Below are 54,605 nucleotides of genomic sequence, written 5' to 3' on the forward strand. Positions count from 1 at the left end.
GTGCCCGCCTCAATTATGAATCGCCACTCGTCGTTTATACTCAGCACATCACGTTGCTACAAGCACCAACAACCACTGTTAATTAACCCAGTGTTGCGCTTGCTCTTTGAAACCGCCAGACTATCTCAGCCAATATCAACTCTACTAATAACCATTATTTCGGCGATATTAGCCTTTTCATTAATATCATTTTCATATCTTTGAATTGGTAATGGTATCCGGTGGTTCCTTATGGGAAGATGTTGTAGATTTTTTTACTAAAGATGGAAACTCTGAGAAGGAAACAATCTAACAAGTATTTGTTTTCGGAGCGAGCTATGCTGATGTCAAAGCTTTCACTTACGACATCGAAAGAGTTCGGAATATGTTGCCAGATTGCTCTATTACGGTAATCTATACCCCAAGCACTGTAAGCGGAAATATCACTGTTTCAGCTAACGCAACCTCATCGACTGTTGGCGGAGGCGTAACAGTCGCGAAGGCGACCAATGCATGGAATTATACATGCCCATCGAAAAGTGGCATTCCGCAATTGCCAAGTAACTAATTAATGTAAATCGACGGATAGGAATTTTATACTTCTATCCTTAATAAAATAAATATCAGTTAATTATAAAATATGAGATATATTATTCTTATAATGGCCTTATTTTTTGGAACCCGTTTAGCATTCTCTGTGGAGAATGGTCCCCAGCCACTCTCTTCATTATTCCCACCTTTAGAAAATGGAGGCAGCATAGTTCTTGGCATGCCAGAGCGATCAGCCATTATTTTTGTTGGGAATATTAATCAAGAGTCCAATAAAGCCATAAGAAAATTCATTGACAATGACGTCAATGTAAGAAATATTTATGTTAATTCCGGTGGCGGAGATCTTATAAATGCTATCGAAATTGCGGACTACCTTAGAAATAAAAAAATCCGCGTGATTGTCGCTGGGCGATGTTTTTCTGCTTGCGCGAATTATATCTTTGCGGGAGCAATTTCGAAAGTCGTACTTCCCGGATCCCTCATTGGCATACATGGCAAAAAATTCCATTATTTCGGGAAAAACATCATTTCAGTTGATGCAGACAAGACGGACTACCTTATTAAAGAGTCAGGAGATCTGTCAGTTGATTTAAAAATAAAGAAAATACTTCTTACAGAAAGTAATTTTTATAAAAAAATAGGAATATCTCTGGATTATTATTCTGCATTTGATGAATATACAAAATCGATAGATGTAAAATCGGCTACTGGAAATTCTGGAGAGGAATGCCGAAATATCTCTATTTGGATATTGAGATATAGTGATATGAAGAAAATTGGTATATCTGGCATGGAATCCATTTGGTCGCCAGGCAATATGGAAGAAGCGAAAAACATATCTAAAAAATTTGGATTTGATTCAAATCAAATTTTCTTTGGTAGTATTTCGGACATTTCTGCGCTCTGTGGTCAAAAAGAAACTACAGAAAAAATAAAAAGATTTCTCAAATTTTAAGGCGAGAAATAATTTGCTATACAAGGGGAGTTTTTATGCGTGTACAAATTACAGAGTGAGGCAAGTTAATGTGGAATAGCTTGCTTGGCTATGGTGTCAGGCCATTTTGGTGCATACTACGAATTAGCCGAGCTTAGCATCATCAATGACGCACGCTATCAGTATTTTGAGAAGCAGGTATTCCAGGATCGGCCTGGCGTAGGCTGGATGCTCTACCTTCCGCGCGTGCTGGCGGTCCAGCAAGTGCCAGAGGCCCGCGCGCTTGTGCCTGTGATGATCACGGACGAGAAGGATAACGATATACAAATCGGCACCATCATTGCCAGTGTCACCGACGTGCCGTTCTCGGACGAGTGAGGGCGCGCGTTCGTGATTCCAATCAGCTTTTCGACTGAGCCAGCTTTCACAGCACCCAACGCATCAGCCCGTGTCTGAATGGCGGACCTGACCCTCGCGCAGAGGCGTTGAGGCGCTGCCTGTAGCAGGTGTTATGGTAAATTCGAGTGAGTGGGAGGTTCATCCCAAAATGAAGGAGTGGATTTTGAGAACGCAGAAAAGATGCATGGGGTATGTGGCCATCGTCGTTGACGATTACGATCGGGCGATCGAGTACTACACAGAAAAACTCGGATTTACGGTGGTCGAAGATACGCCACAAGCAGGGAAACGCTGGGTGGTTGTAACGCCGAACCCAGAAGGCGACTGTAATCTTTTGTTGGCTCGTGCCTCAAACGACAGGCAGGAGGTATTTATTGGCAATCAGTGTGGCGGACGGGTTTTTCTTTTCCTTCACACAGACGATTTTTGGCGAGATTATGGTGCCATGAAGACTGCGGGCGTTCACTTTTGTGAGGAACCGCGACAGGAAGAGTACGGAACGGTCGTGGTATTTGAGGATCTCTACGGAAATCGCTGGGACCTGTACCAAAACAAATGGTGACTTTAAAGTGGAGGCAGTTCGACGCTATTGAGCCTGTCATCACCATGTGCTTTTCGTCGGCAGGCTTGTGGAAGTGCTGCATTCGCGGGTGCCCGTCGTTGCACGACACTGTCGCGCGTGATCTCACGATAAATAGTCACTGAGGCAGCAAACCGATGTGCGGCCGCATTCAGAGAACTCCCGGATGAAGCACAGTGTTTCCTGGACAGTCAAACCACAGCAGCGCTGAACGACTCGGGCCGCCGCGCGAGCAGATGCGACAGCCGTTGAAGACCGGCCTGCAAGCGTCCACGGTCCTTGATGCATCCCAAAGAGATCCGAATTGCATTCACGGATCCGCTGCCAGTTGCGAAGGCATCCGCCGGCGTGACTGCGATACCCTCGCCGCCGGCTGCACGCGCAAGCTGTGAGGAGTTCCAATACGCCGGCAACTCGAGCCATACATGCAGGCCGTCACCACTGCCGCTGTAGCGCCCCGCCAGAATATCCCGCGCCATCCGATGGCGCAGGCGCGCCTCGTTGCGCACGCCTTGCATCAATCGGTCAGCCGAACCGTCGAGTATCCACTGAGTGGCCAGTGCGGCCGTCAGGGGAGCGGCCATGAGCGCAAATGATCTTAGGGCGACGAGGAAACGTTCGCGCTCAATCGGGTCGCGTATCAGTACGAAGGCGACACGCAAGCCGGGCGTCAGGCATTTCGACAGGGTCGAGATGTAATACACCTGTTCCGGGGCGTACGTGGCAACAGGTGGCGGCGGGGCATCGGCAAGGAGCCAGTAGGGATCGTCCTCGACGATGCGTACATTGCAGCGCCTGGCGATGCTGGCAAGCTCCTTGCGCCGGCGTTCCGGAATGGTGATGGCGGTCGGGTTCTGCAATGTCGGATTGAGGTAGACCAGCCCAGGCTTGTGCTGGCGGCACGCTTCCTCAAGCATCTCAGGCAGCATCCCGTGCTTGTCCGCTTCCACCGCAATGATGTGCCGGCCGAATTGCGTCGCTGCGGCACGCAAGCCGGGATAACTCGTGGGCTCTGCCAGAATAACGTCGCCAGGCTCCGTCAGCGCAAGGATCAATGCGGCGATCGCCGCTTGCGCACCCGGACAGACAACAACCTGTCGAGAATCCAGCTGTCCAAACATCGGTGCCAGCCATTTGGCCCCAGCCTTACGGTCGGAGTCGCTTCCCCCGCCCAAGTGGTAGGTCATCAGCAATTCATTGTCTGCACGCATCAATACTTGAGACAAACCTTGCTTCAACATGTCGTCGAAGTCCACGCCATCCGGCGGCGGCGGGGTATTCATGCTCAGGTCGAGGATAGCGGTCAATTCGACTTTCGGCGCTGCGACGTAAGTGCCTCGGGCGCCGCGGCCTTCCAGCAAGTTGCGGCGTCTGGCTTCGTCGTATGCGCGCGTGATCGTCGTCAGGTCGAGCTCCAGCTGTGCTGCCAACTGGCGCTGCGTCGGCAGACGGTCACCCGCTGTCAAAGATCCGTCTGCCACCGCCGCCTGCAAGGCATCCGCAATCTGCAAAAAACGTGGCCCTTTGTTCACGCTCAAGCGCGGCAACCAGATAGTCAAATGTTCATCTTGCATGGTTTTCAACTGGGGCATTTTGTCTCAATGTATGGAGATTGTTTTCAAGTAGTATGCATCAGAACGTGCAGCAACACCATCCTTGCATGGCAGTCGCTGGCGTTTTCTCCTCGCTCATCTGCATTCGGCAAATCACTGCGCCCGATGCCACTGTAATTTCATAGGTAGATATAATGAAAGAGTCAAACAGGATGCCAGGAGGATGGTTTGAACAGAAGCTGCTGAAGCAGCGTTCTGAGGTAGTGCTCCTCACGATAGATAGTGTCAAGTAATAGACTGGAAATACTCAAAATGATGGATTGGACTCCTATAGTTCTCGTTACGTTCAAGGCGCTCGTGCTCAGCATTGGCATGTTCTTCGCCATCAAGTGGCATTACGATCAAGGGAAGAAGGAGAGGGGAACGCGCGCGGTGCTGCGCGCCGGTGGTAAAGTGGCCGCAGTCTTCGTGCTATTGCTCCTGTGCGTGGGGCTCGTCACATTCGTCTTTGTCAGGATGGCCGGTCTGGACATGACCCTCCCATGATGGCCAGAAACCTTGTTTCGGGCATTGGAAGCGTTTGCAAGCGTTTGGATGCCGCATCCGCATCAGTCCGTCGCTGAATGGCGTAACTGAGCCTCGCGCCCGTACGGTGCCGTCTGTTTCGGGCTCTGAAATATTCGTCCATGTGTACCTTGTCTATCTAGAAGTACTGTGTAAAAATACAGTATCAACGTTCAACAAGGACACCTCATGATCAAAGGCAGTTGCTGCTGTGGCTCAGTAAAGTTTGAATTGGCATCATCCCCAGGCATGATGGGCATGTGTCACTGTTCTCGTTGTCGGAAGGCCGGAGCGAGTGCCTTGGCCTTCGTTGATAAAAATTCATTTACCTTGCTGGAGGGGCGAGAATTTATTCAGCGATATGAGCCAGAGCTTCCCTTTAAATATGCAAGAACTTTTTGCAAAAACTGTGGCACTTCTTTGGGGGAAATCGGTTCAGAGAATGATTCATTTCCAATATCAGTTAACTGCCTGGATGATGACCCTGAGCTAAGAATACAATTTCATGTGCATGTTGCCTCCAAGCCTGCATGGTATGAGATTTGTGATAATGCAAAACAGTTTCAAGAAAGTCCAACATAATAAAAAAGCCAGTCATTTGACTGGCTTTTTTATCGCACTCCTGATATTTTGCAGAATTTTGATGTTCCTTTTTTTGTAAGGATGGACCCTCCCGCCACACCCTTGCGAAGGTCGCAACCATGTCGTCAAATACCTCGAAACCCAGTTCTTTCATGGCTCTAAATAAGCGGTGTCACTCAGGAATTTACTGGAATAGCTGCGGCGCGTTGTGATCCCTTGGCGACCGGCACAAACACTTCCCATTGATGCTGTATCGTAGGCTTTGCAGTCTTGGCGCAACTCACCGCAACATTCGGTCCGGACAGGCCATGCTTCTTCGGAACCCATTTCACGCGCAAAGCTACCGCGCATTTCACAACCAGAATCTTCCGGTTCGGCTCCAATACCTGCCACCTTGTTCCGTTTTTGGAATTCTCTGTTGCCATGAACTTTACTGCAGCATCCCTGATCTCAAACAAGCCATGTATGTCACCGCGCGTCCGATCCTCGTCAAGAGTGGCAGCGAGCGCCGATGAGACGCCAGCAGCAAGAAAAACGGCGGCGACAAAGGAGGTGTACCTGCGTCTATTCAAACGTAACGGTGCCAACATATTTACAATCCTTGCCAAGTCTGTTCGATATCAGGTGGAAATATGGAAGATTCTACATTTCCAGTTTGTGCATTGTCACATAAGCTACCGACAACTTGTTCGTTTGCTGACAGGATTGATTCGCCCGTCAGACGCTTGCGCGCGTCTGACGGGTGGAACTGCCTCGTCAACGCTTTACTTCCCACCTTTAAACCCATGAAAAACACCACCGTAGAATATCGCCACGATTTTCCCCTTGATCCGCTGGACGTTGTCCGTGTCTTCAATCAATCCGGAATCAAACGCCCCACCGACAATCTCCCGAGAATCGCGCGCATGTTCGCCGCGCCTTGCCTCTTGCTGTCGGCTTGGGTGGATAATGAGCTGGTGGGATTGGCCCGGTCGCTGACGGACTATGCGTATTGCTGCTATCTGTCGGATCTGGCCGTCAACAAGCAGTATCAGGGCCTGGGTATTGGCAAGGAACTTGTCAAGCGCACGCAGGCAATCATCGGCGACGATGTGTCCTTGATACTGCTCTCCGCCCCGGACGCCATGTCCTATTATCCGACGCTCGGTTTTGAGCCTGCCAGCAATGCCTACGTCATCCGGCGCAAATATTGAGCGCCTTATGAAACGCATCTACACCCTTGCCGAAGCCCTGGCAAAAGACCCCGCTCGCATTGCCAAAACCCAATCCCTCACCCTCGACAGCTCCAGACCCCACATGGGCCTGAAAGGCAGCCACGGCCTGTCGCTTCCGAAGCATGGTGGAAAAGCATCGAGGCCAAGCGCCTCCAGACGCAAACCGTGACGGGCAGCATCGAACGAACGTATTTCGCGGGGCAGGACAGCCGCCGTGGCGATCAAGTCAACAGCTTTACCTTGCGCCTGGCGGATGGCTCGACAGTGGACTGTCAGGAGCGATCAAGAGTAGGGCATAGCACCATGCCGATGCCCCGCTATCTGCACAAGCTTGATCTCGGACAAGTTCTCGACCGAAATCCGTTTGACCGCTCCCCGTGCCAGGTCTAGAGTCGGTGGAGACCTTAACCGACTCCATTGCCCCCATGGCCAAGCCTTTTCCATTGAACCCCAAGAATCCCGAACGCATCTGCTGGGGCTGCGACAAGTATTGTCCACCGGATGCCATGCGCTGCGGCAATGGTTCCGAGCGCACGCAGCATCCGATCGAGCTGTTTGGCGAAGGCTGGAATGACTGGGGACTGGCGGCGGCCGACAAGGCCGACAAGGACGAGAACAAGTCTTGAAGGCAAGCGCACCGCGCGGCACACCGTTACAATCGCCTCATCGTGTCCGAGCGGAGGAATACCATGCAAGAAACCCTGTCCCGCTGGCTGGCAAGCAGCGCCGGCGATTACACCCTGGCCGAACACCCGGCCGTGTACACCATCGATGAAGCACTGATGCACGTGCCGCCCATGCCCGGCCTGATGGTGAAAAACCTGTTCGTGCGCGACGAGAAGGGACGGCGGCATTTCCTCGTCATCGTGCCCTTCGACAAGCGCGTCGACCTGGCGGCGCTGGGGCGGTTGTTGCCGGCCAGTAAGCTGAGCATGGCCTCGCCCGAACGCCTGCTGCGGCATCTGGGCATCACGCCCGGCTCCGTCAGCCTGTTTGCGCTGATCCACGACAGCGCGCAGGCGGTGGAACTGGTGCTGGACCAGGCCGTGTGGGAAGCTGCTTCTGTGCAAGCCCATCCGCTGCGCAATACGGCCACGGTGGCGCTGCCGCATGCCACCCTGGTCGATTTCCTCGCGCATACGGGACACGTGCCCCGCATTCTGAATGTGCCGGCGGCGAGCTAACAGCGTCGTTTCAATGCCCGGCCACGGGCGCGCCGCCGCTGCGCCGTCCCGGCCGGAAACCATGTGCGCGGGCTGACACGGCGATGAGAAAAGCCAGCAGCAGCAAGCCCAGCATCGCCCACGGGAAGGCGCCCGCACCCCAGGTTTCCAGCAGGGCGCCGCCCACCACGCCTGCGGCCGCAATCGCCCCATTCCATGCCACCACATTCATCGACAAGGCCACATCGGCACCGCTGCCGGCCGTGTCGGCCAGCGCCGTTTGCAACAGCGTTGCCGCGCCGCCAAAGGACAAGCCCCAGACAGCCATGCCCACGTAGATGACAGTTGGAATGTGCGATGCGATGCCCAGCACGAAGGCCGTCGCGGCGAACACGGCCAGGCTGGCCAGTACGGTACCGCGCAAGTGGCGCTCGACCAGCTTGCCCGTGATCCAGATGCCGGCCATGGCGGCGGCGCCGAAGACGAGCAGCACCAGGTCGATTCGCTTTGTCAATCCGGCCGGCGCCACGAACGGGGCGATGTAGGTGTAGAGAATGTTGTGCGCCAGCATCCAGGCGATGACGACGGCCAGCACGGGGCGCACGCCCGGCGTCGTGAAGACGCGGCGCAGGGGCAAGCGCTCATGGACGGACTGCCCTGGGTAGTCCGGCACCTTGGCCAGCACCCAGGCGATGAGGATCAATGTCAGGGCGGAAATGATCCAGAACGCGGCGCGCCAGCCGACCAGCGAACCGAGCAGGGTGCCCAGCGGCACGCCCAGGGACAGGGCGACGGGTGCGCCCACCATGGCCAGCGCCAAGGCGCGGCCTTGCTGGTGCGGCGCCACCATGCGCCGCGCATAGCCTGCCAGCAAGCTCCACGCCAGCCCGGCCGCCATGCCGGCAAAGAAGCGGGCTGCCAGGGTCAGCCAGTAGTGGGTCGACAGCGCGGTGACGGTATTGAACACGAGAAAGCCGAGAATAGTCAGCAGCAGCACGTTGCGGCGGCGCCAGCCGCGCGTGGCAATGGTGAGCGGAATGGCCGCCAACAGGGAGCCGAGCGCATACGCCGTGACCATTTGCCCGGCCAGCGCGGCGCTGATGCCGAGTCCGGCGCTGATCTGCGGCAGCAAGCCAGCGGGCAAGGTTTCCGTGACGATGCAGATAAAGCCCGTCATGGCCAGAGCCAGCAGGCCGGCAACGGGGAGGCGGTCGGCCAGCGCGGGGCTGGCTCCGGTAGTGAGTGTGGCGTGATTCACGGCAAACATCCTTGTAAAGAGGTCAGGCGCAGGAGTGCCCCTGACTGTCGTGGCGGTACATATGTATCGATCGGTATAAATATAGGTGATGGTGTGCCGTGTTGTCAACGACTTCTGTATCGAGTAGTATGTAAGTGGCAGTGAGTTGATGAGAGGGAGCGATAAATGGCGCAAATGGGACGGCCGCGCACGTTCGACCGGCAGGCAGCGGTCGAGCAGGCGATGTTTTTATTCTGGCAGCAGGGGTATGAATCGACGTCCTTGAGCCAGCTCAAGGCGAGCCTGGGCGGCGGCATTTCCGCGCCCAGTTTTTATGCGGCGTTCGGCTCGAAGGAAGCGCTGTTCCGCGAAGCGGTGCAATGCTATCTGGACACGTATGCGCGCGTGACGGAGTGCCTGTGGGACGATGGCCTGGCGCCGCGCGCGGCCATCGAGCTGGCCTTGCGCCAGTCGGCCAGCATGCAGTCCGAGCCGGGGCATCCGCCCGGCTGCATGGTGGCGCTCGGCTGCATGAGCGCGCCGACGGCCGAGCATGCGGCCGTGGCAGCCCCGCTGACGGCTTCACGCGCGCGCACCCGCGCCGGCTTCGTACATTGCGTTGAGCGGGGCATGGCCAGCGGCGAATTGCCAGCGGCTACGGACGCGAGCGCGCTGGCAGCCGTCTTCGACAGCTTTTTATCGGGCGTGGCGATCCAGGCCCGCGATGGCGTCGGTTACGCCGTGTTTGATGTGGCGATCAGCCAGTTGATGCGCGTGTGGGATGCCAACCGTTTGACAGCCTAGGCCGTAAAGCGAAACTCCAGCACATCGTCGCCATACTTGTCCACTTCACCCGTTGCGGTCCAGCCCAGGTAGCGGTAAAAGCCGTAGGAGCGCGAGGCGGGATCGCTGGAGCAGCCGAGAAATAGCCGCTGATGGCCTTGCGCGCGCAGTTCCGTCATCACCAATTCCAACAAGGTCTTGCCGATGCCTAAACCTTCGAATTCCGGCAGCAGGGCCAGGACGATGATTTCGCCCGTGTCGCGCTCGCCAAAGCAGTAGCCGACCAATTGGCCGTCGTGATGGCAGACCTGCCCAGGCAGGCTGCCCGAGCGCATCATGTCCGCCCAGGACTGGGCCGTGATGCCCACTTCCGCCAGGCGTTCCCTGGAAACGGCGTTTTGCCGCGTCTTGCCGCGCAATGTGATGAAGGCTGGGGTGTCGTCCGCATTGGCGGCATGGAAGGTGATGGGAGCGGGATGTGTCGTCATGTGTGCGTTAATTGTTGGATGGTAGTGAAGGATTTACTCCCAAGGTTTGCGCATGATGTGCGCATGGCGTTGCCAGTCATAGGTATTTACATTGTCGATGGCCTGCTGGTGAGGTTTGCCGCTATCGATGATTTCATCCTTGACGATAATCAAATCCTTTTTGTCATTCAAGCGGTATTCCCGATAGCGCTCGCAATCCTGTTCGCGCCGGGCGGTGGCGATTAATTTGTCAGCCCGCCAGGCATAGCTGTCTTCATAAAAGCATTGCGCCGCGCAGCCGCAATTGGTGATGCCGCCTGCGATTCCTTGATCGGCGATGCGGATATCCAGATTCGGAATGGCTGACAAGGGTTTATTGAAACGGTATTGCTTCGCCGGCGCATCCCACAACCACACATCGGAACAGCGGATGCGCCCCTGGCTATCCGTGTAGCCGGTGACCCACAGATCGGCATGGCCGTCGAAATTCATGTCCAGCAGCAGCGCGTGCAAAATGCCCGTGCCGCTGCTGCTGCAACTGCCATGGCTCCACTGCTTGCCGATTTTCAGCTGGTAGGTCTGTTTTTCATCGTGATGCGCATAACGGATATCGGCGGCTTGCCGCACTTTTCCTGTCGCCGCTTTGTCCAGGTGCAAGGTGCCGCCATAAGCTGAGGTGAAAAGCAGGGATAAAAGCAAAGCAATCAGTTTCATGAGGATATTCTTGGGCAGGCATATTTTTGCAACGCCCAGATTGAATCGTGCGCAGAACGATCATAACGCATGATTTGGGCAATGCGCCACACCGTTTCCTACTGTGCATTCTGCGCGGAACAGTGCTGTGTACAATGCCCAAAAATCCCCGAATAAGGAATTCTGATGACATCCTCTCCCGAATCTTTGAATGAAGCGGGCATCCTCGCTTATAACGACGGTCATCACGCCGAGGCGTTCAAGCAATTCGATGCGGCCGCGCGCACTAGCGATCCGGCTGGCCAGCATTTATTGGCCAGCCTGTATTACCAGGGGCATGGCGTGACGCAAGACTTGCCGAAAGCGGTGGAACTGTTCACGGCGGCGGCGCAGGCGGGCTTTCCGCCGTCGCTGGCCAACCTGGCCCTGATGTATGCGAGTGGCGATGGCGTCGCACAAGATATGGCGCTATCGCTCGCGTATGGACGCCAGGCGGCTGAGGCGGGCGATGGCCAGTCGCAATTCAACCTGGCGCAGGCGTACCGCAAGGGTATTGATGTACCGCAAGACTATGCCGAAGCGGCGTTCTGGTACAGGCAGGCGGCCGAAGCCGGCTCCCTGTCGGCACAGAATGAATACGGCTTGCTGTACGCGCAAGGGCAGGGCGTGGAGCTCGATTACGTGCAGGCGTATGCGTGGATCGCCATGCCGGCCGAGGCGGGCAGCGCGCAATCGGTCAAGAACCGCGACCAGTTGCTGGAAATCCTCACGCCGTCAGAGCAGCAGGCGGCACGCGCGCTGGCGGCCGAGTATGCGGCGCAGTATGGCGTCAATCCCCACTAGATTTCTTTGCCGGCTGCTTGCTGAGCACGCCCGCCGCATCGAGTTCATAGCTGTCGAAATCGCGCGCCAGGAATAGTTCACCGGAGTAATGCAGCCGGGCTTCCCCTTCCAGCTCGGCCATGCCGTCCGCATTGTGATAGCGGGCGCTGAAGTGGGTGAGGATCAGGTTCGGCAAGCGGACCGCTTCGGCAAACTGCGCCACGCGCTGCACGGAACTGTGCGTGGGGCCGGGGCCCACTTTCTGCAGCATCGCTTCCGTGTAGGTAGCTTCATGCACGAGCAGTTGCGCACCGGCACAGGCGTCCGTCAGCAACGCTGGCGTGTCGTTGTCGCCGCCGATCACCACCGTGGCGCGCTGCGTGTCCGTCTGGCGGAAAGCGGCGGCGGCTAATACCGTGCCATCGTCCAGGAGCGCATCCTGGCCAGCTTGCAAGAGTCCCCAGGCGGGGCCGGGCGGCGCGCCGGCCGCCTGCAGGGCCGCCTTGTCCAGCTTCCATCTGCTTGTTTCCAGTGCGAAACGATAACCGACGCTCGGTGCGCGGTGCGACAGCGCATGGCGCGAAATGGTCAAGCCCGCTGCTTCATGCACGACTGGCGCGCTGTCCACGTCGATGTGGATCAGCGGATACGTCAGAAACAGTTCCGTGTGCAGCAGAGTGGCGTCGATCCAGGCCTTGATGGCGGCCGGGGCGATCAGCAGCAAGGGCTTCTTGCGCCCCGTCATCGAGGCGCTGGCCAGCAGCCCCGGCAGCCCATAGCTGTGGTCGCCATGCACGTGGGTGATGCAGATGCCCACCAGGTCGTGCACGGACAAGGGCAGGCGCTGCAGCCGGTGCTGCGTGGCCTCGCCGCAATCGATCATCCACCAGTCGCGGTTGTGCGTGGTTTGCAGGGCCAGCGACGTAACGTTGCGGTGGCGTGTGGGCACGCCGGACGAGGTGCCGAGAAAAGTCAGTTTGAACATGGGCGCATTATGCGGCAAGCCACCGCCGTTGCCAACGCGCCCGCCTTCAGCCTGCCAATGGCGCGCTCAATTTGTCCTTGTAGATGCGGCCGTTCTTCATGATCAGCAGCAGGTTTTCTTCAGGCCGGGCCAGGAAATCGAGATTCTTCGTGGGGTCTCCCTCGGCCACCAGCAAGTCGGCCAGCGCGCCCACGGCCAGACGGCCCAAGGTGCCCGGGTAGGGCGAGCGCTGGCCGGACAGGGCCAGCAGTTCGCCATTCTGCCCCGTCGCCTGCGCCAGCAGGGTCAAGGGATCGTAAAAGCGCGTGAGCTTGGCCAATTGGCGGCCCTGGGTGGGCGTGTTTTTCGGGCTGAACAGGATATCCGTGCCCCAGCCCGTCCTGATGCCGTACTTTTGCGCCAGCGCATACGCCTTCACCGTGCCTTCCGAGACTATGGCCTGGCTGGCCTTGCGCGCCGCATCGGGGTAGACATTCGCATCCGCGTCTTTCAGGAAAGGCTGCAAGCTCCACCACGTGCCCGTGTCGCGCATCATGCGCACGGCATCGTCGTCCGCCAGCTGGCCATGCTCGATGCTGCGCACGCCTGCGCGGATGGCCCGCTGTATGCCTTTCGGCGTGTAGACGTGGGTCATCACATACGTGCCCCAGTCGGCGGCCGCTTCCACGCCGGCGCGCAGTTCGCGTTCCGAATACTGCGTGCTGTCGAGCGGATCGTACATCGACGCAACGCCGCCACCCGCCATCATCTTGATTTGCGTCGCGCCCAGCATCAGCTGCTCGCGCACCCGGCGCAATACCTCCGCCTCGCCATCGGCGATCATGGCCATGCCCGCCGTTTCCGCCATGCCCAGCGGCGCGTTGGCCGCGCGGGGAATCTCCGAGCGCATTCGGAAGTCGCCATGGCCCGAGGTTTGCGAAATCATGGCGCCCGACGGAAAGATGCGCGGGCCATCGACGATGCCTTCGTCGATGGCGCGTTGTAATGCAAACGCGGGGCCGCCAGGATCGCGCACGGAGGTAAATCCCCGCAACAAGGTGCGCTGCGCTTCCTGCGCCGCCACCAGGTACAGATAGCCGACGTCGGACGTCATGGCCGTCACCTGGTTGATGGCGGCCAGCATGGTGTGCCAGTGGGCGTCGATCAGGCCCGGCATGACCAGCTTGCCCTGGCAATCGATCACTTGCGCGCCTTCCACCTTTTCGCCGGCCGGCAACAGGGCGGTAATCGTCGGGCCCGTCACCAGCACGTGGATGCCGGAACGGGGCGCCTTGCCTGTGCCGTCGAACAGGCGCAGATTGGTCAGCAGCAGGGGGCGTTCGGATGTCTTGGGCTGCTGGGCGATGGCGTTGCCGGTGGACAGGCCGAGGCCGATGAAGGGCGCCAGCATGGCCGCCGTGCCGCCGAGAAATTGCCGGCGCTGCATGTCCGCCATCACCCGCTGGTGCAGGATGGTAAAGACGGTGCCGCCGCAATCGCAGGCGCGCGGTTTCAAGCCGCCCGTTTGCCACGTATCCATCAGCTGCTGCTCTTGTGCCAGTGCCATCGCCGCCATCCTTTCATCGCTGCCGCGCCAGGAGAGTGGCTGCAGGCAAAGTTAATAATAGGAAACTAATGCCATTGAAAGCCCGCAGCGTCGGCAAGTCAAGCGTGCACTTGCTTTACAGAAAAAAATGGTCGGCGTAGGCTATGATGGCGTCACCAAGACGGACAGGCTGCTGGATTTTTCCACGGCGCTGTCGTCGGCGGATCCCGGCTAAGGACCGCCCCAGCGGTTCCGATTTTTACTTTATAGGAGTTTTCCATGCGTATTCGTCCCGCCACACTGCTGTCCGCCCTGATCTTCGGCAGCGTCGTCTTCAGCGCTTCCGCTTCCGCCGTCGGCCTGGGTTTCCTGGCCGATACGCCGATGGCTTACCTGAACAAGAACGACAAGCCCGTCTTCGTGAAAGCCGTCAGCGACGTGCTCAATGACAAGAAGGATGGCGAAACCGTGCAATGGAGCAATGAAGGCTTGCGCAATTCCGTGCGCATCGCCGCCGAGATCACGGCCAGCGACACGCAAAAGACGGATGCGCAAACCTGCCGCAAGGTGCAGGTAGGCTTGAGCGCCAAGGGCCAGGAACAGACCCTCAAGCTGAAGGTCTGCAAGGTTGGCACGGCCGCGTGGAAAGTGGCGAAGAGCTGATAGTGCGTGCATTTCCCTTGCCGGTTCTGCACCGGCAAGGTGCGACTTTCACATAAGTACGTCTTGCAACGGTTAGAATCACGTTTTACCCTCAATTTTCTCACCTGCATGCAGCAAAGTCGCCTCCTGTTTTTCCGCCTGGTCGGCCAGTTTCGCCGCTATGGCGCCATCGTTGCCGCCACCTTGCTGGCCGTGGGCGTGGCGTCCGCCACCGATGTGTTGTTAATCCGCCAGTTGCAAAACGTGGTCGACGCCATGCGCACGACGGCCAGCGCACAGGTGGCGCCCGCGTCCGGCGTGATGGGCATGCTGCAGGGCTGGGTCGACCGTTTCTTGCCGGCACAGGCGGGGCAGGTGGACTTGTGGGTGATTCCCGCCACCATCCTGGGCCTGGCCGTGCTGCGCATGGTGTCGAGCTTTGCCGGCGATTACGGTTCCGTATGGCTATCGAGCCGGGTGCAGGCCGATTTGCGCGAAAAGATGTTCGTCACCATCATGCGCCTGCCCAGCCGCTTTTTCGATACCACCACTACCAGCCTGACGCAGTCGCGCGTGGCCTTCGACGCCAGCCAGGTGTCGCAGGCGGGCTTGAACGTGCTCAATGTGATGGTGCGCGATTCCGTCGCCACCGTCGGCTACCTGATCTTGCTGTTCAGTATAGACGTGAAACTGGCCCTGTTCTGCATGGCGTCCATGCCCATCGTGGCCATCGTCGTGACCCTGGCGGGAAGGCGCATGCGCCACCTGAGCAAGAGTTCGCAGCAAGCGGTGGGCGAGCTGACGTCCGTGCTGGACGAAAGCATAGCCGGCCAGCGCGTGGTGAAAATCTTCGGCGGGCAAGACTATGAACAGGCGCGCTTCGTTGACGTGGTCAAGCGCAACCGCCAGCTGGCCGTCAAGCATGCCGCCACCTCGGCCATGAATTCCGGTTTCATCATGATGCTCGTCGGCATCACCCTGTCCTCCGTGATCTATTTCGCCATGCTGCGCGCGCAAAGCGGGGCCATCACGCCAGGCGCCTTCGTTGCCTTCATGGGTGCGTTGATGGCGATGCAGTCGCCGATCAAGAATTTGACGAAGATCAATGAGCCGCTGCAGCGTGGCTTGGCTGCGGCCGAGTCCGTTTTTGGTTTGATCGACACGCCGCTGGAACCGGACCCGGGCACAGTGGCCCCGGCGGCCGTGCAGGGCAATTTGTCCTTGCAAAACGTCCACTTCCGCTACAACAGCGACGATCCCGATGCGCCCACGGCCTTGAGCGATATCACGCTCGACATCCGCGCCGGCGAAACGGTAGCCCTGGTGGGCGGTTCCGGCGGCGGCAAGACAACCTTGCTGGGCTTGCTGCCGCGCTTCTATGACGTCAGCGGCGGCCAGATTTTGCTCGACGGCGTGGACGTGCGCGATTACGCCCTGCTGGCCCTGCGGCGCCAGTTCGCCCTCGTCAGCCAGGATGTGATTTTGTTCAACGACACGATGGCGGCGAATATCGCGTATGGCGACCCGGCCCCGGACCAGGACCGCATCGAAGCGTCGGCGCGCGCCGCCTACGCGCACGACTTCATCATGCAGTTGCCGCAAGGTTATGCCACCCAGGCGGGGCAGAACGGTTCGCGCCTGTCGGGCGGACAACGCCAGCGCCTGGCCATTGCGCGCGCCCTGTACAAGGATGCGCCCATCTTGCTGCTGGACGAAGCCACCAGCGCGCTGGACACGGAGTCGGAGCGACAGGTGCAGGCGGCGCTGGAAGTGTTGATGCGCAAGCGCACCACCATCGTCATCGCCCACCGTTTATCCACCATCGAAAGCGCCGACCGCATCGTCGTCATGCAAGGTGGCCGTCTGGTGGAGTCGGGCAGTCATGCCGCCTTGCTGCAGCAGGGCGGTGCGTATACACGCCTGCATGCGAGCCAGTTGTCGCCGGTCAAGGAAAGCGTGGATTGAGATGCCGCGCCGCACGCGGTGCGGCGGAAACCAGAAACAAAAGGGCGCCCATGTGGCGCCCTTTTGTTTCTGGATCGAAAAAATAGGGCCAGGAGCCGCATATTATCAGGGGAATATGCAAACTGAATTCAGAAAAATATTAAGTATTTATTTTAAAATTATGCCCGGCTATGCTGGGTTGTATATACACGAAATAAACTGTTGAAATCTATCAAAAAGTAACAGTTCGATTTTGATTTAATTTTCGCATCAATATAATGATGCAAATTGAGATTGTAATATCTGCAATTATTATTGGCTGGATCTTAATTTTGTTTTTCATTGTTTTTAAATTCAGTTACAATAAATTCCGTGCGGAAATAGTTTCGCATATTGGGCTGGCGCGTGCTGGAAATGTGACATGTTTTGCCAGGTTTGGCTGGTCGGGCGCATGGCTATTTGTTTTGCATTGCCGGGATGATTTCTATCGCCATTGCCATTGAATTCCTTGCCAAGCGAGTATTCATGCGGGATGGTATTGGGAGTCTTGCATGTCTTATGCTGCCTTCAACCTGTTTTTTTATTTGAAACGAACACTACAATGATGAATCCGATTTTCTCTCCGTCAAAAATGAGCACTGCCGTGTTGTGCGCGCTGACGTTTGTTACGTCGCACGTGGCGGCGCAGGAATCTGCCTATGCCGATCTGAATTCTTGCGTGCAGTCGGAGCAGGTGACGGCGACGGCCAAGGGCGCCGCCGTGGGTGCCTTGACGGGCCTGGGGGCATCGTTGTTTGGTGGAATGAAGAAAAAAGATGCCATCAAGGCAACCGCGTTGGGCGCACTGGCTGGCGGCGGCATCGGCTTCGTGAAGGCGTATTACGAAGCGACCAATACCTGCTATACCAAGAATCCAAGCTGGATCCCGGCATCGAACATCACCCGCTCGGCAACCCTGGCGCAAGCCAAGAAGGCTGCCAAATACAAACCGAGCGAAGGCATCAAGACTGCCATCGTGGGTATCGATATGCCAAGCTCCATACAAAGCGGCACTGCCAGCATTCCCATGAATACCAAATTCACGGTGCTGACGCCGGACGATGCCGAAACGCCGGTGGAAATCTCGCGGAAAATCTACATTATCGAAAATGGCAAAGAAGAGCCAATGCCGTTTACGGCTGGCCGCAGCACGGAAGTCAAGACGTTCGAACCGGCGCAGCACACCGATAGCATTAACTTCCCCTTGTCCTCAGATTTCAAGCCTGGCATGCAGTTGCGTTATGAAGTCCAGATGAAAACCGCCAGCACGCCGGTGGTGACGGAATCGAAGACAGTTACCATTATTTAAGCCTCATTCGACATTTCTGGTAACGCAGCAGGCTGCCCTTGTTATCGGGCGGCTTGCCTGCATTTTTTTCTTCCTTTCATAAGTGCATCCCATGATGAAATCGCTATGGTGTAGTTGTGCCGTTATTGCCATGCTGTTGCTTGGTGGTTGTGCCGCCAATCAATTACCAGGTTATCAGCCGGTTTATTATTCCTACGACGTGCCGCCGGAATTGCTGCAGAAAATCGCCGTGAAATTCAGGCAGCACGGATTACATGACGCCACGGTGGTGCGCGATCAGGTGGGGCGCGTGCGTCTGGCTGGCAGTTATCAGAATGAGCTGCAGGTGGAGCGGGCTTTCGTGATTGCCCAATCCATCGTGGGATTGAAGACGACCTCGCCGATTTATCCGGAGAATATCAAGGAGCGGCACTGGGAACGGGATGCGCAGCAAGCCAGCGCCGATTTCTTCAAACAGCGCAACGCGCAAAAACTGGCCATCCTGGGCGCGCCCCAAAAGCGCGCGCTGGTGGTGGGAATTAATACATTTCGCGATGATGCAGTACTCAAGCCTATCCAGGGCGAGGATGATGCGCGCATCGTGGCCGGCCACCTGCAGCGCGCCGGCTACCAGGTGACGTCGTTGTTCGGGGCGCAAGCAACAAAGGCGAACATCGAGGCGAAGATCGCCGACGTGGGCAACAGCCTGCGCGGCAACGACAGCCTGTTCATCTATATGTCCAGCCATGGCACGCCACCGGTGCCCTCGGCCGATGGCATCGACCAGCGCCGCATGTCCATCATTGCGGTCGATTCCGGCAGTACCGATGGCCTCAAACGTGGTAAGACCGATTATTTGCTGCACCTGCAGGAAACGGCCGTCTCGGATAGCCTGGTGCAGCAACTGGCGCAAAAGCCCAGCCGCGAGACGCGCGTCTTCATCGACACTTGCTACAGCGGCGAAATGCTGAACGACGTTCAGGACGAGTCGACGGCGTTCATCCTGAAGGCCAACAACGGCCAGCCCGAGCGTGAAGGCATCTCGCTGGCAGCCTGGACGGGCGAGAAATATACCGCCAAGGCCATCGTCTTCAGCCCCGACGAAGCGGCGGCCAACGACAAGGCGCGACGCCAGGGCGTGCCGCAGAAGATCGACCGCAGCCGCAATGGCTACACGGTGATTACGGCGACCAGCGCGGGACAGAAAGCGCTGGGTCCCGAGCAGCATATCGGCGTATTCCCGAATCCGTTGGCGCCATCGAAAACCCTCAAGGGATCTTTCTTTACGCAGACGTTCTTTGCCTACCTCGAGCGCACTCAGGGTGACATCGAGCCAGCCTTCGAGAGTGCGCGGATCTTTACGGCCGAGACTGCGAATCGCGTCAGCAAGGGCGCGGAACAGCAAATGCCCCGCAAGTACACCACTTTCCCTGCCAAGCAAGACAACCTGTATCTGTAAAACCACCAGCGGGCAGGCGCCTGGCGGCTGCCCGCGTGACTTCTGGAAAGCGAATCATGCAAAAAACAATCATTGCACTCTCCCTCGCCCTGTTGATGAACGGCGTTGCCGCACAAGAGGGCTACAGCGCCAAATCGCTGTTTTTTGCCGAAGATGGCGGCGTCTCGACGGCCAACACGGGCACGCCGGCACCTGTCGAACCCGTCAAGGCAGCAGCCAAGAAGGTCGCCGCCAAGAAAACCGTGGTGGCAACGGCCAAGAAGAGCAAGGCCGATGCACAGATCGGCACGAGCTACTTCATCCGTATCAAGAATAGCGACGGTTCCACGCGCGATGTCCTGGCCAGCCGCAAATTTAATACGGGCGAGAAGTTCCAGTTGGGGGTCAAGGTGAATCGCCCATCGTATGTGTATGTGCTGAACCAGGCCCCGGATGGCAAGGTCACGCAGATCTATCCGCAGCCGGGCAAGGATAATTTCATCGATGCCATGGGCACGGTATTCCTGCCGGGGCGCGGCGCCTTCGAGTTCGAAGGTCCTCCAGGCACCGAGCAGTTGCTGGTGTACATGTCGCCCAAGCCGCTGGACGTGCCCGCCACGGCAAAGATCAACGGCCTGCAGCCGGACCTGGTCGCCAGCAATAGCGGTGTCAGCAATCCAGGCGGCCCCGCCTGCCCGTCACCGGCACAGGCCGTCGCTTCGACCGGCACCCCGGTCGTGACCGGCGCCACCGAGTGGAAAACCGTCGATCCCGCGCAGCCGCAGCTGGCCGATGCCGGCTACAGCGCCAAGAGCGTGGTCTTCACGCCCGACAGCGAATGCGCCGCCGCGCCTGCCACAGGCCAGGGCTATGCCTCGAAAGCCATCGTGTTCAGCGAAGACGCACAGCCTGACACGGGGGGCCATGTGGCAGCCTACATCGTCAAGACCCTCACGTCCAAGGATGACGGCCTGTACCTGAAATTGCAGCTGTCGCATCAATAAATCCGATTCCTGCTCACCTTAACGATAGAACGCTATGTCAAATAATCATCTGATCGTCGGCCTCGGCGGCACGGGCGGCAAGATCATTCGCCAAATCAAGAAAACCATCGAACGTAACAAGGATGCCGACGGCGCCAGCGTGTCCGACGCGCGCTTCGATTTCCTCTACATCGATACTTCCACCGACGAGCTGGACAAGCGCGACGAATGGAAGGTGCTGGGCAAGGATATCGAGCTTGACCGTGGTCAAGTGGCCATCAATACGGCCAGCAATATTCGTCCCGTGCTTGACGATCCCGGTTCCTTCCCCGGCATGCAGGGCTGGATCGAGCCGCGCGCCATCTTCGACTTTGTCAAGCCGGGCATCGCCGGTGCGGCGCAACGGCGCAAGCTGGGCCGCATGGTGTTTGCGCAGAACGCGCCGAAGTTCGTCAAGGCGATCGAAGAGCGTGTGCACGACTTGCAATCGCAGGGCAAGACGGGCGTCACCATCCACGTCGTCTGCGGCTTGGCCGGCGGCACGGGCAGCGGTTCGGTGGTCGATGCGGTGGCGCAAATTCGCCACCAGTTGCCCGAGCATGACAAATACCGCATCCTGATCTACGCTTTCCTGCCTGAGAAAAATTCCAAGCGCGTCAAGGATGTGGCCGGCTTCTCGAACTACTACGCGAATGGCTATGCAGCCCTGGCCGAACTCAATGCGATGGCCGTCGGCAAATACCATCCGATCAACTTGCTCGATGGTACGCCGATGGCGCATGACGTGTATTTCAACGGCTGCTACCTGATCAACAACATCAACGAGCATGGTATCCAGTTCGAAGTCGAATCGGAATTGCCCACCATCGTGGCCGAATTCATCTACCAGAAGACCCTGAACAAGGCATGGGAAGGCTTGCACCGGGCCGAGAAGGGTGAAAACGACATCATCAATTTCGAGACGGAAGACGATGTGGGCAAGGCACGCGCCAAGCTGTTCCTCTCGTTCGGTATCAAGCGCGTGGTCGTGCCGGAACAGGAAATCAAGGAATTTCTCGCGTATGGCTTCGCCGAGCAGGCCAGCCGTCAGTTGATGTTCAACAATTTCCGCCAGGGCGAAGGCTATGCAGACGAAGCGCTGGAAAAAGACTGGGGCTCGGAAGTGCGCAAGGCGGAGGTGCTGCAAAGCCTGCTGCTGACGGATGCCCACCTGATGCTTGAGACGGGCATCCTCGACGACGACGTCAAGAACAGCAACTGGAAGCCGCCGCAGGAATACTGGAAACAGATCGTCAACCGCCTGGCGCCGGAAATCAAGGCGGACAAGCTGATCGAAGAGACCAGCTGGATCGACGTGCTCAACACGCGCCTGGCCAAGGTGTTCGACGATACCTACCGCACCATGGGGGGCGTACGCAAATTCTACGAAGTCAAGGGCAATGCACGCCTGGACATGGCGCGCCATATCGGCCGCCATATCGAGAAAGAGCTGTTCGGACGCTGGAAGTCAGGGACGGCTTCGCTGTTGCAGTTGCGCCATTACACAGATGCCCTGGTGCTGGCGCTCGATGAAAAACAGGATATCGTCCTCGAGCGCATCGCCAAGATGCCGGCAGTCTTGCAGGGCATCCAGCAGCGCAATACGGAATTGTCGGCGCAATTCAACAAGGTGGGCTTCCTCGGCAAGCACCTGACGGACAAGCGCGGCGGCCTGTTTGCCGATATTGCTACCCAGCACCAGGACTTGTATGTCGCGCGCACCACGCTGGAGGGCTTGCGCTTTGCCAGTACGTTGATGCCTTTCGTCAAGGAACAACTATTGACCTTGCGCAGCAAGATCGATGAGCTGCATCAGAACCTGGCCGTCGCAACCGACCAGTTCAACCGTGAAAAGGCGGCCCGCCTGGGCGAAGCCGATGCAGCCTACCAGAAGCGTATCTTTGACATGGGCGCCATCACGGCCATCCTCAAGGCCATGGTCAGCGACGAGGTCAGCCAGGCGGCGCGCACGCAGCGCGTACGCCAGTCGCTGATCAACCTGGCAGGGGTCGAAGTCGAGTCGTTTGAAAAGCTCAACCGCAGCATTTCGCTGGGCAGCATCATCGGCACGCTGTCGCAGGAATCGGCGCGCATCGTGGAACTGGCGCATGGCGAGATCGCCAAGAACTTGCCGCCTGTGTTGCATGTCAATATAGTCGAGCGGCTGCAGAAGCAGTACGACGCCAACAAGAGCGGCCTGAAGCAGTTCGTGCAAAGCCTGTACGACGAGGCGGGCAGTACCCTGGTCTTCAACAAGACCGAGGTCGACCGCAAGGTGGGCAATGCCTCACCGGGCGTGTATGAAACCGTGGGCGTGTTCCTGCCCGCCTGCGAGCATCAGAAGGCTTTCCGTGCGGATCTGGAAAACGAATTCAAGTCGCAGCGCGATTCGGCTTCGAGCACCACCATCAGCATTGGCCAGATGCCGAATCAGATCGTCATCATGAAGGTGACGGCACTGATGCCGCTGCGTTACACGGAATCGTTGACCTACCTCAAACGCCACTATGACGGCTTGTTGACGGATCATAACGAATCGTATCTGTTGCACGGCGAAGGCAATGGCAAGAAACTGCCGCCCCTGTTTGCCCGCACGGCAAACGAGACCATGGCACGCGGCATGCGCAAGCCAACGTTGTTGGTGGCCAATTTGTTGCAGATGATCAAGCAGCGCCCGAACCGCCAGTCCGGCCTGCCGGAATGGGTCTTTATCGCCATGGAAGATGGCTTGCCGTCTTCCAAGGTACTGGCCGGCGCCAGCTTGCATGATGTGATGGAAACCGAGCATCCGATCGATCTGCAGAAAGCCATCGAGAAGGAAGTGGCGCGTAAGATCGAGGTGGAATTCCAGCATATCGATCAAAAGAACTCATTGTTCAAGCAATACACGGATCTGGCGACGCAGCGTTTCATGGCTGCAGGTGAAGATGACCAGGATCCTGAATTCCTTGCCCTGCGCTCCCTGCGCGATCCCGTACGTGCGCTGATCCGCATGCCTCAGGCGAACTAACCATTTATCCGGGCGCGGTGGCGCAAGACTGCCACGCCTGTTCTCACAGTAAAAGGTACTACGATGGCGAAATATAAATGTCCCACCCTCGGCGATTGCGATAACGCAAACTCGGGCGAAGTGTTCGAGCGCTCCCCTGGCGACGATGTGAAGTGTCCGAAGTGCGATACGCCGATGGAATTGCAGGCTGGCGGCCAGCTTGGCCCCGGCGGCCCGAACAAGAAAATTGCGGTGGCGGCCGTGGCCGGCGTACTGGTGCTGGCGCTTGGCGCCGGCGGCTACTGGTATATACAGCGGCCCTTGAAGGCTGCGGCGGACTTGGTCGAGGCAGCCCCGGTATTGGTCGAGACGGTGAAAGTGGCCATCGACCTTGGCAAGAATGCGGCGCTGGCGCCCAGCGATGAAGAGACCAAGGCGCTGCGCATTGAAGGCGACCAGAAATTGGCGAATGGCGATGCGGCCGGGGCGGAAACGGCCAGCAGCAAGGCTGCCGCCAATGAAATGCTGAAAACGGCCATTTCCAGGATGGCGCAGGGCAGGCTCGACGAGGCCGAGAAGGAACTCGCTGAAGCGCGCCTGCGTGATCCGCACAATGTGCTCGTGTCATACAACGTGGCTATCCTGCGCCTGAAGCAGAACCGCACGGACGATGCACTGAGCGAATTCGAAGCCAGCTTCAAGGATGGTTTCCAGTATTTCGACCAGATGGCTCAGGACCGCGATCTCGATACCTTGCGCAATGACAAACGTTTCCAGACGCTGCTGAGCCGTTACCAGCCGCAAAAGTCCTGACCTTCCTCGCTTTCCTCCGTCGTGCCGGATGTGCTTGTTGGCGCATCCGGTTATCCCACCTCCCCAGTCTGCTCTTGCCTCTCCCTGCTCATGCATTTCTGTCGTGACAGGGGAAAACGTTGCATTCCATTATGATGGCGCCGCACACTAACATTGCAACGGAACACAATGCACACACAACAGACGATGCGCTGGCTGCTCGCTGCCGCGCTGGGCATGGGCGCAGCCTTACCCGTGGCGGCACAGGAACAGCCGGCGGCGCAGACGCCAACGCCAACCCCAGCACCAACGCTACAGGAGGAAGACCACACCATGTATTTGGATATAAATTTTATGCCCAGCAACCAACGTCGCGCCGCGTACGCGCTGCGCACGCCGCCTGAGCGCGACGAGGCGCTGGGCGCCTGGCATGTGCGGCTCGAATTTCCCGACACGCCGGGCGTGCTGGCCTTTGAAACCTACACCACCGACCTGGACTTGAGCCAGGTCAGGTTCGTGCGTTTTCGCAAGCATTATTACGAGAATGGCCAGCTGCTGCGCGAAACCTACTTCAATGCCCAAGGCGAGGAGCTGCTCGGCGGCTGCGTGTACTTCGAGAATGGCCAGGTCCAGCAGCGGGTAACCGCCTTGCCGAACGGGCGCGACAGCATCTCGGAAACGTATCACGAGAATGGCCAGCTGGCGCACAAGACGCTGTATCACGATGACGAGATGGCCGATGGTGAACAAGTGTCGTATGCCGCGAACGGTGCCGTCAGCCACCGCTCGTATCGACGCAATGGCAAGATGGATGGCGTGCAGGAATCGTTTTATGACGATGGCAAGCTGTTCCAACGGGGCCAGTTCGTCGATGGCAAGCGCGAGGGCGAGTTTGTCACGTATGCCCGGGATGGCAGCGTGCGGGCCAGGACCGTGTGGGTGCACGACCAGCCCGACGGCTGGTCGTTTGAAAGCCATGGCAATGGCGTCGTGTCGAGCAAGTCGCTGTACCGGAAAGGTGCTGTGCTCAGCTTGCAAACGTGGGGTCCGAACGGCCGCCCCATCTTTGCTTGGCAGAAAGACGCGCAGGGGCGCGACCACGGCGATACGACTGATTGGCATGCCAACGGCGTGCGCGCCAGCGTGACGCCGTTTGTCAAAGGCCAGCGCCACGGCTTGCTGCAGACTTGGTACAGCGATGGCAGCCTGCACCAGATCGTGCCGTACGAACACGGCAAGAAGCACGGCATCGAGCGCCAGTGGGACAAGGCCGGCAAGCTGGTGCTGGAACAGGCGTGGCAAGCCGACGAGCCAGTCCCCATGCGCTAGGAATCCACCCACCTTTGCAGGTATCATGCAGGGATTCCGGCCCGCCAGCAGGCGCGAAGCCGGTGCGATATTGGAGGCAATGGTGGTGGAAGCGGAAGTTTCGGCGTTGACCAGGGCGCAAGGCATGGCCTTGCAAAACATGCGCGTCGTCATGCGCGCGGCGCAGCGCCACTCGGCGCAGATCGAGAAGCAATGCGGCGTCTCGGGCGCGCAATTATGGGTAATGCAGGAATTGCTGGAGCGCCCGGGCCTGCGCATGGGCGAGCTGGCTGGCAAGCTGTCGATCCACCAGACGACGGCCAGCAACCTGGTCGAGGCGCTGGTGAAAAAAGCCTTTGTGCGCAAGGCGCGCGACCAGCCCGACCAGCGCGTGGTGACCTTGACCCTGACGGCGGAAGGGCAGGCCGTGATCGCCGGCGCACCGCAGCCGGCGCGCGGCTTGCTGCCCGGCGCGCTGAGCCAGCTTGATGCCGACAGCCTGGCGCACCTGAACCAGGGCTTGAGCGCCTTGCTGGCCGTCGTCGCTCCCGATGACAGGCAGGCGGGCATGCAACCGTTTCCGTTTACGATGTAGTTTCCCGGCCCGCCTGCGGCAACCGTTGCAGCTGCAGCTGCGCCAGCGCCCCGTACAGCGGTTCACTGAGCACCCGCGAGACTGTGCTGGCCACCACGGCGCAGGCCATCAGGCTCAGTACCATGCCATGGCCGTCGACCATTTCCATGACAATAATGAAGGCTGTCAGCGGCGCCTGCGTGGCGGCGGCCAGGAAACCCACCATGCCCAGCGCGATCAGGGCCGGCGCGTGCGGATAGTGCAGCAGCACGGCGATATCGTGGCCGATGCCGGCGCCGATGGCCAGGGACGGTGCGAAGATGCCGGCCGGCACGCCCGACCAGACGGTCAGCCACGTCGCCACATATTTGAAGGCGACAAAGGCGGGCGAGGCGTCGGACGAGCCTTCCAGCATGGCGCGCGTGGCCACGGTGCCGCTGCCAAACGTGGCGCCGTGGCTGGCGATGCCGATGGCCGCCACCAGAAAACCGCAGACGGCGGCGAACAATACGGGCCGCCCCTTTCTCCATGCAGATAGTTTGCCCAGCGGATTGCCGCGGGCGGAGGCCAGCAGCAGCCGCGCGAACAGGCCGCCGGCCACGCCCGCGACCAGGGTCACGAGTAACCCCGGCAAGGCCAGCGCCAGGCCGATGGGGCCGGGGTGGATGATGCCGAAGTGGGTGGCGTTGCCGTGGATGGACACGGCCATCATGCCGGCCAGCACGATGCCTGCCACGATCAGGCCGCTGTTGCGCTGCTCGGGCGAACGCGACAGTTCTTCGATGGCGAACATGACGCCCGCCAGGGGCGTATTGAAGGCGGCCGCGATGCCGGCCGCACCACCGGCCACCAGCAGGGAATGGGCGCTCACCTGCGAGTGATGGGGCAGCGCCCGGCGCGCGGCCAGCATCACACCGGCGGCGATCTGCACGGACGGGCCTTCGCGTCCCAGCGAGAGTCCCCCCAGCAAGCCGCCCGCCGTCAGGCCTATCTTCGCGGCACTGAGTTTCAGGGACACGAACAGCGAGCGCTGCTCCGGCGCCACGGCCGGGTCCAGGGTGGCCATCACTTGCGGGATGCCGGAGCCGGCCGCGCCCATGGCGTAGCGGCGCGTCAGCCAGACCAGCAGGGCGGCGCAGGCCGGCGTCCACAGCAGGGCAAACCACCAGGCCTTGCCATTAAAGAACAGAAACAGGTCCAGCGCTTCCTCTGCCAGCCACGTAAAGCCGACGACGACGAGGCCCGCGATGGCGGCCATGCCGACGACGACGGCGCGCGACCACCACAGGCGCGGGTTGGCAAATTCATGCTTGAAGGCAGAGGGAATATCGTGCAAGTGCTTCATTGCGGCAAGTCCAGGGTAGGGCGCGCAGGGCGTCGGTGAGACTTGCCATTATATCGATATATTTGCTCAAATGTATTTCATGCACCTGATCCGTGGGCGGCTGGCAACAGAATGCCTGCCTCGGCCAGGAAATCGACGAGGGCCCGCACTTTCGGCGCCAGGTGCGGGCCGGACGGCCACAGCAGCCAGCAACTGTGGGCCGGATGATCGGCGATCGCGTAGTCCCTCAGCACCTCGACCAGGCTGCCGTCATCGAGTGCCTGGCGTACATGAAAGTCGGGCAGCCAGGCGATGCCCAGGCCTTGCCGCGCAAAGTGCAGGCGTGTATCCACGTTGTTGCATACCATCGACAAGGGCAGCTCCGGCGCTGCCTGGCCATCGTCCTGGCGTAGCTGCCACGCTTCGACCTTGCCGCTGTGGCGGAAGCGGTAGTGCAGGCAAGCATGTTGTTGCAGATCAAGAGGACGGCTGGGCGTGCCGTGGCGCGCCAGGTAGGCGGGCGTAGCCACGAGGCAGGAGCGAAACTGGCCCAGCTTGCGCGCGGTCAGGCGCGAATCGCGGGGCGCGCCGATGCGGATGACGGCGTCGAAGCCATCGCCGACGACATCGGCCAGCGCGTCGGAAAAGTCCAGGTCCAGCGCGATGGCGGGGTACTGCCGGGAAAATGCGGCCAGCGCGGGCAGGAACAGGCCGCCCAATTCAGGCAAGCCCAGGCGCAGGCGTCCGCGCGGCGCCTGATTGCCCGCCAGTTCCTCCTGCGCCGCCTGCATTTCCGTCAGGATACGCTCGCTGCGCGCGAGGAAGAGCTTGCCCTCGGCCGTCAGGCTCAGCTGGCGCGTGCTGCGCTGGAACAGGCGTGCGCCCAGCCGTTGCTCCAGCCGGGCCAGGCTCTTGCTGACGGCGGACGGCGAAATGCCGGCCTGGCGCGCGGCGGCAACAAAGCTGCCCGCCTGGGCCAATTGCACGAACAGGGCCACGCCGGAGAGATTATCGATATCCTGATTTTGCATAATTCATGACAGTTTGGTCAGGTGTGAAACGTATTGAAGCATATTTTTCTTTGTCGCGTGGCTGCTTATCATGGGCTTTTATCTGCAGGGGCAAGCAATGAAGATGATTGGTTTCAACAAGGGCAGCGGCGTGGACGAGCAAGGGAGCCTGTTCGACATGGTGGGAGAGATGCCCGTGCCCGGCCCGCGCGAGGTGCTGGTGCAGGTGCGCGCCGTGGGCGTCAACCCGCTCGACACCAAGGTGCGCGCGGGGCGGGTCGACGTGCCGCAGCGTGTCGTGACCCTGGGGTGGGATGCGGCTGGCATCGTGCTTGCGGTGGGCAGCGAAGTGACCTTGTTGGCGCCGGGGCAAGCCGTGTATTACGCGGGCTCCTTCGACCGCGCGGGCGCCAATGCCGAGTACCACCTGGTTGACGAGCGCATCGCCGCGCGCATGCCGGCGACCCTCGATTTTGCGCAGGCGGCCAGCGTGCCGCTGGCGGCGCTGACGGCGTGGCAGTTGCTGTTCGAGCGCTTTGCCATCACGCCCGGCGACCGCCAGCCACGGGGCAGCCTGCTGGTGCTGGGCGGCGCGGGCGGGGTCGGCTCGCTGCTGATCCAGCTGGCGCGCCAGTTGACGGGCTTGACGGTGATCGCCACGGCCTCGCGCGGCGACAGCATGGAGTGGTGCCGCACCATGGGCGCGCATCACGTGATCGACCATCGCCAGCCTTTGCCGGCGCAGGTGGCGGCATTGAAAGTGGCGCCAGTGCGCCACATCGCGGCGCTGTCGCACACGGCGCAGCATTTTATGGAACTGGTGGAGCTCATCGCGCCGCACGGCAAGCTGGCCGTCATCGACGACCACGATGCTTTTGACGCGGCGCCGCTGAAGGGCAAGAGCGTCTCGCTGCACTGGGAAATGGTGTTTACCCGGCCTTTGTACCTGACCGACGATATGCAGGAACAGCAGCGCATTTTGCAGCGCGTGGCGGGCCTGCTGGACGAGAGCGTGCTGCGCCATACGCTGCGGCAGCGTTTGTCGCCGATGGATGCGGCCACCCTGCGGCGCGCGCATGCACTGCTGGAGCGGGGCGGGCAGCCGGGCAAGATCGTCGTCAGCGCGGTGTAGCGCTTACACGAACAGCTCTTGCCGCGCGCTCTGGCTGATGGCGATGGTGGCCGGGTGGCTCAGGCGGCGTTCCGTGGTTATCGCGTAGACTTGCTCGACCAGGCTGTCGACCCGCCCCAGCGCCACCACGGCGTACTGCTCGCAGACCTGGGGCGCGATCACGGTGGGGGCGAAGAACAGGCCCGCGCCGGACTGGCCGAAGGCCTTCATCATGGCGCTGTCGTCGAACTCGCCGACGATGCGCGGGTGCAGATGGTTGTCGCCCAGCCACTGCAGCAAGCGCCCGTAAATGGCGAAGTCTTCACCGGGCAGCAGCAGCGGCGCGCCATCGAGGCATTGTGGGAAGTCCCCCGTCAGGGTGGCGGCCAGGGCTGGGGTGCCGAACAGGGTCATGCCGCTTTCTCCCAGTAAATGGTTAAAACCGCGCACGCTCAAATGGGCCGGCATGGGGCGGTCCGCCATGATCAGGTCGAGCCGGTGCACGGCCAGGTCCGCCAGCAGGCTGGCCAGCCGGCCTTCGCGGCAAATGATGCGCAGCGGTTCGGCCAGGCCCAGCGCGGGCGCGACCAGGCGGCAAGCGATCAGTTTTGAGACGGAATCGGCGCAGCCCACGCGAAAGGTCGTCGTCGCCGTGCGCGACTGGTCGCGCACGATTTCCAGCAATGCATCGCCCGTGCTGAAAATGCTTTCGGCATGGCTGAGGATGCGCCTGCCCGTTTCCGTCAATTCCAGCTGGCGCCCGCTGCGGCGGAACAATTCCACGCCCAGGGTGTCGGCAAACTCGCTGAGCTGGCCGGAAATCGATTGCGGCGTCAGGTGCAGCTGCTCGGCCGCGCGCGCGATGCTGCCCGTCTTGGCCACCATCCAGAAATAGCGCAAGTGCTTGAAGTTGAGTGTGGACATAGCGCTTCCCGAAAATAAATGCATCGAATTTTTCGATGTATTCGTAAATTATATTCGATTTGTTCGATGTTTGTAATCAGACTATGATGGCTGCTCAATTCATGCAAGGAGAGTGCCATGGAATTCAGGATACAAACAGATAATTGCGGAGGCTGCCGATGAATGGCCTGGAAAGTATTGCGACGGCACCCATGTGGGCCGGCTTCATCGCCTTTGTGCTGGCGATGCTGGCGCTGGACTTGTTCGTTTTCGGCGGCAACAAGGCGCACAAGGTCAGCGTCAAGGAAGCGGCGACATGGTCGCTGGTGTGGGTCAGCCTGGCCCTGCTGTTCAACGGCGGTCTGTGGTGGTATCTGAACGGCACGGCCGGTCCCGAGATCGCCAACCAGAAGGCGCTGGAATTTTTCTCCGGCTACCTGATCGAGAAAGCGCTGTCGGTCGATAACGTGTTCGTCTTCCTGTTGATCTTCAGCGCCTTCCAGGTGCCGATCCAGTACCAGCGCCGCGTGTTGATTTATGGCGTGCTGGGCGCGATCGTCATGCGCGCCGTGATGATCATGGCCGGCGCATGGGTGGTAAGCGAGTTCAGCTGGGTGCTGTACCTGTTTGGCGCTTTCCTGTTAATTACCGGCATGCGCATGCTGGTGGCGGCCGACGCGGAACCGGACGTGGCGAACAACCCGGTGCTGCGCTTTGCCCGCCGTCACTTGCGGGTGGCCGATGGCGACCATGGCGAGCGTTTCTTCGTGGCAAAGGGTGGTTTGCGCTATGTCACGCCGCTGTTCCTCGTACTGATCCTGATCGAGGTGACGGACCTGGTGTTCGCGGTCGATTCGATCCCGGCGATTTTCGCCATCACGACGGACCCGTTCATCGTCTTCACGTCGAACCTGTTCGCCATCATGGGATTGCGGGCTCTGTACTTCCTGCTGGTGGACGTGGCTGACCGCTTCCACATGCTCAAGTATGGCCTGGCGATGGTATTGGTATTTATCGGCGCCAAGATGCTGATCATGCCGTGGTACCACGTGCCGGTGGAAGCGTCGTTGCTGGTGGTGGCAGTCCTGATCGTATCGAGTTGCGTAGCGAGCGTGTTCATCACCCGCAGCGACAAGAAATAAACAGCGAATTTAACAGCGATACGGCGCGCCCCGCAGGGCGGTGGCGCGCTTTTTACACTCACAAGGGAAGAGAAACTATGCGTACGTATGAAATGAACAGTCCCCAGGCAGCGGGGCGTATCCTGGCGCTGATGATGGTGGTTGACGGCAACCTGGCCAGCGCCGAGCTGCAAGCCATGCACCGCAGCAAGATTCTCGAGCATATCGATCTGGCGCCAGCCGCTTTTCAACAGCTGCTGCAAGACTTGTGCGACGACATGCTGACCTCGACCGTGCATGGCGCCGTGCAACTGGCCAATGGCGTGATCGACAGCCTGCTCGATGAAATCGATGATCCGGACTTGCGCCGCAAGTTGTTGCAAGCCATGTGGAAGATTGCCGATGCCGACGATTGGCTGGCCGATGGCGAAGCGGTGCTGCTGGCCCGCGCCAGCGCGGCGTGGTCGGCGGAAACGAATTTCCGCGCGCATGCCGCTTGATGCGCATCAAGCCGCCTTATGCCCCATGGCAATGACGGCGGCGCCGGCCAGGGCCAGGCCCACGCCGGCGATGTCCGTCCAGGCCGGCGTGATGCCGTCCACCAGCCACAGCCATCCCAGCGCCGTGGCGATATAGATGGCGCCATACGTGGCATACACCCGGCCGCTGGCGGCCGGATGCAGGGTCAGCAGCCACACGAAGATCAGCAAGCTGATGGCCGCTGGCAACAACAGCCAGGCGCTACCCTTGTTGCTCAGCCATAGCATGGGCAGGTAGCAGCCCAGCAGTTCGGCCACGGCCGTGACGGTAAACAGCCCGAAGGTGCGGGCAAGACTGGTCCATTCGATGGCGTCGCTCATTGCATTCCTGTTCGTGATCAAGCCGCCATTGTAGCTTCCGGGCGGCGCCGTCCCTGCTATGATCGGGTTCGGATATCGGAGGAAACACCATGACGACCACCCCAGCGCCGCGCGCCTTGCTGCAAGCCATGTTTCAGGCCGCCATCGCCGCGGCCCAGCCTTCGCACTGCATACCGCCCCATCTGCCGCCCGCGCCCAAGGGCCGTTTGATCGTCATCGGCGCCGGCAAGGCGTCGGCCGCCATGGCGCACGCCGTGGAACAGCACTGGCCCGGGCCGCTGTCGGGCCTCGTGGTGACGCGCTACGGTTATGCCGTGCCGTGCGAGCGCATCGAGATCGTCGAAGCGTCGCATCCCGTGCCGGATGCGGCTTGCATGCAGGCGGCGCAGCGCATGCTCGAACTGGTCGCCAACTTGCAGCTTGATGATACGGTGCTGTGTCTGATTTCGGGCGGCGGCTCCTCCCTGCTGGCCTTGCCCCTGGAGGGCATCAGCCTGGAAGACAAGCAAGCCTTGAACCGCGCATTGCTGGCGTCGGGCGCTACCATCGGCGAAATGAATTGCGTGCGCCGCCATTTGTCCGCCATCAAGGGCGGCAGGCTGGCGGCTGCCTGCCATCCGGCGCAAGTCATCACCCTGGCCATTTCCGACGTGCCCGGCGACAAGCTGGGCGATATCGCTTCCGGCCCCACGGTGGGCGACGCCACCACCTGCGAGGATGCGCTGGCCATCGTGCGCCGCTATGGCATCGATTTGTCGGACAGCATACGAGCAACGCTGGAAGGCGGGCGCGGCGAATCCGTGAAACCCGATGATACACGCCTGGCGCGCACGCGCACGACCCTGATCGCCACGCCGCAGATGGCGCTCGAAGCGGCAGCGTCCGTGGCGCGCGCGGCCGGCGTCACGCCGTATATATTAGGTGACAGCCTGGAAGGCGAGGCACGTGACGTGGGGAAAGTCATGGCCGGCATTGCGCTGCAAACGGCCGGGCGGGGCCAGCCGTTTCCCGCCCCGAGCGTGCTGCTGTCCGGTGGAGAAACGACCGTCACCGTGCGCGGCAACGGGCGCGGTGGGCGCAACGTGGAATTCTTGCTGGCGCTGGGCATCGCGCTCGATGGCCACGAGGGCATCCACGCGCTGGCCGGCGACACGGATGGCGTTGACGGCCAGGAAGACATCGCCGGCGCGCTTCTGGCGCCGGACACCTTGCAGCGCGCCTGGGCGCAAGGCATCAAGCCCCGCGACAGCCTGGACAACAACGATGGTCACGGCTTCTTCCAGGCGCTGGGAGATAGTGTGATCACTGGCCCGACCTTGACCAACGTCAACGATTTTCGGGCCATTTTGATTACCTGATTACTGGAAATTTTCCAGCACGATTTTCCCTTTTGCCGTGTTGCTTTCCAGCAGGGCATGCGCGCGTTTCAGGTTTTGCGCGTTGATCGTGCCGAAGCGCTCGGCCAGGGTGGTCTTGATGACGCCCGCATCGACCAGCTGCGCCAGTTCTTCCAGCAAGTCATGCTGTTTGACCATGTCGGCCGTCTGGAACAGTGAACGGGTAAACATCAGTTCCCAGTGCAGGGACACGCTCTTGCCCTTGAACTTGCGCACGTCGAAGTGCTCGGGGTCGTCGATCAGGGCAAATTTTCCCTGCGGCGCGATCAGTTCCACGATTTGCTCGAAATGCTGGTCCGTCTGGTTCAGGCTGATCACATAGTCGACAGGTGGCAAGCCCAGGCGCGTGATCTCCTGCGCCAGCGGCAAGCTGTGGTCGATCACGTGGTGGGCGCCCAGTTCCTGCACCCAGGCGGCCGTTTCTGCGCGCGACGCCGTGCCGATGATGGTCACGCCCGTCAATTGCCGCGCCAGTTGCACCAGCACGGAACCGACGCCGCCGGCCGCGCCGATCACCAGCAGGGACTTGTCCGTCAGGCTCTTGTCGCGGCTGAGCTGCAGGCGGTCGAACAGCAATTCCCAGGCCGTAATCGCCGTGAGGGGCAGGGCGGCGGCCGGGGCGAAATCCAGGCTGGCGGGCATGTGGCCGACGATGCGCTCGTCGACCAGCTGGAATTCGCTGTTGCTGCCGGGGCGGTTGATGGCGCCCGCGTACCAGACCTTGTCGCCCACCTGGAACAGGGTCACGTCGGGGCCGACGGCGGTGACGACGCCGGCCGCATCCCAGCCCAGCACTTCCGCCTGGCCCTCTTTCGGCGCGCGGTTCTTGCGCACCTTGGTGTCGACGGGATTGACGGAAATGGCCTTGACGGCGACGAGCAGGTCGCGCCCCGTAGCGACGGGCACGGGCAGTTCGATGTCGAGCAGGGCGTCGGCATCCGTGATGGGCAGGTTGTGGTGGTAGGCGATGGCTTTCATGTTCTTCCTCGTTGAGTCGATACCGTATGATGCTGCTAATGCCGCCCTGGAAACAGGGGGCGCGTACCGAAACACTTTCAAAGGAATGCTGAAAATTGCTGCGACTCGATGACTTGCAGGTATTTGTGCGCACGGCCGACCGGGGCAGTTTGTCGGCGGCCGCGCGCGAGATCGGCATTTCGCCCGCGCTGGCCAGCGCCGCCGTCAAGCGCCTGGAAGGGGCGTTGGGCTTGCGCCTGCTGGCCCGCACGACCCGTTCGCTGAGCTTGACGGCGGAAGGCACGCAATACCTGGAACACGCGCGGGAAGCCTTGCGCCTGCTGCGCGCGGGCCACGATGCGCTGTTGGCGGGCAAGGACAGTTTCGGCGGAACCTTGAAAATTGCCATGCCCTCCGATCTGGGCCGCAACCTGGTGCTGGGCTGGCTGGACGAGTTTCAGTCACGCCATCCGAAATTGCACTACCAGCTCAGCGTCAGCGACCGGGTGGCCGACATGGTGCGCCAGCAAGTCGACGTGGCCATCCGCTATGGCCAGCAAGATGATTCGAGCCTGATCGCCATGCCGATTGCCCCCGCCAACGACCGGGTGCTGGTGGCGTCTCCCGCCTACCTGCGCGAAAACGGCCCCCTGCTGGCGCTGGAAGACTTGTCGCAGCGCAATTGCCTGCGCTTCGCGCTGGAAGACGGCTTGCACGACTGCTGGACTTTTTACCGCCTGCCCCAGCGCGAGCAAGTGACGGTGTCCGTGAGCGGCAACCGCAGCGCCGACGACGCCGAGCTGGTGCGGCGCTGGGCTGTGGCCGGGCAGGGTATTGCCTACAAATCGCGGCTCGACGTGGCGTGCGACCTAGCCGCGGGCCGCTTGCAAGCGCTGTTGCCCGAGGTGGCGGGCGAAGCTGTGCCCTTGCACCTGGTCTGCACGCACCGGGCGCAGGTGACGCCGCTGGTGCTGCAATTGCGCGATTTCCTGCGCGACAAGTGTGTGGAATTATTAAAATAGCATCTTTGATTACAACTCGTTGCAAATGGCAATCATGCGCAGCTCAAGCTGGGCGTACCCTCAAGCATTCTGCATGAACCCGCTTGAAGGACTGCCATGACCCCGCCCCGATTCTTGCCGACGACCTTGATTTCCCTGCTATTGCTGGCCGGCTGCGCCGCAACCGAGCCTGCCGGCCACGCCGATCATCGTGCGCAGACCAGTCCGGCGCAAGACGTAGCCATGCTGGAACGGGTCAGCTGGGGCGTGAACGGGGGCAGTGTGCGCCAGTTGCAGGCGCAAGGCTGGAACGCCTGGCTGCGGGCGCAATTGCACCCAGGCAAAGCCAACCTGCCGCCCGCCGTCCAGGCGCAAATCGACGCCATGACCATCAGCCAGCTGCCGCTGGATCAATTGGTGATTTCTATGGAGAAAAAGCGCAAGGATGCGGCCGGTGTGATGGACGACATGGCCAAGCAGCAGGCGCAAAAGGAGTACCAACAGGAACTCAACCGCCTGGCGCGCGAGGCGGCCACGCGTTCGCTGTTGCTCGACGTGTATTCGCCGAACCAGCTGCAGCAGCAGCTGAGCTGGTTTTGGCTCAACCATTTCAGCGTGCACCAGGGCAAGCACAACTTGCGCGCCATGGTGGGCGATTACGAGGCGAACGCCATCGCGCCGCATGCTTTGGGGAAATTTCGTGACTTGCTGGGCGCCACCGTCCACCATCCGGCCATGCTGCGCTATCTGGACAATGAAGCCAATGCCGTCAAGCGCATCAATGAAAACTACGCGCGCGAGCTGATGGAGCTGCACACGCTGGGCGTGAACGGCGGCTACAGCCAGACGGATGTGCAGGAACTGGCGCGCATCCTGACCGGGGTGGGGGTGAACTTGGGCGCAAACCCGGGCACGGAGACGCCGAAAGTGAAACCGGCCTTGCAATCGCAATACGTGCGCCGGGGCTTGTTTGAATTCAACCCGAACCGCCACGATTACGGCGATAAACAATTCCTTGGGCAAACAGTGAAGGGCCGGGGATTGGCCGAGCTTGATGAAGCGCTGGATCGCCTCAGCCGCAGTCCCGCCACCGCGCATTTCATCAGCGGCAAACTGGCCCAGTATTTCGTCGGCGACAATCCGTCCGCAGCGCTGGTAGCGCGCATGGCGGCCACCTTCCAGCGCAGCGATGGCATGATCGCCGACGTGCTGCAAACCATGTTCGATAGCCCTGAATTCCGGCAATCGCTGGGCAAGAAATTCAAGGACCCCATGCATTATGTGGTGTCGGCCGTGCGCCTCAGCTATGACGACAAGCCCATCCTGAACGCAGGCCCCATGCTGAGCTGGCTTTCGCGCATGGGCCAGCCCCTGTACGGACGCCAGACACCGGACGGCTATCCGCTGACAGACGCCGCCTGGGCCAGTCCCGGCCAGATGACGACGCGTTTCGATATCGCCCGCACCATCGGCTCGGGCAGCGCGGGCCTGTTCAAGACGGATGGCCCGCAGCCGCAGGAAAAAGTGGCATTCCCGCAACTGGCCAGCGCCCTGTATTACCAGTCACTGCAAGCGACCTTGAGCCCGGCCACGCGCCAGGCCCTGGAGCAGGCCGCTTCGCCGCAAGAGTGGAACACCTTCCTGCTATCGTCACCCGAAATGATGCATCGCTGAAAGGAATTGTCATGAACCGTCGTGACCTGTTGAAAGCCCTGGCCGCCGCGCCCTTGTTGTCCCATGCGGGCAGGCTGCTGGCCGCGCCCGCCACGGATGCGAAGCTGCTGTTCGTCTTTTTGCGCGGCGGCTATGATGCGAACAACTTGCTGGTGCCGGTCGGCAGCGATTTTTACTATGCGGCGCGGCCGAATATCGCCATCGCGAAACCCGGTGCGGAAAACGGCGCGCTGGCCCTGAACGCGGACTGGGCCTTGCATCCGGCCTTGCGCGAGACTATTTATCCCATGTTCATGGGCGGCGAGGCGGCCTTCATCCCGTTTGCGGGTACGACGGATTTGACGCGCAGCCATTTTGAAACGCAGGATACGATCGAGCTGGGGCAAGAGATCAACACGCGGCGCGACTTCCGTTCGGGTTTCCTGAACCGCCTGGTGCAGACCTTGAATGGCGGCAAGGCCAATCCGCTCAATCCCGCCATCGCCTTCACGGACCAGCTACCGCTGATTTTCCAGGGCGGCGTGCAAGTGCCGAACATGGCGCTGCGCTCCGTGGGCAAGTCCGGTATTGATGCGCGTCAAAGCCAGATCATCGCCGCCATGTACCGGGGCACGCCCCTGCAGCAGCCCGTCAGCGCAGGCTTTGTCGTGCGCGACGACGTGACGAAGGAGCTGACGGGAGAGATGCAGGCGGCCAACCGCAACGCCATCAGTACCAAGGGTTTTGAACTGGAAGCGCAGCGCATCGCCCGTTTGATGAAGGATAAATACAACATCGGTTTCGTCGACGTGGGCGGCTGGGATACGCACGTGGGGCAGGGCGGCGCCAGCGGCTACCTGGCGGGGCGCTTCGATGAGCTGGGGCGGGGCCTGGCCGCGTTTTCGCAGGAAATGGGCAGTGCCTGGCGCAATACCATGGTCGTGGTGGTCAGCGAATTTGGCCGCACCTTCCGCGAAAACGGCAACCGCGGCACTGACCATGGCCACGGCAGTGTATTCTGGGTGCTGGGCGGCGGCATCAAAGGCAAGCAAGTGGCGGGCGAGCAGGTGGCGATATCGCAGGCGACGTTGTTCCAGAACCGCGACATGCCGGTTCTAAATGAATACCGCGCCGTGCTGGGCGGCTTGCTGCGCCGCACGTTCGGTCTGACGCCGGCGCAACTCGACCATGTGTTTGCCGGTGTCAAACCGGTGGAGCTGGCACTCGTGTAAATCGGAATGCCGCCGTGTTACGCTACGCCTGCGCAACTGGCGCGTAGCAAATACTGGCGGCCTGTGGCGTCGGGCACGAATGGAGTGGCATGAACGATACCCAGCGCGACATCGTCAGCGCAGGCTTTTCCCTGGCCTTGATCGCCGTGACGGCCTTCGTCATGCAGCGGTTCTTTTTGCCGCTCGTGTGGGCCGGCATCCTGTGCGTGGCCACCTGGCCCTTGTACCTGCGCGTGCGCGCGGCGCTGGGCCAGCGTACCATCGTGGCCGCTGCCGCGCTGACCCTGGCGTTTGCCTGCATCTTCATCATTCCCGTACTGTTCGGCGTGGCACAGGCGGCGCGCGAAGTGCCCGTGCTGGCCGATTTCATCGTGCATGCGAATGCCGACGGCTTGCCCGCGCCGCACTGGGTGGCGAACATTCCGCTGGCCGGCAGCGCCATCGGCGACTGGTGGCTGGCTACCCTGAGCCAGCCCCACGGCCTCGGTCATTTTTTTGCGGGCAGCGCCATCGGCGGCTTTCATTCCGCGCGCGACATGCTCAAGGTGCTGGGTGCGGATGTGTTCCACCGCCTGGTCGACTTCGGCCTGGCTTTTTTGTGCCTGTTTTTCTTTTACAAGGATGGCGAAGCGCTGACGCGCCAGATCACGGCCGTCGGCAGCCATTTTCTGCGCCCCGAACGCTGGGGCCGCTATGCGCAAAAGATCCCCACGGCCATCCGCGCCACCGTCAATGGCCTGGTGCTGGTGGGCCTGGCCGAAGGCGTGCTGATCGGCATCGCCTACGCGATTGCCGGCTTGCCGTCGCCGGCCCTGTGGGCATTTGCCACGGGCATCCTGGCCATCATCCCGTTCGGCGCGCCGCTCGCGTATGGATGCGCGGCCGCCTTGCTGGTCTTCCAGGGCAATGTGGGCGCCGCCATCGGCGTGGCCGTGTGGGGCAGCATCGTGTTGTTCGTCGCCGACCATTTCGTGCGCCCCGGCATGATCGGCAACGCCACCCGCTTGCCCTTCCTGGCCGTGCTGTTCGGCATTCTGGGCGGCGTGGAAACCCTGGGCCTCGTGGGCCTGTTCATCGGCCCCGTCGTGATGGTGCTGTTCGTCACGCTGTGGTACGAAGCGAATGTCTTTGACAAGGTGCTGCCAGTGCAAACACCTGCCAGCCCGGCCGCACCGGAACGTACGCAGTAGTGAGGGGTCGGCCAGCGTGCTGCTGGCCGGTACTGAGACGTTTTCGGCGTGACCGGGCCGAACACCTGGACCGCTACGCGGTTAAGGTGGACTTAATGCGCTTTAGATAAGATTAAAAGCCAGCGGCGCATCAGCAGCACTTCAACATAGCCCGGCTCGATGCCCGTACCGCACTCGATCAAGGGATTGACGGTGTAGTAGCGCTTGCGGAAGTCGCGGCAGACGAGGATTTCGCGCTTGCCCATGCGGACGAGGAAAGAGCTTGGGGCGTATTCCAGGCCAAAGCGTGAGCCAAAACCGCTATTCAATGTTGCCATGACAATTCCTTTGAGGGAGATGTGTTGAACGAGTCATCAGAATAGCATAACTACTGTATGAAAACACAGCTACTGTATGAATAAACAGTATTTTTTTACTGGTGTGGTTTTTTTGATCATCACCAGGCACATGAAAGAGAGATGAGTTTGCAAGAGAAAAATGACATGCGCATGACCACGGGCTGGGCCACAAAACTGCGCCGTTTCGTCGAGGCGCGCCTGTCGCCCGAAGGCGAGCTGGGCCTGCATATGACGGTGGGCGTGGCCCTGATGCTGGTGGCCATCGTGGTCTTCCACGAGATTGCCGAAGCCGTGATGGGCATGGCCCGGATCACCGTGATCGACCTGCAGGTGGCGCACTGGTTCAACCAGCATGCCGTGCCGTGGATCACCAGCTTCCTGCTGGTCGTCACGCATACGCATGGCGTGCTCGGCGCCATCACCCTGGCGACCCTGCTGGGCTGGTATCTGCACCGCAAGGGCGCCGATTACTGGCTGTTTACCCTGGTGATCACCATGCCGGGCGTCATGTTTTTGAACCTGCTGCTAAAGTACATTTTTGTCCGCGCGCGGCCCAGCTTTGACGAGCCCCTCCTGCAGACGGCCCTGAGCACGTACAGCTTTCCGAGTGGCCATACGGCTACCTCGACAGCCCTGTACGGCTTGCTGGCCGCCTACCTGATTTGCCAGACGGCGCCGGGCGCGTGGGGCAAGCGCATCGCCATCGCGCTGGGTGCTTTCCTGATGGCGTCACTCGTGGGTTTCAGCCGCATTTACCTGGGCGCGCATTACCTGAGCGATGTGCTGGCGGCCATGGCGGAAAGCTATGGCTGGCTGGCCATCTGCATTGCCGGCGTGTCGACCCTGCGTCGCCGCCGGCATATCCGGCAAACCAAATAAGGGGAAACGATCCTGAGTAAAATTGCAGTCATCATCAATGGGGGCGCCGGTTGCGGCTACGCGCCCGACTGGGCGCAGCAGCTTGAAGCGAAATTCGCCGCTGTGGGACTCGACGCCGCCATCACCCTGGCGCAAAGCGGCGCCGACATGATCGCCACGGCCGAGCAAGCCTTGCGCGATGGCGCGCCCATCGTCGTGGCCGGTGGCGGCGATGGCACCATCAATGCCGTCGCGTCCGTCGTTGTCGGCAGCGGCACGCCGTTTGGCGTCTTGCCGCTGGGCACCCTGAACCATTTCGCCAAGGATTTGAATATCCCGCTCGACCTCGATGCGGCGATTGCCAATGTGGCGCAGGGCGCGCGGCACCAGGTCGACGTGGGCGACGTGAATGGCCGCATCTTCCTGAACAATTCCAGCCTGGGTCTGTATCCCGATATCGTGCGCGACCGCGAAAAGCAGCAGCGCCGGCTGGGAAGGGGCAAGTGGCTGGCCTTCAGCTGGGCGCTGGTGGCGGCCTTGCGCCGCTACCCATTCCTCAGCGTGCAATTGAAACTCAACGATGCCGTGCATGCGCGGCGCACGCCTTTCGTCTTCATCGGCAATAATGAATACCTGATGGAGGGCTTGAATATCGGCGAGCGCGAACGGCTCGATGGCGGCCAGCTGAGCCTGTACGTGGCGCAGCGTCCGGGGCGCCTGGGCTTGCTGAAGCTGGCTTTGCACGCGCTGTTCGGCAAGTTGTCGCAAGCCAAGGATTTCGATGTGTTGACGGCCACCGACCTGGAGATTGCCACGCGACACCGGCGCCTGCGCGTGGCCACCGATGGCGAAGTGACCGTCATGAATACGCCGCTGCAGTACCGCATCCGCAAGGCCGCGCTGGCGGTGCTGGTGCCGGCGCCGGCGCCAGCCCAGGAGTAGGTCATGCGTACCATCGTGCATTTGTCTGACTTGCATTTTGGCAGGGTCGATGCGGACCTGCTGGCACCCTTGCGCGCGCTGGTCGAGCGCCTGGAACCGCACGTGGTGGTGGTGTCGGGCGACCTCACGCAGCGTGCCCGCAGCAGCCAGTTCCAGCAGGCGCGGCACTTTCTCGACAGCTTGCCGGGGCCGCAGATCGTCGTGCCGGGCAACCATGACGTGCCGCTGTATAACGTTTTTTCCCGCTTTTTGACGCCGCTGGTGAAATATCGGCGCCATGTCACGGACGATTTGTCGCCCGAATATGTGGATGAGGAAATCGCCGTGCTGGGCATCAATACGGCCCGCTCGCTGACGTTCAAGGATGGCCGCATCAGCCACGAGCAGATCGATGTACTGCGTGAACGCCTGGGCAGTTTGCCACCTGGTTTGACGCGCATCATCGTCACGCATCATCCATTTGACTTGCCCGAGCATTTCGACAAAGATGACCTGGTCGACCGCGCGCCGCAGGCGCTGCAAATGTTTTCCGAATGCGGCGTGGATTTATTGCTGGCCGGCCATTTGCACGCCAGCCATGCGGGCGACACCTCGGCGCGCTACAAGATCGATGGCTATGCCGCCCTGATGGTACAGGCGGGCACGGCCACGTCCACGCGGGGCAGGGGTGAGTCGAACTCGTTCAATGTCATCCGTATCGAAGACAGCTGCATCCGCGTCGAGCGCTACAGCTGGAATGAAGACGGCGCCGACTTTGAAAAGTTCAGCACGGAAGCGTTCGAGCGCCAGGGCGGCGTGTGGGCCAGCTTGCGGCCGCTGTCGGATTAGCGGGGCGAAGCCACGCGTAATCCGACGCTATTGTTGGCTTTGCTCATTGCTGTGGTGATGTCGGATTACGCTGCGCTAAGCCGACCTACGCCGACCTACGCCCACCTGCCGGGGCACACTTCTGTACCTTATAGCCAATAATTCATGAAACGGGCCGCCCATTCCTTCATGCGGTCCGAGATGGGCCGCGTTTCCCATTTTGCTTTGGTGATTTCTTCCGAGTCGCGCAAGTCTTCCTGGAAAGCGTTTTCCATTTCGCGGCCGAAACTGTCGCCCAGCACGATCACGTTCAGTTCGCTGTTATGCAGGAAGCTGCGCATGTCGATGTTGGTCGAGCCCACCGTCGACCAGGCGCCGTCGATGACGGCCGTCTTGGCGTGCAGCACGGCCAGTTTCAAGTGAAAAATGCGGATGCCGCCGGCCAATAACTGGTCGTACAGGGCGTGTCCCGCATGGAACACGAGGCCGCTGTCGGACACGCCGGGCAGCACTACGGTGACGTCCACGCCCCGCTTGGCGGCCGCGATCAAGGCGTCGACCGTCTGCTGGTCGGGCACGAAATAGGCGGACGTGATGTGGATGGTTTTTTTTGCTTCCTGGATGGCCAGGATGTACGCCTTGTAGATTTCAAAACCGCCGTCCGGCTCGCTGGCCACGACGCGCACCAGCTTGTCGCCAACTTCCGACAAGATCGGGAAATAATTCGCGTCCGGCAAGTCGGCCTGGTCTTGCTGCGCCCAGGTGCGGATGAACAGCCACTGGAAAGCGGCCACGGCCGGGCCTTCCACTTTCACGTGGGTATCGCGCCAGCCCACGTCTTTCTTGTCGGTGGGTTTCGATTTCGAACGGAACAGCGAGCTTTTCGCATAGGTATCGCTGATATTGATGCCGCCCGTAAACGCCATCTTGCCGTCGACGATCAGCACCTTGCGGTGGTCGCGGTTGTTGATCTTCCAGTCGTCGCCCTTGAGCTTGGCCGGATTGACGGGGTTGAAGGCCACCAGGTGCACGCCGGCTGCGCGCATGCGCTCAAAAAACGCCTGCGACACGCCCAAGGTGCCCACGCTGTCGTAGATGACGTTGACCGTCACGCCCGCTTGCTGCTTTTCGATCAGCATGTCGGCAAACTTCAGGCCCAGCGGATCCTGGTCGAAGATATACGTTTCCAGATTGATGCTGTTTTTCGCTTCGCTGATGGCCCGGAACATGGCGGCCATGGTTTGCGGGCCGTCAAACAGCAGGGTCACCTTGTTGCCCTTGATCAAAGGCACGCCCGTGGCCGCCTCTTCCAGCGCGGCCTGGGCCTTCAAGTCCATGCCGGACTTGGCCCAGCGCTTGTTGAGCAGGGCGGCCCGGCTGTTGACGTTCAGCAAGGCGCCCTTGCCCGTGATCACATTGGGCTTGGCCACCGGTTCGAGGGTGGTATTGAGATTCTTGACATCGGGCAGCGAGGCGCATGCAGCCAGGGTCCAGCACAGCAGTAGGGCGGTGAGGCAGGATTGCATGCGCCTGGTGGTCATTTTTGAGCCTTGTTTGTCAGTGACAGGTTTGCCGAGTCATCGGCCAGTGCCAGGGGGGGCGGGTTTTTCGAGCCGAAGAAGAAGACGATGGGCGAGCGCAGGAAGCGCTTGCCCAGAATCTTCAACAATTGCATGCCGTGCTTGAAGCGCACCTGGCGCGAACGCAGTGCTACCCACAGGGCCAGTCCAAAGCTGACCAGCAGATTGGCCGTGCCGATGGCGAAGATGCCCGACAGCGACTTGACGGCCAGCTGCCAGCTCATGTTGTGGTCCAGGCCCACCAGGGCCGTGGCGAAGTTGGCGGCCGAGAAGGTGATGTGGCGGATATCGATAGGCAAGCCGATCAGGAAACCCAGGGTACCGATGGAGCCCAGCAAGATACCGAAATAGAAGTTACCCATCAGGCCACCGAGGTTGTTTTCCAGGTACATGCCCAGCCGCTGCAAGCGTTCCTGGCCAATCACGCGGCCCAGGCCGCGCAATTGCGCGATGCGCTGCGCCCAGCGCGTGTACAGCGCCTGATTGTCATAGTAGCCGGAAATCAGGCCGGCCACGAACAGGCACACGCCGGCAATCATGGCATAGAAGATGGCGGGGCTGCCGATAGGGTCGATATCGTGCAGCAGATGCATGGCTTTTTCGGGCGACACCAGATTGTGGCCCGTGATCGCCTTGTAGCCCAGCGCGATCAGCCAGGCGGTAGGAATGGCGGTTGCCAGGTTGCCCAGCACGGCCATGTTTTGCGTGCGGAAGACCTTGTTGATCAGTTCCGCCATGCTGTCGAGGTCGATATTCCTGCCATCCTTGCTGTGCAGGCCGGCCGCGATGCGCGAAGCCGTCATGGCTGGCTGCTTGGTGGCCACCGTGAAGTGCAACAAGTGGATGAACATGAAGCCGATCGAGTAATTCATGCTGAACATGAACGCTTCGACCAGCGGCGCCGAGCGCAGATACGACATCAATATCTTGAACAGGGCCATGAAGCCGATGATCACGCCCGCGCCTGCGGACGAGAGGAACATGGCGCCCATTTCGCGGCGGTTTTCCGCGATGTAATGCTCGCCCGTGCGGCTGGCGTTTTCCGTCACATTGCGCGCCAGCAAGTTGATATTGTCGGAAAACAGGTCGCTGACCTTGTACTTGTGGTTGTGCGCGCGTATCAGTTCCAGCGCCAGCCCCACGGCGCCCGCGCGGCGGCGGCTGACGGGCTGTGGATGCAGCAAGTCTTGCGTGGCGTCCACCGTGATGGCGGCGATATCCACGTTGTTGGATGCCGGCAGCTCGCCGCTCGTGTCGACCAGGAACAGCAGTTTGCGCAGGCGCTCGATGCTTTGCGCCAGCGCCACCAATAAATACGTGAGGGGAATGCTGGTGCCCTGGTACAGCGCTTTCTTGCGGATCTTGGCGATGACGGCGTCGCACTGGTCCAGCATCACCAGCAAATGGCGCGCATCCTCGATGTGCGCGATGTCGCCTTGCAGCAAATTCGTGTAGGCGTCCAGGTAGGCGTTCACTTCCGTGTTCTGCACCATGAACGGCGACTGGAACACTTCGATTTCATTGTGGAAACGCGTCAATTCCGGCTCCAGGCCCATGGCGCAGACGCGGTAGGACAGGGTGCGGATGGCGTCAAGCATGCCCGGCAGCATGATATTGCCGTCGCCGACGGCCAGTTCGATCTCTTCGCTGGTGAGTACGTCGAACAGTTCCAGCCAGTCCGTGGCGGGCACGTTGCTGATCCACAAATAATCGGTTTTCAGGTACAGCACCTGGTCGAGCGCGTCGTTCAGGTATTCGTCGCCGAGGGCGGGCGGCAGCATGCGGTAGGCGATGCGGCGTTTCAATTCCGTGAAAAAACCGCTGTTCGACAGCACGCCGATGTCCGTGTACAGGCTGGCGTGGCGGCGCGCGGCCAGTACGCGCAGCACGTATTCGTGCAGGGCGCGCGCTTGCGCGGGGTTACCTTTGAGAAGCTGGCGCAGGGTGCGCACGTTGGCAATCGCGGTAGCGCTGTCGTGGCAGCGCTTGGGACGCAGTGCGTTGAATAATTCCACCAGCAAGTCGATATTGCTGGAGTTGGGGTCAATGCGTTCGAGGATAGCTAGCATGCAGAAAAAACGGGCGAGCCGCTGTCGGTAAAACCAGTAGTGTACCGCCTGCGTCAAATCGCGCAACGTTCGCCACCGAACATTGCTTTACGGCAGGGCCTGCTTTTGACGCCATCTTGCCACAATCCTGCTCACGCTTGCGTGTTGTCAGTGCGCGACTCTTTTCCTGGGACTAAGCTGACGTTTCTGTTGTGCAACGCACGGATGGCTGGACAAAAAGCGGGGATAAGGTAACACTGAGATCAGATACACAGCGCATGTCCTGATCAATACCGGAAAGTTTCACCCACATTACCGAGATATTTATCATGAAGACCTCGTATTTTGCGCTTGCTGTGATAGGGATGGGGCCTTTCGTGCTGGGCGCGCCGGCCCAGGCTGCCGATGGCGCAGGCAGTGCTGCATCCGGTAACGTTGCCGTGTACGGCGTGCTTGACGCGGGCATCGTGGCCGAGCGCGGCTGCGCCGCCCATTGCGCCGGCACCAAGGTGTCTGGCGGCGTCGCCTCCGGTTCGCGCCTGGGCGTGCAGGGCCGCGAGGCGCTGGGCAATGATGTCACGGCCGTGTTTACCCTGGAAGCAGGCATCCAGAACGACACGGGCCAGTCGGAGGAGGGCCGCTTGTTCGGCCGCCAGGCCTACGTGGGCCTGGACAGCCGCCTGGGCGCGCTGACCCTGGGGCGCCAGTACAACCTGCAATACCTGACGCTGACCGACGTGGCCGACCCGTTCAAGGGCGGCATGGCCGGCAGCGCCGGCAACCTGGCCGGCTACAGCGTGAAACGCTACGACAATACCGTCAAATACGTGACGCCCGCCTTGCGCGGCGTGACCGCCAGCGCCATCTACAGCTTTGGCGAGTCGCCGTACAGCAACGCCAACAACCGCGCGTATGGCGCCACCCTCGGCTATTCGGCCGGCGCCGTGAATGTCAGCGTGTCGCACCAGCGCAAGAATAACCTCATCCTCGCTTCCGGTACCTTGCCTGCCATCGACATGTCGGCCCGCAACACCCTGATCGCGGCGAATATCGACCTGAAAGTGGCCACCGCCTTTGCCGCCATCGGCATCAACAAGGGCTATGGCAGTTCGCCGTGGGATCCGAACAATGCGTACAGCTCGCTGGCCCTGTCGATGTCGTCGTCGGACAGCCGCGACACCTTGCTGGGCGTGTCCGTGCCCGCGGGCGGCTTCAAGCTGCTGGCCTCGTACGTGCGCAAGGATGACCGCGACCTGGCCAACCGCGACGCCAGCCAAGTGGCCGTCGGCCTCACGTATTCGCTGTCAAAGCGCAGCGATTTCTATGCGTCCTACGCGAAGATTCACAACAGGAACGGCGCCCGCTACACGGTGGGCAATGCCAGCGACGCAGGGCGGGGCGACGCAGCCTTCAATATGGGCTTCCGTCACGGTTTTTGAGCTGCTGTGGCCGATGGGGCAGGGCAGCTGGCCCCCAGCCACTTGCCGTTGCTCGTCACATTCACCTGTTCCGGCGTGCCGCGCGCGCTGGTCGTCACGGCCAGCTGCATGCTGAAAGCCTGGTCGCCCGTAAACATTACTTTGCCTTCGCCGCTCGATTTCGGATTGGCACAGGTGAACGATACGTTCATGCCGTTTGCCGTGGCTGTGTTTTTCGACTTGCAATCGCCGGGCTGGCCCGTGGGAATCTGCTTGCGCGCTGCCATCTCCGGCGTCACGCATGCCGTCACGCGCACGGCGCCGTCGGCGCCCACGGTGGGCATGGCCATGCCGCGGCTGGCAGCCATGCTTTCGAGCTGCTTGCGTTGATCGGGAGGAAGATTGCCCAGTTGCTGCAACACCATGGACATGGCGTTGTCGGTGGCGGCGTCCGGCGACGCCATCTTGCTGTCGACTTGCCACAGGCCGGGCTTGATGGTGGCGGTCTGGGCGCTGGCGTGGGCGCCGATGGCGGCGCAGGCCAGTAAACTCAGGCGTAGCAAAGATTGTTTCATGTTGGCGTCTCCAGTATAGGCAGACCCCAGCATACGGCATGGCAAGCGGGGCACGCTTGCCATTGTGTTACAAACTGTGATCGGGCTCGATGCGGCGCACGTCCACGCAGGCGATGCGGCGCTCGTCGGCCTCGATGATTTCATAACGCAAATCATCGAGTTCCAGCACTTCGCCCACGGCCGGCATGTTTTCGAAATGCGCCAGCAGGAAGCCGGCCAGCGAGTTGTACTCGCCGTCTTCGCTGACCAGGGTTTCTGTCTCGAACACTTGCTCCAGGTAATGCAGGTCGGTGGCACCGTCGATGCGCCAGTGGCCGGGGCCCAGCACTTCCACGTCCGGCTGCTCGTCCTCGTCGGGGAATTCGCCGGCGATGGCTTCCAGGATGTCGATCGGCGTGAGCACGCCTTGCACGGTGCCGAACTCGTCGACCACCAGCACCAGCTGGCCGCGCGAGCGCTTCAGGGTTTCCATGGCTTTCAGCACGCCGGCCGCTTCCGGCACGACGACGGCTTCGCGCATGCTGGCCGGGTCGATCTTGCCGCGCGAGACCAGATCCTCGATCAGGTCCTTGCTGCGCGCGATGCCGAGCACATTGTCGAGGTCGTCATTGCAGACAGGAATCATGCTGTGCGGCGTTTCGCGCAGCAATTGCAGCATCTTCTCGCTGCTGTCGTTCAGGTTAACCCATGAGACGTCGCCGCGCGGCGTCATCACGGAGCGGATCGAGCGTTCTGCCAGGGTCAGCACGCCGCTGACCATGTTGCGCTCTGCCACGCCAAAGGCGGCGGCGTCGGGCATTTCCTTGACTTCGTGCTCTTCCACGGCTTCGCGGCCCTTGCGTCCGCCCAGCAGGCTCAGCACGGCTTGCGCCGTGCGGTCGCGCAGAGGGGCGTTCGACTGCAGCTTGAGGAAATTGCGGCGCGCCAGCTGATTGAAGAACTCGATGACGATCGAGAAACCGATAGCGGCGTACAGATATCCTTTCGGAATGTGGAAGCCCAGGCCTTCGGCCACCAGCGACAGGCCGATCATCAGCAAGAAGCTCAGGCACAGCACCACAACGGTAGGGTGGGCGTTGACGAAGCGCGTCAGCACCTTCGAGGCGAGCATCATGACGACGATGGAAATGACGACGGCCGCCATCATCACGTACAGGTTATCGACCATGCCGACGGCCGTGATGACGGCGTCGAGCGAAAAGACGGCGTCGAGCACGACGATCTGCGTCACCACGAGGCCGAAGCCGGCGTAGACTTTCGGGCCCGTCTGGGCGTGCGTGATGCCTTCGAGACGCTCGTGCAGTTCGCTGGTCGCCTTGAACAGCAGGAACAGGCCGCCGAAGAGCAGGATCAGGTCGCGCCCCGAAAACGAGAATGTCCATAGGGAAAACAATGGCGTGGTCAGGGTGACCAGCCAGGAAATCAACGAGAGCAGGCCCAGGCGCATGACGAGGGCCAGGGTCAGGCCCAGCACGCGCGCCTTGTCGCGCTGGTGCGGCGGCAGCTTTTCCGCCAGGATGGCGATGAAGATCAGGTTGTCGATACCCAGTACGATTTCCAGTACGACCAGCGTCAGCAGGCCGACCCAGATTGTCGGGTCAAATAACCATTCCATGTGTGTAACCTTGTAAAGTCAGTAAGTATCAAGCTTGCCTGGCGGCCCAATGCCCCAGGCGTGATGGGTGCTGCTGTCTTGGTGTCAGTGGCGGACGCGCGGCGGCCGGGTGGCCAGCCGCACGTCCGCTTCGGCAAGTGCGCCCGGTCCCGCTTGCCAAATGATGGCGTAAAACGGCACGGCCTGGCGCGAGCTCGGGTACAGCGTGATGGGGTCGTTGTCGCATTCTTCCGTCCCGCAGCTGTCGTTTGGCACGCTGGCATCGTGACAGTCTGCGGTGAAGGCGGGCGTGGCTGTAGCGCAGGCCGCGATTGCATGCTGGAATGGGGAAGGGCTGGCGTAAGCCATACTGGCGAACGCCTGGGGTAAGGCGATGAAAACAAAAAGGCAGAGCAGGACGAGAGCTCGTCTCATATACAGGCAGATAGTTCTGGAACCGTGGAGTATAACACGGGCAGATAACAGCTCGATGACAGGACTTGCGCAAGTGACAAGCATGACGTAAATTGCGAGAGCAATCATGTCACCGGGCAGCGAAGACGCAGCGCGGGCCCCGTGAGCATGCTTGCGTTCGTATTCCATTGCGCCTGCTTTTGCGCGTGTCTAATAACGTAGTGTTACCAGGACTCTGACTTGAAACCCATTACCGCCCTCCTGCTTGCCGCCGGCATCCTCTCGCCTTCCTTCGTCCTTGCCGCCACCCCGGTGGTAGCGGCGCCGACCCAGAAAGCCGGCAAGGCTGCGCCCCACCGCGCCGCCGTCAAAGTCACGTCCGTCGAAGGCATCACCGAATACCGCCTGGCCAATGGCTTGCGCGTGCTGCTGTTCCCCGATGCCAGCAAGCCGACCCTGACCACCAACATCGTCTACCTGGTCGGTTCGCGCCATGAAAACTATGGCGAAACGGGCATGGCCCACTTGCTTGAGCACTTGCTGTTCAAACCCAGCGCCAACTTCGGCGTCAGGAAGGGCACGAAAACCCCGGTCGAGATCCTGAACTCGACGGGCGCTGATTTCAACGGCACCACCTGGTACGACCGCACCAATTACTACGCCACCTTCCCCGCCAACGACGATAACCTGCGCCAGATGCTGGCGATGGAAGCGGACCGCATGGTCAATGCGGCCATCGACCAGAACGACCTGTGGAATCCGAAGACGCAGAAGGGCGAAATGACGGTCGTGCGCAATGAGTTCGAGATGGGCGAGAGCGACCCGATTGGCGTGACCAGCGAACGCATCCAGGCCATCGCCTACGATTGGCACAATTATGGCAAGTCGACTATCGGCGCCCGCTCCGACATCGAGCAGGTGAATATTCCCCGTCTGCGCGCGTTTTACCATAAATATTATCAGCCGGATAACGCCGTGCTGATGGTGGCGGGCCGTTTCGATGAAGCCAAGGTTTTGCAGCAGATCAATGATCTGTTTGGCAAGATTCCAAAACCCGCGCGCGTGATCGAACCGACCTACACGGCTGAACCCGTGCAAGATGGCGAGCGCGCCGTGACGGTGCGCCGCAGCGGCGGCACGCAATTCGTCGGCGCCGGCTACCACGTGGCGCCGTCCGGCAACCCGGACGCCGTCGCCATCGAGGTGCTCGGCCACGTGCTGACGGACGCGCCGGCCGGGCGCCTGCACAAGGCGCTGGTGGAAACCAAGCTGGCCAGCAAGATTGAATACAACTCGGTGAGCAACCTGGAGCCGGGCTACAACCTGTTCGGCGCGCTGGTGCCACTCGATGGCAACCTCGATGCAGCGCAAGCGGCCATGCTGAAAGTGCTGGAAGAGCTGAAATCGCAGCCCATCACGGATGCGGAAGTGGCGCGCGTGAAACAGCAACTGAACAAGCAGGTGGAACTGATTACCTCGAACACGGCGCGCATGACGATCGCCTTGACGGAATCGCTGGCGGCCGGTGACTGGCGCTTGTTCTTCCTGCAGCGCGACCAGCTCGACAAGCTGACGACGGCGCAGGTGCAGGCGGCGGCCGAGAAATACCTGAAGAGCTCGAACCGCACCCTGGGCCGTTTCATTCCCACCGATGCGCCGGACCGCACCATCGTGCCGGCGTATGCCGACGTGGCGCCGCAACTGGCCGGCTATACGGGCCGCGCCGTGGTGGCGCAGGGCGAGGCGTTCGACCCCAGTCCCGACAATATCGAAGCGCGCACGCAGCGCTTCACCTTGCCGAACGGCTTGAAAGGCGCCTTGCTGCCGAAGAAAACCAAGGGCAGTACCGTCAGCGTCGTGTTGAAATTGCAGATCGGCAGCGAAGAGAGCTTGCGCGGCAAGGCGCAAGTGGGCAGCTACACGGCTAATCTGTTGTCGCGCGGCACGGATAAACTGTCGCGCCAGGAAGTGAAAGACAAGTTCGACCAGCTGGGCATGCAAGTGGCGATTGCGGGCGGCGCCGAAGGCGTCACCGCCATGCTGACGGGCAAACGCGAGAACTTGCCGGCCGCCATGGACTTGCTGGCGCAAGTGCTGCAAAAGCCGGCCTTGAACGAAACGCAATTCCTGGAATTGCAGCGCGAGCGCGTCGGCCGCGCGGAGCAGGAACTGCCGGAACCGCAACCGCTGGCCGTGAACGCCTTCCGCCGCCTGCTCGACGCCACGCCGGAAGGCCATGTGCGCCACGTGGCGACCCTGCCGTTTGAGCTGGCGCAATGGAAAGCCATCAAAGTGGCCGATGTGCAAGCGTTTCATGGCGCCTACTATGGCGCGTCGAACGCGACTTTCGCTGCCGTGGGCGACTTCGACCCGGCCGCGCTGAAGGCGCAAGTGGCCAGCCTGTACGGCAACTGGAAGGCGCAGCAGCCGTATGTGCGCATTGCCGATGCCGTCAAGCCTGTCAGCGGCGAGAAAGTCACCCTGGAAACGCCGGACAAGGCGAATAGCGTGCTGTTCGCCATCCAGCCGGTACCGCTGAAGGATGACGCCGCCAGCTATCCCGCCTTGCTGATCGCCAATCACATGCTCGGTGGCGGCGCCTTGCGCAGCCGCCTGGCCGACCGCATCCGCCAGAAGGAAGGCCTGTCGTACGGCGTCGGCTCGCAAGTGAGCATACCGTCGCGCGAACCGGCCGGCTACTGGATGGCGTATGCCATCAGCGCGCCGCAAAACACGCTCAAGGTGGAAGCGGCCCTGCGCGAGGAAATCGCCAAGGTGCTGGCCGACGGCTTTACTCAGGAGGAATTGGCCGAGGCGAAGAAAGGCTGGCTGCAATCGGAAGAAGTGGGGCGCACGCAGGATGCGGGCCTGGCGCGCGCACTGGCCGGCTACCTTGCCGAAGACCGTACCATGGCCTACGACAAGAACCTGGAAGCGAAAGTGGCGGCCTTGACCCTGGCGCAAGTAAACCAGAGCCTGCGCGAGTACCTGAAGCCATCGGCCGTGTCGATCGTGACGGCGGGCGACTTTGCCAAGGTAGCGAAAGAGGGCGACGGCGGCGCCAAGGCAACGACGTCGAAATAAGCCGTTTTACATAGAAAAAACCCGCCGGCAATGACCTTGCCGGCGGGTTTTTTATTGCTGCTGTCAACTTAGCGTGGCGCCATTTCGGCTACATAAATTTCCACGCGGCGATTGCGTGCGCGTCCCGAGGCATCCGCATTCGAGGCGATCGGCTCGCGGGCGCCGCGGCCTTCCGTGACGACGCGGGTCGGCGAGACGCCGCGCATGGACAGGTAGTCGCGCGTGTGGGCCGCGCGTTCCACCGACAGCGGTTCGTTGATGGAAGCGCTGCCCGTGCTGTCCGTATGGCCGATGATGCTGACCGTGGTGTTCGGGTTTTCGTTCAGGGTGGCGGCAAAGCGGTCGAGGATGGGGCGGAAGTTGCCTTTGATGTCGGCGCGGTTGGTGTCGAAGGAAATATCGCTTGGAATTTCCATTTTCAGGCGGTTATCGGCCGTCTGCGTCACTTGCACACCAGTACCCTGTGTCGCTTGTTCCATTGCGCGCTTCTGGTTTTCCATGCGGTTCGACCAGATATTGCCGATGACGGCGCCCGCTGCCGCGCCGATCAGGGCGCCACCGGCCGTGCGGCCGCTGCTGCCGCCGCCGGTGGTGCCGCCGATCAGGGCGCCCAGGCCCGCGCCCACGCCTGCGCCCGTGGCCGTGCCACGTTGTGTGGCGGACATATCGGCGCAGCCACTGGCGGCCAATGCGATCACCAGCATGCCGATCAGGGATTTGGCGCCAGGGCCTTTTTTGAAGGTTTCTTTCATGGATTTTCTCCTTGTTTTGTTATTGGGACATACCCAGGACTACCCGCACACGTTACTGCAAAATGGCGCTGCTTGCCAGTGCGCGCAGAATGTACGCAAAAGGCGGCAAAAGAGCGGCGCCCGTTTGCACGCGCGCCGCTCTTGTCAGGCCAGGCTAACGGCCTGGGCTATAAACCGCGCCCGCTGATCAGGCGCAGCAGCACCATGATCACGGCGACCACCAGCAAGATGTGGATGAAGCCGCCAATGGTATAGGAAGTTACCAGGCCCAGCAGCCAAAGAATGATGAGTACGACGGCGATTGTATACAGCATGATGTGTCCTCCGAGAGTAATGTGTGGATGACGGCGACTGCTCCGGCCCGGAAG

54 protein-coding genes and 1 pseudogene are annotated in these 54,605 nt (G+C 60.7%); 35 read left to right on the top strand and 20 right to left on the bottom strand.

Annotated elements, in window-relative coordinates:
• The first annotated feature begins 640 nt into the window (after positions 1 to 640).
• The 3 genes and pseudogenes from ACQ4WS_RS20375 to ACQ4WS_RS20385 all read left to right on the top strand — a co-directional run bounded on the left by ACQ4WS_RS20375 (position 641) and on the right by ACQ4WS_RS20385 (position 2,426).
• Positions 641 to 1,486: an ATP-dependent Clp protease proteolytic subunit gene (locus tag ACQ4WS_RS20375; RefSeq protein ID WP_436478860.1), complete on the top strand. Its 846-nt coding sequence runs from the start codon at positions 641 to 643 to the stop codon at positions 1,484 to 1,486.
• Positions 1,487 to 1,648: 162 nt separating this feature from the next.
• A pseudogene (locus ACQ4WS_RS20380) lies at positions 1,649 to 1,834 on the top strand (hypothetical protein); the annotation flags it as partial.
• A gap of 142 nt (positions 1,835 to 1,976) precedes the next feature.
• On the top strand, positions 1,977 to 2,426 hold the full coding sequence (locus tag ACQ4WS_RS20385; RefSeq protein WP_436478861.1) for a VOC family protein: 450 nt from the start codon (positions 1,977 to 1,979) through the stop codon (positions 2,424 to 2,426).
• A 209-nt stretch (positions 2,427 to 2,635) separates the two neighbouring features.
• Here ACQ4WS_RS20385 and ACQ4WS_RS20390 read toward each other — a convergent pair whose 3' ends face one another.
• Entirely contained in the window at positions 2,636 to 4,036 is a 1,401-nt protein-coding gene (locus tag ACQ4WS_RS20390) for an aminotransferase-like domain-containing protein (protein ID WP_436478862.1), read from the bottom strand.
• A 273-nt stretch (positions 4,037 to 4,309) separates the two neighbouring features.
• Here ACQ4WS_RS20390 and ACQ4WS_RS20395 point away from each other — a divergent pair, with 273 nt between their 5' ends.
• Positions 4,310 to 4,543: a hypothetical protein gene (locus ACQ4WS_RS20395; protein ID WP_436478863.1), complete on the top strand. Its 234-nt coding sequence runs from the start codon at positions 4,310 to 4,312 to the stop codon at positions 4,541 to 4,543.
• A 207-nt stretch (positions 4,544 to 4,750) separates the two neighbouring features.
• Positions 4,751 to 5,143: a GFA family protein gene (locus tag ACQ4WS_RS20400; protein WP_436478864.1), complete on the top strand. Its 393-nt coding sequence runs from the start codon at positions 4,751 to 4,753 to the stop codon at positions 5,141 to 5,143.
• Positions 5,144 to 5,319: 176 nt separating this feature from the next.
• Here ACQ4WS_RS20400 and ACQ4WS_RS20405 read toward each other — a convergent pair whose 3' ends face one another.
• Positions 5,320 to 5,733 (bottom strand): hypothetical protein, encoded by a 414-nt coding sequence (locus ACQ4WS_RS20405; protein ID WP_436478865.1) that lies wholly within the window; start codon positions 5,731 to 5,733, stop codon positions 5,320 to 5,322.
• Between the two features lie 195 nt (positions 5,734 to 5,928).
• On the opposite strand from ACQ4WS_RS20405, the gene ACQ4WS_RS20410 reads away from it, so the two are divergent.
• The 5 genes from ACQ4WS_RS20410 (at position 5,929) to ACQ4WS_RS20425 (ending at position 7,541) form a co-directional block, all read left to right on the top strand.
• Positions 5,929 to 6,336, top strand: coding sequence for a GNAT family N-acetyltransferase (locus ACQ4WS_RS20410; RefSeq protein ID WP_436478866.1), 408 nt, complete (start codon positions 5,929 to 5,931; stop codon positions 6,334 to 6,336).
• Positions 6,337 to 6,343: 7 nt separating this feature from the next.
• Complete coding sequence (locus tag ACQ4WS_RS20415; RefSeq protein ID WP_436478867.1) at positions 6,344 to 6,526, top strand: immunity protein RhsI2 family protein; 183 nt, start codon at positions 6,344 to 6,346, stop codon at positions 6,524 to 6,526.
• Entirely contained in the window at positions 6,523 to 6,747 is a 225-nt protein-coding gene (locus ACQ4WS_RS25455; RefSeq protein WP_495542692.1) for a hypothetical protein, read from the top strand. The genes ACQ4WS_RS20415 and ACQ4WS_RS25455 overlap by 4 nt, the downstream gene beginning before the upstream one ends.
• A gap of 35 nt (positions 6,748 to 6,782) precedes the next feature.
• Positions 6,783 to 6,983, top strand: a complete 201-nt coding sequence (locus ACQ4WS_RS20420) for a DUF3079 domain-containing protein (RefSeq protein WP_436478868.1) — start codon at positions 6,783 to 6,785, stop codon at positions 6,981 to 6,983.
• Between the two features lie 63 nt (positions 6,984 to 7,046).
• Entirely contained in the window at positions 7,047 to 7,541 is a 495-nt protein-coding gene (locus tag ACQ4WS_RS20425; RefSeq protein ID WP_436478869.1) for a prolyl-tRNA synthetase associated domain-containing protein, read from the top strand.
• A gap of 10 nt (positions 7,542 to 7,551) precedes the next feature.
• Here the strand turns inward: ACQ4WS_RS20425 and ACQ4WS_RS20430 are convergent, their stop codons facing one another.
• Positions 7,552 to 8,697: an MFS transporter gene (locus ACQ4WS_RS20430; RefSeq protein ID WP_436478911.1), complete on the bottom strand. Its 1,146-nt coding sequence runs from the start codon at positions 8,695 to 8,697 to the stop codon at positions 7,552 to 7,554.
• A 246-nt stretch (positions 8,698 to 8,943) separates the two neighbouring features.
• On the opposite strand from ACQ4WS_RS20430, the gene ACQ4WS_RS20435 reads away from it, so the two are divergent.
• Positions 8,944 to 9,561 (top strand): TetR/AcrR family transcriptional regulator, encoded by a 618-nt coding sequence (locus tag ACQ4WS_RS20435; protein WP_436478870.1) that lies wholly within the window; start codon positions 8,944 to 8,946, stop codon positions 9,559 to 9,561.
• On the opposite strand, the gene ACQ4WS_RS20440 is transcribed toward ACQ4WS_RS20435, so the two are convergent.
• Together ACQ4WS_RS20440 and ACQ4WS_RS20445 are read right to left on the bottom strand one after the other, a co-directional pair.
• Complete coding sequence (locus tag ACQ4WS_RS20440) at positions 9,558 to 10,028, bottom strand: GNAT family N-acetyltransferase (protein WP_436478871.1); 471 nt, start codon at positions 10,026 to 10,028, stop codon at positions 9,558 to 9,560. The two genes, ACQ4WS_RS20435 and ACQ4WS_RS20440, sit on opposite strands and share 4 nt — an antisense overlap.
• 33 nt (positions 10,029 to 10,061) lie before the next feature.
• Entirely contained in the window at positions 10,062 to 10,721 is a 660-nt protein-coding gene (locus ACQ4WS_RS20445; protein WP_436478872.1) for an XAC2610-related protein, read from the bottom strand.
• Between the two features lie 165 nt (positions 10,722 to 10,886).
• Between ACQ4WS_RS20445 and ACQ4WS_RS20450 the strand changes: the two genes are divergently transcribed.
• The gene (locus ACQ4WS_RS20450; RefSeq protein WP_436478873.1) at positions 10,887 to 11,543 is read left to right on the top strand and encodes a tetratricopeptide repeat protein; all 657 of its coding nucleotides are present in this window, start codon (positions 10,887 to 10,889) and stop codon (positions 11,541 to 11,543) included.
• Here the strand turns inward: ACQ4WS_RS20450 and ACQ4WS_RS20455 are convergent.
• Together ACQ4WS_RS20455 and ACQ4WS_RS20460 are read right to left on the bottom strand one after the other, a co-directional pair.
• Positions 11,530 to 12,507 carry a ribonuclease Z gene (locus ACQ4WS_RS20455; RefSeq protein ID WP_436478874.1) on the bottom strand — a complete coding sequence of 326 codons (978 nt, stop codon included), beginning with the start codon at positions 12,505 to 12,507 and terminating at the stop codon, positions 11,530 to 11,532. The genes ACQ4WS_RS20450 and ACQ4WS_RS20455 overlap by 14 nt on opposite strands.
• A gap of 46 nt (positions 12,508 to 12,553) precedes the next feature.
• The gene (locus ACQ4WS_RS20460) at positions 12,554 to 14,053 is read right to left on the bottom strand and encodes a metal-dependent hydrolase family protein (RefSeq protein ID WP_436478875.1); all 1,500 of its coding nucleotides are present in this window, start codon (positions 14,051 to 14,053) and stop codon (positions 12,554 to 12,556) included.
• A 258-nt stretch (positions 14,054 to 14,311) separates the two neighbouring features.
• On the opposite strand from ACQ4WS_RS20460, the gene ACQ4WS_RS20465 reads away from it, so the two are divergent.
• From ACQ4WS_RS20465 to ACQ4WS_RS20510, 10 genes are all read left to right on the top strand, one after another.
• Positions 14,312 to 14,695, top strand: a complete 384-nt coding sequence (locus ACQ4WS_RS20465; protein ID WP_436478876.1) for a hypothetical protein — start codon at positions 14,312 to 14,314, stop codon at positions 14,693 to 14,695.
• 108 nt (positions 14,696 to 14,803) lie between these two features.
• Positions 14,804 to 16,639, top strand: coding sequence for a lipid A export permease/ATP-binding protein MsbA (gene msbA / locus ACQ4WS_RS20470; protein WP_436478877.1), 1,836 nt, complete (start codon positions 14,804 to 14,806; stop codon positions 16,637 to 16,639).
• A 257-nt stretch (positions 16,640 to 16,896) separates the two neighbouring features.
• Positions 16,897 to 17,121, top strand: a complete 225-nt coding sequence (locus tag ACQ4WS_RS20475; protein WP_436478878.1) for a hypothetical protein — start codon at positions 16,897 to 16,899, stop codon at positions 17,119 to 17,121.
• Between the two features lie 98 nt (positions 17,122 to 17,219).
• On the top strand, positions 17,220 to 17,966 hold the full coding sequence (locus ACQ4WS_RS20480; protein WP_436478879.1) for a hypothetical protein: 747 nt from the start codon (positions 17,220 to 17,222) through the stop codon (positions 17,964 to 17,966).
• A 91-nt stretch (positions 17,967 to 18,057) separates the two neighbouring features.
• Entirely contained in the window at positions 18,058 to 19,404 is a 1,347-nt protein-coding gene (locus tag ACQ4WS_RS20485) for a caspase family protein (RefSeq protein ID WP_436478880.1), read from the top strand.
• A 56-nt stretch (positions 19,405 to 19,460) separates the two neighbouring features.
• On the top strand, positions 19,461 to 20,387 hold the full coding sequence (locus ACQ4WS_RS20490; protein WP_436478881.1) for a DUF4384 domain-containing protein: 927 nt from the start codon (positions 19,461 to 19,463) through the stop codon (positions 20,385 to 20,387).
• A gap of 34 nt (positions 20,388 to 20,421) precedes the next feature.
• Positions 20,422 to 23,415 carry a tubulin-like doman-containing protein gene (locus ACQ4WS_RS20495; RefSeq protein ID WP_436478882.1) on the top strand — a complete coding sequence of 998 codons (2,994 nt, stop codon included), beginning with the start codon at positions 20,422 to 20,424 and terminating at the stop codon, positions 23,413 to 23,415.
• A gap of 63 nt (positions 23,416 to 23,478) precedes the next feature.
• Positions 23,479 to 24,207 carry a TPR end-of-group domain-containing protein gene (locus ACQ4WS_RS20500; protein ID WP_436478883.1) on the top strand — a complete coding sequence of 243 codons (729 nt, stop codon included), beginning with the start codon at positions 23,479 to 23,481 and terminating at the stop codon, positions 24,205 to 24,207.
• A gap of 168 nt (positions 24,208 to 24,375) precedes the next feature.
• Positions 24,376 to 25,515, top strand: a complete 1,140-nt coding sequence (locus tag ACQ4WS_RS20505; RefSeq protein ID WP_436478884.1) for a toxin-antitoxin system YwqK family antitoxin — start codon at positions 24,376 to 24,378, stop codon at positions 25,513 to 25,515.
• Positions 25,516 to 25,594: 79 nt separating this feature from the next.
• Complete coding sequence (locus tag ACQ4WS_RS20510; protein WP_436478912.1) at positions 25,595 to 26,089, top strand: MarR family winged helix-turn-helix transcriptional regulator; 495 nt, start codon at positions 25,595 to 25,597, stop codon at positions 26,087 to 26,089.
• On the opposite strand, the gene ACQ4WS_RS20515 is transcribed toward ACQ4WS_RS20510, so the two are convergent.
• Positions 26,079 to 27,413 (bottom strand): chloride channel protein, encoded by a 1,335-nt coding sequence (locus ACQ4WS_RS20515; RefSeq protein ID WP_436478885.1) that lies wholly within the window; start codon positions 27,411 to 27,413, stop codon positions 26,079 to 26,081. The genes ACQ4WS_RS20510 and ACQ4WS_RS20515 overlap by 11 nt on opposite strands.
• A gap of 77 nt (positions 27,414 to 27,490) precedes the next feature.
• Positions 27,491 to 28,423: a LysR family transcriptional regulator gene (locus ACQ4WS_RS20520; RefSeq protein WP_436478886.1), complete on the bottom strand. Its 933-nt coding sequence runs from the start codon at positions 28,421 to 28,423 to the stop codon at positions 27,491 to 27,493.
• A 97-nt stretch (positions 28,424 to 28,520) separates the two neighbouring features.
• Here ACQ4WS_RS20520 and ACQ4WS_RS20525 point away from each other — a divergent pair, with 97 nt between their 5' ends.
• A complete protein-coding gene (locus ACQ4WS_RS20525) occupies positions 28,521 to 29,534 on the top strand; it encodes a zinc-binding alcohol dehydrogenase family protein (protein WP_436478887.1) in 1,014 nt (337 codons plus the stop codon).
• 3 nt (positions 29,535 to 29,537) lie between these two features.
• Here the strand turns inward: ACQ4WS_RS20525 and nhaR are convergent, their stop codons facing one another.
• Positions 29,538 to 30,437, bottom strand: a complete 900-nt coding sequence (gene nhaR / locus ACQ4WS_RS20530; protein ID WP_436478888.1) for a transcriptional activator NhaR — start codon at positions 30,435 to 30,437, stop codon at positions 29,538 to 29,540.
• A gap of 158 nt (positions 30,438 to 30,595) precedes the next feature.
• Here nhaR and ACQ4WS_RS20535 point away from each other — a divergent pair, with 158 nt between their 5' ends.
• Both ACQ4WS_RS20535 and ACQ4WS_RS20540 read left to right on the top strand, forming a co-directional pair.
• Positions 30,596 to 31,558 (top strand): TerC family protein, encoded by a 963-nt coding sequence (locus ACQ4WS_RS20535; protein ID WP_282408656.1) that lies wholly within the window; start codon positions 30,596 to 30,598, stop codon positions 31,556 to 31,558.
• Between the two features lie 77 nt (positions 31,559 to 31,635).
• Positions 31,636 to 32,037 carry a tellurite resistance TerB family protein gene (locus tag ACQ4WS_RS20540; protein WP_353658185.1) on the top strand — a complete coding sequence of 134 codons (402 nt, stop codon included), beginning with the start codon at positions 31,636 to 31,638 and terminating at the stop codon, positions 32,035 to 32,037.
• A gap of 6 nt (positions 32,038 to 32,043) precedes the next feature.
• Here ACQ4WS_RS20540 and ACQ4WS_RS20545 read toward each other — a convergent pair whose 3' ends face one another.
• Positions 32,044 to 32,397, bottom strand: a complete 354-nt coding sequence (locus ACQ4WS_RS20545; RefSeq protein WP_133992813.1) for a YnfA family protein — start codon at positions 32,395 to 32,397, stop codon at positions 32,044 to 32,046.
• A gap of 89 nt (positions 32,398 to 32,486) precedes the next feature.
• Between ACQ4WS_RS20545 and ACQ4WS_RS20550 the strand changes: the two genes are divergently transcribed.
• Positions 32,487 to 33,755, top strand: a complete 1,269-nt coding sequence (locus ACQ4WS_RS20550; protein WP_436478889.1) for a glycerate kinase type-2 family protein — start codon at positions 32,487 to 32,489, stop codon at positions 33,753 to 33,755.
• Here ACQ4WS_RS20550 and ACQ4WS_RS20555 read toward each other — a convergent pair whose 3' ends face one another.
• A complete protein-coding gene (locus ACQ4WS_RS20555) occupies positions 33,756 to 34,772 on the bottom strand; it encodes a zinc-binding alcohol dehydrogenase family protein (protein ID WP_436478890.1) in 1,017 nt (338 codons plus the stop codon).
• Positions 34,773 to 34,867: 95 nt separating this feature from the next.
• On the opposite strand from ACQ4WS_RS20555, the gene ACQ4WS_RS20560 reads away from it, so the two are divergent.
• From ACQ4WS_RS20560 to ACQ4WS_RS20575, 4 genes are all read left to right on the top strand, one after another.
• Positions 34,868 to 35,773 (top strand): LysR family transcriptional regulator, encoded by a 906-nt coding sequence (locus tag ACQ4WS_RS20560; RefSeq protein ID WP_436478891.1) that lies wholly within the window; start codon positions 34,868 to 34,870, stop codon positions 35,771 to 35,773.
• A gap of 96 nt (positions 35,774 to 35,869) precedes the next feature.
• Positions 35,870 to 37,426 (top strand): DUF1800 domain-containing protein, encoded by a 1,557-nt coding sequence (locus ACQ4WS_RS20565; protein WP_436478892.1) that lies wholly within the window; start codon positions 35,870 to 35,872, stop codon positions 37,424 to 37,426.
• Between the two features lie 11 nt (positions 37,427 to 37,437).
• Positions 37,438 to 38,637, top strand: a complete 1,200-nt coding sequence (locus ACQ4WS_RS20570; protein WP_436478893.1) for a DUF1501 domain-containing protein — start codon at positions 37,438 to 37,440, stop codon at positions 38,635 to 38,637.
• 89 nt (positions 38,638 to 38,726) lie between these two features.
• Positions 38,727 to 39,827 carry an AI-2E family transporter gene (locus ACQ4WS_RS20575; protein ID WP_436478894.1) on the top strand — a complete coding sequence of 367 codons (1,101 nt, stop codon included), beginning with the start codon at positions 38,727 to 38,729 and terminating at the stop codon, positions 39,825 to 39,827.
• 92 nt (positions 39,828 to 39,919) lie between these two features.
• Here ACQ4WS_RS20575 and ACQ4WS_RS20580 read toward each other — a convergent pair whose 3' ends face one another.
• A complete protein-coding gene (locus ACQ4WS_RS20580; protein ID WP_010396348.1) occupies positions 39,920 to 40,144 on the bottom strand; it encodes a hypothetical protein in 225 nt (74 codons plus the stop codon).
• Between the two features lie 141 nt (positions 40,145 to 40,285).
• Here ACQ4WS_RS20580 and ACQ4WS_RS20585 point away from each other — a divergent pair, with 141 nt between their 5' ends.
• The 3 genes from ACQ4WS_RS20585 to ACQ4WS_RS20595 are packed head-to-tail and all read left to right on the top strand — an operon-like array spanning position 40,286 to position 42,793.
• Positions 40,286 to 41,044, top strand: coding sequence for a phosphatase PAP2 family protein (locus tag ACQ4WS_RS20585; protein WP_436478895.1), 759 nt, complete (start codon positions 40,286 to 40,288; stop codon positions 41,042 to 41,044).
• A gap of 12 nt (positions 41,045 to 41,056) precedes the next feature.
• Positions 41,057 to 41,965 carry a diacylglycerol/lipid kinase family protein gene (locus ACQ4WS_RS20590; RefSeq protein WP_436478913.1) on the top strand — a complete coding sequence of 303 codons (909 nt, stop codon included), beginning with the start codon at positions 41,057 to 41,059 and terminating at the stop codon, positions 41,963 to 41,965.
• A 3-nt stretch (positions 41,966 to 41,968) separates the two neighbouring features.
• Positions 41,969 to 42,793 (top strand): metallophosphoesterase family protein, encoded by an 825-nt coding sequence (locus ACQ4WS_RS20595; protein ID WP_436478896.1) that lies wholly within the window; start codon positions 41,969 to 41,971, stop codon positions 42,791 to 42,793.
• A gap of 128 nt (positions 42,794 to 42,921) precedes the next feature.
• On the opposite strand, the gene cls is transcribed toward ACQ4WS_RS20595, so the two are convergent.
• Both cls and ACQ4WS_RS20605 read right to left on the bottom strand, forming a co-directional pair.
• A complete protein-coding gene (gene cls, locus ACQ4WS_RS20600; protein ID WP_436478897.1) occupies positions 42,922 to 44,313 on the bottom strand; it encodes a cardiolipin synthase in 1,392 nt (463 codons plus the stop codon).
• Positions 44,310 to 46,421, bottom strand: a complete 2,112-nt coding sequence (locus ACQ4WS_RS20605) for a site-specific recombinase (RefSeq protein WP_436478898.1) — start codon at positions 46,419 to 46,421, stop codon at positions 44,310 to 44,312. The genes cls and ACQ4WS_RS20605 overlap by 4 nt, the downstream gene beginning before the upstream one ends.
• A 308-nt stretch (positions 46,422 to 46,729) precedes the next feature.
• Between ACQ4WS_RS20605 and ACQ4WS_RS20610 the strand changes: the two genes are divergently transcribed.
• Positions 46,730 to 47,839, top strand: a complete 1,110-nt coding sequence (locus tag ACQ4WS_RS20610; RefSeq protein WP_436478899.1) for a porin — start codon at positions 46,730 to 46,732, stop codon at positions 47,837 to 47,839.
• Here the strand turns inward: ACQ4WS_RS20610 and ACQ4WS_RS20615 are convergent.
• From ACQ4WS_RS20615 to ACQ4WS_RS20625, 3 genes are all read right to left on the bottom strand, one after another.
• Positions 47,827 to 48,393: a DUF3617 domain-containing protein gene (locus ACQ4WS_RS20615; protein WP_436478900.1), complete on the bottom strand. Its 567-nt coding sequence runs from the start codon at positions 48,391 to 48,393 to the stop codon at positions 47,827 to 47,829. The genes ACQ4WS_RS20610 and ACQ4WS_RS20615 overlap by 13 nt on opposite strands.
• A 67-nt stretch (positions 48,394 to 48,460) precedes the next feature.
• Complete coding sequence (locus ACQ4WS_RS20620) at positions 48,461 to 50,008, bottom strand: TerC family protein (RefSeq protein ID WP_436478901.1); 1,548 nt, start codon at positions 50,006 to 50,008, stop codon at positions 48,461 to 48,463.
• 84 nt (positions 50,009 to 50,092) lie between these two features.
• Positions 50,093 to 50,263 carry a hypothetical protein gene (locus ACQ4WS_RS20625; RefSeq protein WP_436478902.1) on the bottom strand — a complete coding sequence of 57 codons (171 nt, stop codon included), beginning with the start codon at positions 50,261 to 50,263 and terminating at the stop codon, positions 50,093 to 50,095.
• 378 nt (positions 50,264 to 50,641) lie between these two features.
• On the opposite strand from ACQ4WS_RS20625, the gene ACQ4WS_RS20630 reads away from it, so the two are divergent.
• Positions 50,642 to 53,485 (top strand): M16 family metallopeptidase, encoded by a 2,844-nt coding sequence (locus ACQ4WS_RS20630; RefSeq protein ID WP_436478903.1) that lies wholly within the window; start codon positions 50,642 to 50,644, stop codon positions 53,483 to 53,485.
• 68 nt (positions 53,486 to 53,553) lie between these two features.
• Here the strand turns inward: ACQ4WS_RS20630 and ACQ4WS_RS20635 are convergent, their stop codons facing one another.
• Both ACQ4WS_RS20635 and ACQ4WS_RS20640 read right to left on the bottom strand, forming a co-directional pair.
• The gene (locus ACQ4WS_RS20635) at positions 53,554 to 54,189 is read right to left on the bottom strand and encodes a YiaD family glycine zipper/OmpA-like lipoprotein (protein ID WP_436478914.1); all 636 of its coding nucleotides are present in this window, start codon (positions 54,187 to 54,189) and stop codon (positions 53,554 to 53,556) included.
• 215 nt (positions 54,190 to 54,404) lie between these two features.
• The gene (locus ACQ4WS_RS20640) at positions 54,405 to 54,551 is read right to left on the bottom strand and encodes a lmo0937 family membrane protein (RefSeq protein WP_010396376.1); all 147 of its coding nucleotides are present in this window, start codon (positions 54,549 to 54,551) and stop codon (positions 54,405 to 54,407) included.
• Between the last annotated feature and the right edge of the window lie 54 nt (positions 54,552 to 54,605).

Source organism: Janthinobacterium leeuwenhoeki, assembly GCF_051380795.1.
Taxonomy (GTDB): domain Bacteria; phylum Pseudomonadota; class Gammaproteobacteria; order Burkholderiales; family Burkholderiaceae_D; genus Janthinobacterium.

What these genes read in the sequence shown, in the direction of transcription:
- ACQ4WS_RS20375 (WP_436478860.1), top strand. Translation starts at nt 641, where the DNA reads ATGGCCTTATTTTTTGGAACCCGTTTAGCATTCTCTGTGGAGAATGGT.
- ACQ4WS_RS20385 (WP_436478861.1), top strand. Translation starts at nt 1,977, where the DNA reads ATGGTAAATTCGAGTGAGTGGGAGGTTCATCCCAAAATGAAGGAGTGG.
- ACQ4WS_RS20390 (WP_436478862.1), bottom strand. Translation starts at nt 4,036, where the DNA reads ATGCCCCAGTTGAAAACCATGCAAGATGAACATTTGACTATCTGGTTG.
- ACQ4WS_RS20395 (WP_436478863.1), top strand. Translation starts at nt 4,310, where the DNA reads ATGATGGATTGGACTCCTATAGTTCTCGTTACGTTCAAGGCGCTCGTG.
- ACQ4WS_RS20400 (WP_436478864.1), top strand. Translation starts at nt 4,751, where the DNA reads ATGATCAAAGGCAGTTGCTGCTGTGGCTCAGTAAAGTTTGAATTGGCA.
- ACQ4WS_RS20405 (WP_436478865.1), bottom strand. Translation starts at nt 5,733, where the DNA reads ATGTTGGCACCGTTACGTTTGAATAGACGCAGGTACACCTCCTTTGTC.
- ACQ4WS_RS20410 (WP_436478866.1), top strand. Translation starts at nt 5,929, where the DNA reads ATGAAAAACACCACCGTAGAATATCGCCACGATTTTCCCCTTGATCCG.
- ACQ4WS_RS20415 (WP_436478867.1), top strand. Translation starts at nt 6,344, where the DNA reads ATGAAACGCATCTACACCCTTGCCGAAGCCCTGGCAAAAGACCCCGCT.
- ACQ4WS_RS20420 (WP_436478868.1), top strand. Translation starts at nt 6,783, where the DNA reads ATGGCCAAGCCTTTTCCATTGAACCCCAAGAATCCCGAACGCATCTGC.
- ACQ4WS_RS20425 (WP_436478869.1), top strand. Translation starts at nt 7,047, where the DNA reads ATGCAAGAAACCCTGTCCCGCTGGCTGGCAAGCAGCGCCGGCGATTAC.
- ACQ4WS_RS20430 (WP_436478911.1), bottom strand. Translation starts at nt 8,697, where the DNA reads ATGACGGGCTTTATCTGCATCGTCACGGAAACCTTGCCCGCTGGCTTG.
- ACQ4WS_RS20435 (WP_436478870.1), top strand. Translation starts at nt 8,944, where the DNA reads ATGGCGCAAATGGGACGGCCGCGCACGTTCGACCGGCAGGCAGCGGTC.
- ACQ4WS_RS20440 (WP_436478871.1), bottom strand. Translation starts at nt 10,028, where the DNA reads ATGACGACACATCCCGCTCCCATCACCTTCCATGCCGCCAATGCGGAC.
- ACQ4WS_RS20445 (WP_436478872.1), bottom strand. Translation starts at nt 10,721, where the DNA reads ATGAAACTGATTGCTTTGCTTTTATCCCTGCTTTTCACCTCAGCTTAT.
- ACQ4WS_RS20450 (WP_436478873.1), top strand. Translation starts at nt 10,887, where the DNA reads ATGACATCCTCTCCCGAATCTTTGAATGAAGCGGGCATCCTCGCTTAT.
- ACQ4WS_RS20455 (WP_436478874.1), bottom strand. Translation starts at nt 12,507, where the DNA reads ATGTTCAAACTGACTTTTCTCGGCACCTCGTCCGGCGTGCCCACACGC.
- ACQ4WS_RS20460 (WP_436478875.1), bottom strand. Translation starts at nt 14,053, where the DNA reads ATGGCACTGGCACAAGAGCAGCAGCTGATGGATACGTGGCAAACGGGC.
- ACQ4WS_RS20465 (WP_436478876.1), top strand. Translation starts at nt 14,312, where the DNA reads ATGCGTATTCGTCCCGCCACACTGCTGTCCGCCCTGATCTTCGGCAGC.
- msbA (WP_436478877.1), top strand. Translation starts at nt 14,804, where the DNA reads ATGCAGCAAAGTCGCCTCCTGTTTTTCCGCCTGGTCGGCCAGTTTCGC.
- ACQ4WS_RS20475 (WP_436478878.1), top strand. Translation starts at nt 16,897, where the DNA reads ATGATGCAAATTGAGATTGTAATATCTGCAATTATTATTGGCTGGATC.
- ACQ4WS_RS20480 (WP_436478879.1), top strand. Translation starts at nt 17,220, where the DNA reads ATGATGAATCCGATTTTCTCTCCGTCAAAAATGAGCACTGCCGTGTTG.
- ACQ4WS_RS20485 (WP_436478880.1), top strand. Translation starts at nt 18,058, where the DNA reads ATGATGAAATCGCTATGGTGTAGTTGTGCCGTTATTGCCATGCTGTTG.
- ACQ4WS_RS20490 (WP_436478881.1), top strand. Translation starts at nt 19,461, where the DNA reads ATGCAAAAAACAATCATTGCACTCTCCCTCGCCCTGTTGATGAACGGC.
- ACQ4WS_RS20495 (WP_436478882.1), top strand. Translation starts at nt 20,422, where the DNA reads ATGTCAAATAATCATCTGATCGTCGGCCTCGGCGGCACGGGCGGCAAG.
- ACQ4WS_RS20500 (WP_436478883.1), top strand. Translation starts at nt 23,479, where the DNA reads ATGGCGAAATATAAATGTCCCACCCTCGGCGATTGCGATAACGCAAAC.
- ACQ4WS_RS20505 (WP_436478884.1), top strand. Translation starts at nt 24,376, where the DNA reads ATGCACACACAACAGACGATGCGCTGGCTGCTCGCTGCCGCGCTGGGC.
- ACQ4WS_RS20510 (WP_436478912.1), top strand. Translation starts at nt 25,595, where the DNA reads ATGGTGGTGGAAGCGGAAGTTTCGGCGTTGACCAGGGCGCAAGGCATG.
- ACQ4WS_RS20515 (WP_436478885.1), bottom strand. Translation starts at nt 27,413, where the DNA reads ATGAAGCACTTGCACGATATTCCCTCTGCCTTCAAGCATGAATTTGCC.
- ACQ4WS_RS20520 (WP_436478886.1), bottom strand. Translation starts at nt 28,423, where the DNA reads ATGCAAAATCAGGATATCGATAATCTCTCCGGCGTGGCCCTGTTCGTG.
- ACQ4WS_RS20525 (WP_436478887.1), top strand. Translation starts at nt 28,521, where the DNA reads ATGAAGATGATTGGTTTCAACAAGGGCAGCGGCGTGGACGAGCAAGGG.
- nhaR (WP_436478888.1), bottom strand. Translation starts at nt 30,437, where the DNA reads ATGTCCACACTCAACTTCAAGCACTTGCGCTATTTCTGGATGGTGGCC.
- ACQ4WS_RS20535 (WP_282408656.1), top strand. Translation starts at nt 30,596, where the DNA reads ATGAATGGCCTGGAAAGTATTGCGACGGCACCCATGTGGGCCGGCTTC.
- ACQ4WS_RS20540 (WP_353658185.1), top strand. Translation starts at nt 31,636, where the DNA reads ATGCGTACGTATGAAATGAACAGTCCCCAGGCAGCGGGGCGTATCCTG.
- ACQ4WS_RS20545 (WP_133992813.1), bottom strand. Translation starts at nt 32,397, where the DNA reads ATGAGCGACGCCATCGAATGGACCAGTCTTGCCCGCACCTTCGGGCTG.
- ACQ4WS_RS20550 (WP_436478889.1), top strand. Translation starts at nt 32,487, where the DNA reads ATGACGACCACCCCAGCGCCGCGCGCCTTGCTGCAAGCCATGTTTCAG.
- ACQ4WS_RS20555 (WP_436478890.1), bottom strand. Translation starts at nt 34,772, where the DNA reads ATGAAAGCCATCGCCTACCACCACAACCTGCCCATCACGGATGCCGAC.
- ACQ4WS_RS20565 (WP_436478892.1), top strand. Translation starts at nt 35,870, where the DNA reads ATGACCCCGCCCCGATTCTTGCCGACGACCTTGATTTCCCTGCTATTG.
- ACQ4WS_RS20570 (WP_436478893.1), top strand. Translation starts at nt 37,438, where the DNA reads ATGAACCGTCGTGACCTGTTGAAAGCCCTGGCCGCCGCGCCCTTGTTG.
- ACQ4WS_RS20575 (WP_436478894.1), top strand. Translation starts at nt 38,727, where the DNA reads ATGAACGATACCCAGCGCGACATCGTCAGCGCAGGCTTTTCCCTGGCC.
- ACQ4WS_RS20580 (WP_010396348.1), bottom strand. Translation starts at nt 40,144, where the DNA reads ATGGCAACATTGAATAGCGGTTTTGGCTCACGCTTTGGCCTGGAATAC.
- ACQ4WS_RS20585 (WP_436478895.1), top strand. Translation starts at nt 40,286, where the DNA reads ATGAGTTTGCAAGAGAAAAATGACATGCGCATGACCACGGGCTGGGCC.
- ACQ4WS_RS20595 (WP_436478896.1), top strand. Translation starts at nt 41,969, where the DNA reads ATGCGTACCATCGTGCATTTGTCTGACTTGCATTTTGGCAGGGTCGAT.
- cls (WP_436478897.1), bottom strand. Translation starts at nt 44,313, where the DNA reads ATGACCACCAGGCGCATGCAATCCTGCCTCACCGCCCTACTGCTGTGC.
- ACQ4WS_RS20605 (WP_436478898.1), bottom strand. Translation starts at nt 46,421, where the DNA reads ATGCTAGCTATCCTCGAACGCATTGACCCCAACTCCAGCAATATCGAC.
- ACQ4WS_RS20610 (WP_436478899.1), top strand. Translation starts at nt 46,730, where the DNA reads ATGAAGACCTCGTATTTTGCGCTTGCTGTGATAGGGATGGGGCCTTTC.
- ACQ4WS_RS20615 (WP_436478900.1), bottom strand. Translation starts at nt 48,393, where the DNA reads ATGAAACAATCTTTGCTACGCCTGAGTTTACTGGCCTGCGCCGCCATC.
- ACQ4WS_RS20620 (WP_436478901.1), bottom strand. Translation starts at nt 50,008, where the DNA reads ATGGAATGGTTATTTGACCCGACAATCTGGGTCGGCCTGCTGACGCTG.
- ACQ4WS_RS20635 (WP_436478914.1), bottom strand. Translation starts at nt 54,189, where the DNA reads ATGCTGGTGATCGCATTGGCCGCCAGTGGCTGCGCCGATATGTCCGCC.
- ACQ4WS_RS20640 (WP_010396376.1), bottom strand. Translation starts at nt 54,551, where the DNA reads ATGCTGTATACAATCGCCGTCGTACTCATCATTCTTTGGCTGCTGGGC.